The sequence below is a fragment of the Enterococcus gallinarum NBRC 100675 genome (genome assembly GCF_001544275.1).
Lineage (GTDB): Bacteria > Bacillota > Bacilli > Lactobacillales > Enterococcaceae > Enterococcus_D > Enterococcus_D gallinarum.
Genome location: NZ_BCQE01000009.1, coordinates 1 through 57053 on the forward strand (window position 1 = coordinate 1; position 57053 = coordinate 57053).

The following is a 57053-nucleotide window of genomic DNA, read 5'->3' on the forward strand; positions in this document are numbered from 1 at the left end:
TTAAAAAAAGAAAACAAAGAAATAGCCGTAACAAAAGATAAAAAAACGATACGTATCAATTCCTCGTCATTTTCTGAAGCAAGCAATTCAATCAATCCAACAACTGCCATAAATACGAATGATAACCAAACAACAAAACTAATAATCAAAAATAATCAGTCTCCTTGTTTCTAAGAACCTTCGTTTGTTTAAGTCCCTTCGTTTATTTATCAGCTCTTTTACTTATGAAAACTAAGCGCTTCTCTCATTTCCCTTACTTCTGCCATAAGATATGGGAAATCTAAAAAACAACAAATCAATGCTGCGCCAATCATTCCAAAGAAAAAGACTGGCGCTCTTCTATAATAGAACGATCGAAGTCCTTCATGTAAACAAGTAGCGATTACCAGTAAAACAAACAGACGCATCGTCCAATGAATACTTTCCGCAGACATTTTCTCTCTCCTTCCTTTTTCTACTCTTTCAATAAATGGTACTTTTCCCGGAGATACATCAGTTTCGATCGTGAAAGTTGATAGGTTTCACAGAGATGCTTGACTTTCTTTCCTGCAAGTAAACCTGAAACTATCCGTTCTTCTAATCCTGGACGCAAATCAAAGTAATACTGATGGGATCGTTTTTGAAACGTTTCTTTCGTTTCTCCGTCTTGACGAACCAGATCGATGGGTATACCTAAAATCACGAGTAACCGATCCCGTCGTTTGATTGCTTGCGGATCATCCGCCCAATTCGGGTGGCGTTCTTCATCGGTTAATTCAAATAATGCTTTTCTCGCCAGCTTTTTTACTATCACATTCCCCTCACTCATTCTGCTGCTCACACTCCTCTAACACCAAATACTGATCAATCTGATCTAATGTTTGGTGAATACATACCAGTGAAATCCCAGAAGTCTTGGCCAGAGAAACAATACAAACAATCGATAGCGTTAAGGCATCGGCCGCACTTAAATTCCCTACACTTACTGACAAATCATTCCCTTGTTTTTCAAACACCACACAACCATTCACTTCTCTATTCATCTTCTTTTCTACCTTCTTTCTTTTTTTGATTGGTTGACCGGTACGAGTATTCCGTGTTGAAAATCATTTTTTGTTGGGATTTTTTGGTTTTAATCGGTCAAATACAAGGAGTTTCAAATACTCGCACCAGTCAGCCAACCACTCGTTTCCCCTTTTTTCTCTTTCTTTTCTGTTGTATACTTGATTTGAGCTAGTTTTCATATCATCAGTTTCATGGATACCCATCAACCCTAAACAATCTAGCTCAGCGGCTGTCGTTTGTCCTTTCACGACAGCCTTTTTTATTTGAAGCGCTTCGGTCGCTGTTCCAGTAATGCACAAATCTGAGCAACCATCCAATGCATGCAACAACCCAACAAACGATACATTCCCCAGAAAAACAAACAGATACAAAATAGCATGATGCCATACACGACTTGGCTCATTTTTCCTCCCCCTAACGAATATCCACATCTGGTAATATTGCACTTGGCTTAATGGTGATTTTGAACTGATATTGATTTGTTTCTTGCCATTCCAATTGTTCCACGATATAAACCGTCGTTGGTGATAAGCCTAGAAAATGCTTTTGAAATTGATCCTCGCCAGTTTTTGCAGTAATCTCCAACTGATTATCGCCTATATCTGCTGCAATAGAAAAGTTTCCTTCAACGGTATACAGTACTTCATCCGTTACAGTGTTGATAAACGTCACTTTTCGTAATACTTTAAAATTATCGGCATCTTCACTCAAATTATAGGAGGCAATATCTGCATCCGTACAACCACTGAATAGGAAGAGCCCCATTGATACCAAAACCACAGATATGATTTTTCTCATTTATTCTCTTCCTTCCTGCATACAAATCTGACGCTCCACATCTAAATCATAAAGCAATAACACTTCTCTCAGCATCTTCATTTGCCGAAAAATAACGGAATTTGGTACGCCTAATTCATGAGAAGCACGAGCGACATATTTCATACACAAAGCTAACGCTTCTTCCTTGTTTAGATTGTATAATGTAAATACATCTTTTCCTTCCATAGGTACAATACAGAAAAAACAATCATTTGCAATCTCCATCTCTTCACTTTCTCCTTTCTGTTTTTCTTTCAATCAAGTGTGTTAATCAATAATGAAATTACCTCCAATATTCCTTTACCAATTGATCAAATCGGTAAAGCAGATAGATCTCCACATCATTCTCAAGCAACCACTCTACGCCTATTTCCCAATAAGCGCCATTTTCTACTGCACGAAACACCCGTTCTTCAAAATTTTCAGGTACAAGTATCAAACCATCCTCTTTGGAATTGACCACGATTGCTTTGAAGGCACCTTCGTCAATCCCACAGTTTTGTTCATGAGATACCACACGAACAATATCCCCATGTTTTACCTCTTCCACTTTTTCCAATGGTTTCAACCCCATCGAATTTCCTCCTTTGATTTATTTTCTCTATTAGCAACAAACCGACCACCCCAATTCGTTTAATCGTCGTTGATTGTTCAGCTTTTGAATTTCTAGCGGCGGTAACTCCGTTACGCTGTACCCTTTTAATACTGTTACCACATCCACAAAGTTATATTTGATTTCTGTGATTTCCCTTGTGATATAAAAAGCATTTTCTCCCAATTCACATACATCTCCAACTTTTACCGTTCGTCGTTTTTCCCAGGAAGGCAATGCATTCATCGAAGCTGTTTTGCAGGTGCTTATGATTTCTGTTTCGCTGGAAACTCGATTGTTTGGATCGAACGTACCGATTTTTTGCGCGACTACTGTTGCTTCAATCAGGTCATGTTGCCAACCTGAATTGCCTCCCATATTGACATATCTTGCTTTCACTCGATTTTGGGCAATCGCTCGAACAATCCAACATTCGCTCTCATGATCAAAGAAATCATTGCGCTTGATCGAGTTGTTAAACCCGATCTTTTGTAATTTGATTTGTTTAAGCATCCTTTCACCTGTTTCTATTATTCGCTGACGAAATGTTTCCCAAGTTTCCAATGAACAAACGCTTCAATCGTCACTCCGTACATATCACAATAACGCGCTAACTCATCTTTTTTCCAACTAATTTCTGATTTGCCTGTATCTAAGTTAATGGTCCGAATCGAAAATAAGTTTTTATGTTCCCAAACAATTTCCAGTCGTTCTTCTTTTGTAAGAGGCTCTTGGATTTCGACCAATTCCATCACTTGTTTGATAATTTGCAGCTTTTGATTAAAGGGTATGTCTTCTCTCAACAGTTCATCGTTGATCAATTCTGCTAAAAGCATTTCTTTTTCATTGATTGTATCCGTATTTTCTCTGATGATTTTGGCCATCGTATCCGCTCGTTTTTCTACATGATCCATGTTCTTTCCCCCATTCTATCTTTCTATTCATCTCATCTGCTGACTCCTACGAATGTCGGGAGGTGTCTAAACCGATGACCCAGTGAAAAAAGAAAGTGAAAAAAACACTGGGGGAGGAGCCCGACACTCGCACGGGTCAACAGATCTGAAAACATGTTTATCAGTAAAAGAATTGCTCTCTTTCTGTCCAAAACTGCAACTTCCGTTGAAAATGCTTCTTATGCAGGCTATCGCTGATAATCCGCTCTCGATCACCGATTTGTTCCCATCCGCCAACGATCGCATATTGATACACCCAAGCTTGACCAGAGATTTCCGCATAATCTTGAATCCGCGCAAAATCACTGATGACGGCACAGCCTTTTACTTTCGCATGATCGAATACTTCCGCACGTTGCGTCAATCGGGCGTGTTCTGAAACGATCGCAAAATCACTCACTACCACATAGCCATACACTTCCGCTTGGTCTCGGACCTTTGCCCATTTTTGAATTTGGGCATGGCCATGAACCCAGGCATCATCACACACTATCGCTTCATCAGAAACCCAACAAGTATCCTCATGTGAAAGATTTTCCTGTTTCTCTATCCAACCACCCACCTCGCCGGCTTTCACGGTTCCAAACGATCGACACGCTTGAATCCGATACAGTGTTCGCTGTTGATACGATTTGGTCTCGCCTGTAAAGCAATATTTTGGCTCTCGTTCTCTTTCAGATCGTGTCATATTTCTCTCCTCCCTATTTCGCTAGTAAAGATACTTCACGGCATGTTTAAAAACGACGATTGGGCGTTCTTTTCCTTCCGCTTCCAGCACCAATTCATATTTCGTCAGTTGAATCAATGTTCCTACCATCACTTTCCCGTCTAAAAAAGCAATTTTGATTTTTTGACCTTTCTTTTGTCCGAGAGGTCCCATTGCTAGGGGCTCTTTTATGAGGTGTTTCTTTGATGGAATCCCCTTTTGCTCGTCGTTTCTTCTTCTCGCTGGTATTTTTTCTTGCTTCAAAAAACTCGCTCCTTTTCAATCAATTCCTTCTTTGCCTTTCTCTGTTCTCTTCTTCGATCTACCCTAACGGGCATTCGACTGGATTATGGCGTCCGGATCCAGAAACCCTAGTAGACAACGGTAAATGCTCGCCCATCTTCTTGATAGGGTCTTCGCAAGTGCCTACATGTACTCCCGCATACGCTCAGAAAAAGTCTTTTCAAAAACTTCCCCTAAGTGATCTCCACATTACTGGAAATCTGATTTTCTATTTCAAAAATGTACGTAACCTTATCCCCTTAGTAGCGGTTCTGATTAGATAAGGCGCTATGGCTGATCGTTCCGATAATCTTCTTACTTGTGCCATCTATGGTTTACCGAAAACCGTCATCGTTTCCGTTCATTCCTGTTCCCAGTTCCTACCGCATGGACTCACACTACCAATTCGTTGTTGTACATGTGTAAAAGAGAACCGACGTTGATGTCAAAAAAGGTCTAGCACGTATGCCCTAACTTTAGCCGCAGACTCCCTAAGTCTACGGTATTCGCTAAGTCCTCCATAGATTTTCCAAGCGTCCAATTACTTTCGATCAGATGTTAAGGTACATCGAAAAAGAGAACATCAAGTGTTTGTGTATTCAATTTTTAGCCTTTACTCTGTCGCCCTGTTGGAAGCAGCCAACGTAACGGCTGTTCAGGTTTCAAGCGGCGTGCGATCGTTTTTCCTGACGCATCCGTTACGCGTTTGATCTCTGGATAGATCGCTTTTAAGGGCAAAGTCTGTTTTTCATAGATTTTACGCTCCTTTCCTTCATGGTATTCCTCAAATTCCACAACATCTCTGTCTTCGACACGAAACTTTCTGATATGGCGAATGATCCGTTTCTTTCCGTCCGATAAATAAACCGTTTCAAATGCGGGAAAACACTGGCACTCTGCCCCGAGACGTTGGATATCCGTCATCCGAAAAATCCCTTGATCCTTCACCCGTGGGCCGGATTTTTCAGGAAATGCTTGGTTTCTGTCCATTCCTTTTTCGCCTCCTCCGTTGATACTCTGTCACGTATTCTTGCGTGTCTGTTTGGTAAAATGTCCTACGACATACCCAATAAAAAGGCTGGTACGGATGTCTCCGCTGGGCAATCAAAAGCCCGTTCAAATCATAGATCGTCGCAAGTTGTGGGTAAATCTCCGCAAAATCGTAGGTCTCTAAGTAAAACCGTTGCGTCTTGTATCGCTTTTTTCGAGTGGGTGGTTCAGGAATCACCAGGTATTCACGAAATTTTCCTTGGTGTTTATGCCATTCAAAGAATCGAACAACAGGAATCTTCTCAATGGAGCCGTCAGAAAAATGGAATCGTCTGGTTTCGTCAAAACTGCCGCAAGTCACACAAAAAGCATCAAAGTGTTTTTTCGTGAAATACTCCTGTTCATAGACTTTTTCTTTTACCATTCCCTCAACCATTCTGGATCGCTTCATTTCTAAGCCAATCCGTTAAGTGAAGGATCGGTGTTTCTTCGATCTCTGTATAAAGCCACGTTTGAGCTTCTTTTCGATCTCGTTTTTTTCGTTTTCGAATCTCATTTTCCAGCCCTGGAATCAGCGGAAGTTGTTCGGTGTCTGGTACAGGTTCTTTCTGACGATCCGCCGTATACATACAAGCTTCCCAAAAGGTTTCTATCGTAGCATGCCATACTTTTTCCCGGTTGACATAAGGCTTATCCTTGGCACGATTGATTTTTTCCTGAGACAAGAATCGTAAGACGCAGGTAGATAATTCTTGTTGGAAATTTTCTGCACAGATCCGATAGTTTGTGCCTTGAGACGCGAGCTTTTGTTTTCGATATTCCACTTGTTTTTTTGTTTGATAGGCAATATCAATCATGTCTTCTGCCGCAATGACACTGGGACTAAATAAAGCCATATGTTGCAAGGCCTGATCTTCAAAAAATGTGCCTTGATGTGTCTGGACAAAATGTGTGCGTAGGATCGCTTCTTGTTCGTATTGTTTTTTCTCCTCGAACGATTCCTCCACTGGCGCAAAACGATCGTTGAGAGAATTCCTTGTCTTTGTATCGATGTTTTTAGTATCAATATTTTTAGTATCAGGTAGTTCTTTTAGATCTTTACATACCTCAAATTTTGAGGTTACAGCATTAGACCGGGATTTATCGGCCCTCTGATTTTTTTCGAGATTTTTCGATTCCTGATTTCTCAAGCTTTTTGTCGGTTCTCCTGTACCCTCATTTTTTGAGGTTACAGCGTCAGACCGGGATTTTCCTGTATCCTCAAATTTTGAGGGTACAGGAGTTTCACTTGTTTTCTCAGGAAGTTTCACCTCATTGGCCTTCGGCACCGCTGGGACATTTCCTTGCATCATTTGTCCAAGATATTCTGATTGAATATCTCCATTGGCATAAAACGGATCGTTCATAAGCGTCCCATCTTTTTTCCAGGTCTTTTCCAAAAAAACATCTGTTGGCAGGATCTGAATTTTCCCAACATAAATTCGATTTGGTAATTTCTTAACCACCTTCCCATTTAAGAATTGATTCCCTTGATGTTCAATTCGAACCAATCCTTCTTTCTCCATTTGTTCCATGATCTTTCGAATGGTTTGTTCGGAACGTACTTTCGTATAAAACTGCATCTCTTTGACCGTCATCAAAATATAAGGTTTTCCCTCTTTGTCTAACAAAGTACGTTCACTCTGTTCATTGAACATCAAACGATCCACCATTAATCCATATAAAATCCCAGCTTCAATAGGCAAATAATAATAGCGTTCGATCTCATTGAATATCTTGTAATACTTCACAAATGTCCCTGTTTTTAGATCCGCTAACGTATATGGGACAAACACATTTGATTCTGCCATCGACATTTCCTCCTTTGTCATTCACCAAACACAAAAAAACTTCTGTGAACGAATTGTTCTGTCAGAAGTTTTTTGCTTGTTATTTTAATTTCTTTCTTGCCTGTGTCTGTTGAAAAAGGAGATTTTTCTCTCATCAATTTCTCATCTGTCTGGTAAATATTATACACTTACTAAGGATTTATTTTCGTCATGCCGCTTTACTATTTTTTTTAAGTAAGTTGTTTTACTATAGAAGAAAGAAACAAATGAGGTGTTAAAATGAACTACCCAAAAAAACTAGCTGAGCCAATCATTGAACAATCAAAAGCCTATCAGCTTGAAGGTTTTGTTCCTGGTCAAGGACCACTTCATCCTAAATTAATGATCGTTGGTGAAGCACCTGGACGTACCGAAATCGAGAATTTTATTCCTTTCAGTGGCCAAGCAGGCAAAGAACTGATGGCCTCTTTGGCGTTAGCCGGACTGACACGTGAAGAGGTATATATCACGAGTGCAGTACGGAGCCGTCCCTATTCGATCAAAGAACGAATCAACAAACGAAGTGGCGCACATGAAGTAGTGCACCCCAATCGAACGCCAACAAAAAAAGAAGTCTTGTTGCATGCGCCTTTATTGGATTACGAAATCCAAAAGGTAGATCCGCCTTTGATTGCTACGGTTGGAAACATCGGGTTACAAAGATTATTAGGCAATCGCTATTCCATTACAAATGTTCATAGGCAGCCAATCAGAAGTGCGATCCAACAGTTGAATGCTGAAAAAAATGGTTATACGTGGTCTGACAAACAATACCTGATTGTTCCAATGTATCATCCTGCTGCTATTTTTTATAATCGAACATTGGCTGAGCGGATCCATCAAGATTGGTCTGGCTTGAATCGCATCAGAGAGTATGGCTTGCACTAACATCTCGCATTTCTGTCTTTTAGTTGCGGCGATAATGAGGGATTGTTTTTTCATAAGCAGTAATTTTTTTTTCTTCTTGCAACGTGATGCCAATTTCATCTAATCCATTGACCAGTTTGTGCTTCCATGTTGCATCGATCTCAAAAGGATAGACCGTTTGTTTGACAGTTACTTGCTGTTTGGGAAGATCAATAGCGATCCTCTCATCAGGAGCCAATGCTGCCAATTCTTGACGAACAGAAAGCGATAAAACGATAGGCAACAAGCCGTTTTTCGTTGCATTCATATAAAAAATATCGCTAAAACTGCCGGCAATCACTGCACGAAAGCCGTAGTCCATCAGCGCCCAAGCCGCATGTTCACGCGAAGAACCAGAACCAAAATTATCTCCAGAAATGAGAATAGACGCTTCTTTGTATTCTGGAAAGTTCAAAATAAATTCAGGATTTGGACGGCGCTTTGGTAAATAGCGCCAATCATCAAAAAGGTATTGACCAAATCCTGTCTTTTCAACCCGTTTTAAATAGTTTTTCGGTAAAATTTGATCAGTATCAATATTATCATTCATTAATGGGATCGTTTTCCCTTGATAGTAAGTGAAGGCTTCCATTAATTTTTCCTCCCGACGATTTCTCGAACATCTACAAAACGTCCATAAACAGCGGCAGCCGCAGCCATTGCTGGACTGCATAAATGGGTACGGGCATTCTTACCTTGACGTCCAACGAAGTTCCGATTTGATGTAGAAGCACAATGGACGCCCGCTGGTACTTTATCTGGATTCATGCCTAGGCACATGGAACAACCAGGCTCTCGCCATTCGAAACCTGCATCTTTAAAGATCTGATCTAACCCCAGTTCTTCTGCCGCTTTTCTAACTGGACGTGATCCTGGAACCACGATGCCAGTGACCCCATCTTTGATTTTTTTTCCTTGCAAAATAGTTGCGGCTTCTTGCAAGTCAGAGAGTCGACCATTTGTGCAGGAACCGATAAAAATATATTCAATTGGAATATCTTCGGCTCGCTGTCCAGGGTGCAATGCCATATATTGATAAGCCTGTTCATCATTATGGTCACGAATTTCAGGAAATACTCCACTGATAGGCACTCCCATCTCAGGATTGGTTCCCCACGTAATATAAGGTTCCAGCTGAGAAGCATCAAGTGTCAGTTGGGTATCAAAAACCGCATCTTCGTCGGTTCTTAGCGTCTGCCAGTCTGCAATTGCGTCAGCGAGCTCTTTCGGTGCATATTCCCGACCCGCGACATAAGCAAAGGTTGTTTCATCAGGGGCAATCAGCCCTATCTTCGCCCCACCTTCAATCGACATATTACAAATCGTCATGCGCTCCTCCATTGACAGATTCCGGATTGTTTCTCCATAAAATTCAATGGCATGACCTACTCCAAAATCCGTACCGTGAGTGGCGATCAGAGCAAGAATAATATCTTTAGCGTAGACTCCTGGTTGCAAGGTTCCCTTGATCTCAATCCCCATACGTTTTGGTTTCGTTTGCCAAATCGTTTGAGTTGCAAAAACATGCTCCACCTCACTTGTTCCAATACCAAAAGCGATAGCACCAAACGCGCCGTGTGTGGCTGTATGTGAATCTCCACAAACGATCGTCTTCCCCGGTTGTGTCAGACCGGTTTCCGGGCCAACCATGTGTACGATTCCTTGTCGGGCTGAGCCATTGTCACATAACTGTATCCCAAACGCTTGACAGTTGTTGCGCAGTGTATCTATCTGTTTCTTTGCAACCAAATCCGTGATCGTAAAAATATCTTTAGTCGGGACATTGTGGTCCATCGTTGCAAAGGTCTTTTCAGGGCAACGAACACGCCGGCCAGCTTGCCTCAGTCCTTCAAAAGCTTGAGGAGAAGTCACTTCATGGATCAGATGCAGATCGATATATAACAGCTGTGCCTCACCTTCTTCCAGCACTACATGACGTTCCCAGAGTTTGTCAAATAATGTTTTACCCATTCAGTAGCCCCCTAATTTTTTGATTACCGCATCCGTAAACTCTGTTGTAGTAGCATTACCTCCAAGATCACAAGTCACGACCCCATCTTCCATCACTTGATAGCAGGCCTGCTCCATTTGATCAGCAATTGATTTCATCCCAAAAGAAGTTAGCATCATCCCCACAGACAGAATCATTGAAATGGGATTAGCAATATCTTTGCCGGCAATATCCGGTGCTGAACCGTGAATCGGTTCATACAGTGAAACCCCAGAAAGACTATGACTTGCACTAGCCAAAACACCTAATGATCCTGGAAGGACTGACGCCTCATCGCTAAGGATATCGCCAAAAAGATTTTCAGTCACAATTACATCGAATGCAGTTGGTTGTTGCAGGATCTTCATAGCGGCAGAATCAACATATTGATGTGTTAACTGACAATCGGGAAATTCTTGCGCTACTTCATTCGCCACCTTTCGCCATAATTTGCTTGTTGCCAAGACATTGGCCTTGTCCACGGATACGACTCGCCGTTGTCTAGTTCGTGCGATCTGAAACGCCTTTCGTAAGATACGGCGAATCTCTTCCCTATGGTAATAATTCAGATCCGAAGCCTCTGTTGCCGATAGCTTTTTTTCTCCAAAATAAATGCCGCTCGTCAATTCTCTTACCAGTACCAGATCGGTTCCTTTAACGATCTGCTCTTTCAAAGGAGAAAAGGGTAAAAAAGCATCCGTTACTTTGATGGGGCGAATGTTGGCATAAAGATCAAGCGCACGCCGCAAGTCCAATAAACCTTTTTCCGGTGTATAAGCTGCATTTTCCCACTTGGGATCTCCAATGGCTCCGAGCAAAATGGCATCCGCTTGCTGACAAGCTTGCAATGTTTTTTTTGGTAGTGGTGTGCCACACTGCTCAATGGCTTGTCCGCCAAAGGCGTAAGACTCAAAAGAGAAATGCGCGTTGCTTGGCAAACACGCCTTTACAATTTGCAATGCGCTGGTCATGATCTCCGGTCCGATGCCATCACCAGCAAGAACGACGATTTTCTTCATTTATTCTCGCCTCGATTCTTCAAAGCAGCGCTAGCTTGTACATAGGCTTTTGCAGAGGCTTGCAATACATCAAAATCAACACCGATCCCACTGATTTGTCGGTTTGTCTCTGTGCATTCGATAGCTACATGCACTTCTGCTTGCGCGTCTTCTCCACTCGTAAGAGCCGTGATTTCATAATTTAGCAGTCGCGGTTGCTGTTCAAAAATCTGGTCGATCGAATTATAGATTGCTTGAATGCTCCCAGCGCCAATTGCTGAGGCAACATAAGATTGATGATCTTTTGTGATCGATACCACGGCACCTTGATGACCATTGGAGACATACTGCAGCTGAACAGCCTCTAATTCAACGCCCTCTGTTTGTGTGCGACCCTGATCCGCTGCTAACGCCAGCAAATCCTGCTCCGTTACTTGTTTCTTTTTGTCTGCCAGTTCTTTGAATCGTTTGAACAATGCATTTGTTTCCTCAGAGTCAAACTGATAGCCTAATTGATTCATCTTTTCTATAAACGCATGTCGACCAGATAATTTTCCCAACGGTAGCGAATTTGTTTGAACACCGACTAATTGCGGCGTAATGATCTCGTATGTCTCAGGATTCTTCAAGACGCCGTCTTGATGGATACCCGATTCATGTGCATAGGCGTTTCCTCCAACGATCGCTTTATTCTTAGGAACAGCGATCCCTGATAGTCGAGCAACTAGGTCACTGGTTCGTTTGGTTTCGCCTAACTGGATATTCGTGGTGCAGTCATAGAAATCTTGACGCACATGCAATGCCAATGCCACCTCTTCCAACGCCGTGTTTCCTGCCCGTTCACCAATGCCATTGATCGTTCCTTCCACACGAGTGGCTCCGTTTTCAATAGCTGCCAGAGCATTCGCCGTTGCCATTCCCAGATCATCGTGACAGTGGGAAGAAAACATAATCGGCTCCTTGCTTTTGGTATTGGCAATCAAATAGGCAAATAATTCGCCATAGGCAGTGGGATTACTATATCCAACGGTATCCGGGATATTGATGATGGTCGCCCCGGCATCGATCGCTGTTTGGACCGCTTCTAACAGGAAATCTTTTTCTGTGCGGGTCGCATCTTCTGGAGAAAATTGAACCTTGTCAAATAAGGTTCTAGCATAGGTAACGTGTTCTTTGATTGCTCGGATTACTTCTTCTTTAGTCATGGCTAGTTTATAACGGCGATGGACTTCACTGGTTGCCAAAAACACATGGATCTGGGGACTTACTGCTTGCTTTAATGCCTCATAAGCGCGATCAATATCTTTAATTTGACAGCGTGCCAGACCTGCCACTGTCATCGTGGATACAGCAGTTGCGATTGCTTGAACCGCAGCAAAGTCTCCTTCCGAAGCAATTGGAAAACCTGCCTCAATTGTATCAATTCCCCATTTTTCCAGCTGTAAAGCAAGCTGTACCTTTTCTTTCGTATTGAAATTCACTCCTGGGGTCTGTTCTCCATCTCGAAGGGTGGTGTCAAAAAACTGGATCTGTCTCAAACTGATTCCTCCTCTGGCTCATTTGTTCTTTTAGGGTATAAAAAAAGCACTCCATAAAGGTCTTCCCTTTATGCAATGCGAATAGGACTCTTCTGTTTCACGTCATCAGATCATGAAATACAAAAAAGAGTCCTCACGGTAATAATAAGTTGCTAGTGTTCATCGGTCTATTTCTATTCATTTTATTCACCTGTCACTTTCTGCTTCTCGTTACCTTATATAAGAAGATACCGAAAGACACTGCATCTGTCAATGCTTTTAATTGAATTTTCTGAATATTTAGATAGATAATAATAGAGAAAAAGAAATAAAAGTGTCCTTTTCTCTCTCCATATCTCTTAGAAGTAAGAAATTATTTTGAAATACGTTCCTTTAAAACAGATTTTTTTCAGCGAATACTGGTTATATCTTCACAGACTCTTAACACAATTTAAACATTGCTCTGTTAGTATCATTGTATACCAAAAATTATTTTTCAACCTTTCTCCCCTACCAGTCATTCGACTGGTTTTTTTGTCTTACTGCGCAAAAGATCTGTTCTTTTCCCAAGTAGAAAGGATTGAACTCATAGAGAGTTATCCGTATAATAAGTAACAGTAATTATTTAGGAGGAGCAGGATGCGTAACGAAATGATGCATCGTCCAGTAGTAAAAAAAGAACTAGTGGCGTTTATGCGGGAAAAACAAAAACAGTTAACTGGGAAACTAGGCCAAATCGAACAAACAGCTCATGAAAAAGAAGTACCTATTATTCCGCATGAGACAGTGGTGTTCCTACAATTTTTATTAGGACAAATGAAACCCAAACAAATATTAGAAATCGGTACAGCAATCGGCTTTTCTTCAAGTTTGATGGCACAGTATGTAGGTGATGGTCACGTAACTACCATCGATCGCTATGATGTCATGATCAAAAAAGCCAGAGAAACTTACAAACAATTGGGTCTTGAGGATAAAGTCACTCTTTTAGAGGGGCAGGCAGCAGATGTTTTGCCGACACTTGATGGCCCTTACGATTTTATTTTCATGGATAGTGCAAAGTCTAAATACATCGAATTTTTACCGGAATGCTTACGACTTTTACGTAAAGGCGGCGTATTAATGGTCGATGACGTCTTTCAGGCAGGAACGATTTTAGATCCTATAGAAGACATTCCACGAGGACAACGGGCCATCCATCGTAAACTAAACCTTTTCCTCAATACAGTGATGGATCATCCCCAACTGACTTCTAGCTTAATTCCCTTAGGAGATGGCGTTATTCTTATTACGAAAGAAGCAGATCATGTGGACGTGGCTACGACCAGCGAGTAACGAGTCATTTTAAAGAAAGTTGGCAAAAATAGCGAAAAGCGATTGACATTAGGCGCTCCTTTTTCTATAATGTTATTTGTTGCTGACTTGTCATAGTAGCTCAGCTGGATAGAGCATCCGCCTTCTAAGCGGACGGTCGGGGGTTCGAATCCCTCCTGTGACGTTATATTATCATATGTTCTATATACAAACCGTTAGGAATATGAATTCCTAGCGGTTTTTGTTTACCGTTTATGGACATCACGGGACATTTTTACGTCATACTATAGTTTTATAAGCACACAGATTACACGAATCTATCGAAATTAAGCTTGTCAAAGCTTGTAGGTTAAAAAAATTGAAACTAACCATCATTAAAGAAAAAATCTCCTCCTCGATTCTAAGTAAAAAGGTTCTTAGTGCAAAAACCTTTTTCGCTTGTTCAATAATCACGTGACAAAAGCGTAAGTTGTTTTTTTACATTATTAATGTTAATTTCCACTTAGATATAATATATATACAATTCAAAACACTACAGAAAGGCGTGAATTAAATGAAAAGATTATATATCGTCCTCTCCATTCTCTCTATGCTATTCATTGGTCTAAGCTTCATTGGAAACGCTTATTCAGAAGAACACTCAAAGCGTTCAACTACTACCACCGATACAAGCAACACCTTCATAACCGTTTCATCAACTGATATTTCTGATCCAATACTAACAAACTCACTTGAAGAAGAAACAGCACCTACTGCAGCCACTTCATCAGAGCAAGAATCTCGAACATCTCTTTGGGATATTGAAGACGAAAACAAAGTAAAATATGATTCTGATCAAACAAATTCTCCAGAACTAACAGATCAAGAAGCAACGAAAATCAAAGAATTATATGAAAAAGGAATCGCTGAAGGAAAAGTTAATCGAGAATTATACTCCTATGAAGCTTTTCAAGAGAATTATCAAGTAAATAAAACAACTTATGAAGAAATGAAAGAAGTTGTTGGCGCTGGATTAACCTATGATAACTGGTTTGGAGAAATATTAAATTACAGTGCCTTCCCGGATGGAGAAGGACATTCTCCTCGCAATAATCAACGGCAAAAACGTGCAACCCAAAAGCAAAACGCAGACCGTTTCAAACGTGATCTTCGTAAAGGAGATATTATTGTTGTCAGTGGTGGTATGGGGCATGCAGCAATCGCCACTAGTGATAACTATATCTTAGAGATGTCTGGAGGAGGAGTAATTAACAAATGGCCTACTGGTGTCATGAAAGATAATAACCATCAATTTAGTAAAGAAAAGTGGATAAATGGTGGTAGTGAACAAGGAGCTAAGAGTATCAGACATATAGATAATTGGGTCCAAATCTGGCGGCTCCCAAATAAAACTATGGCAAATAAATGCGCTTCTTATGCGGACAAAATTTTTTGGAATTCATCTGGTGGCTATAAAAAGAACCGTCACTATGATTATTTCATTGGTCCTAATACGCTATCTACAAATCCAACCTACTGTTCAAAATTGGTTTTCCATGCTTTTTGGTATGGTAGTGGTTCTGCTCCGGTCATGCAAAGCTATGCTTCAGGACTTACGTTCATTGCTCCAGGTGCCTTGCCTAATATATTCACTACTTCTTACAAACCATATAAAGTTGGAACTTATTAATAGGAGAGATTCTTATGAAAAAAATTTTGTACATTTTATTAAGCTGTTTTTTATTTGTAATAGTGGTGATCCTATTATATTTCGGTTATTTTAAATATCAAGAATACACATCTTACCAAAAGATCGATAACTTTATAGGCCAAACAAAAGAAATCCCTCAAGAAGAAATCCTATTAGTGAAAGATATTTACCCTCTTTCTAATAAATATGAAACCTATTTTTCAAAAGATATCACAACAAAAAAAGATTTTGAAAATTGGAAAAAAGAAATTACCAAAACGGGAAAATTTTATAATGGAAATCTTGTTCCCAAAGATTACATTCCTACCTTAGAAGACTGTGAATTAATTTATAGTTTTATTTACGCAGTAGAAAATTATGGATTTAAAAAACGTTTATCATTTAATTATATTATATCTGGAACCTCAGAAAACAGTAAAAAAGTAATCAAAGAAAATTTTGCCTATCCTGATATCCCTTTCGATTATCCAGAAGAATAAAACTCATGAACTTCCTTGATCGAAATTACTTAGGTGAACCCATATTCAAAAAACGTTGTTTTACCGCTAAGGACCCTTGACCTTAGCGGTTTTTGTTTTGCTTTGTGCCCAATCTGTACCAAATACAAATCAAAGATGCACTCTTTGTTCAACCAAAAAGTGCATCTTACCAAACTAGCAAATTCTTTTATTTTTCATCTCACGAATGTCCGAGTTATCGCGAAAAAACTGTAACACACGGATTCATAAATCAATTATCTAAAGGCGTCGGTCATTGCTGCTAGTCATCAATCACCTTCTGTCGTATTTCTTAGCAGTAAAAACCAACTTCTCTTTCGATCACTTCATCCAAGCGATACGTACGCTACCGTTGTTCTCTGAAAGTTATTTACCGATTAATTAGCAACGTGTATTTGCTGTTGTTCAACTAACGGATAACTAATCAGTTTTTCACTGTCTAGGTCTTCTTTATGCATATCTACAGCGACGATTTGACTATTTTCATAGGTCCGATAGTAATAAACTCCTTTGTCGACATTGCAGCAAGAAGAATAAATGGTATATTCATATTTCCCACCCCCCACATCACATAATCCTTTTTGCTGTTCGACAGACCCTAAAATATGGAAAAATTGGCTGATACTTTCTGATTCTGAATCACCAGATACAGAATTCAGTTTCGTGAATGCTGCCTTCACAAATCGAGACATCGAGGACAAATCCCCAGGCAACCCAATTCCGCCCATTCCTCGACTATACTCATTCAATTCGATTGCATCTGAGAAGGTATTGGTTGGCGTTTTACTAGATAAAGAACGATAGTTATTTAAATTGAACAACTGATAGTCAAAAGAAGGATTGTTCGTTAGGACACCAACGGGATTATCATAGATATGAAGTCCGTCTTTCATACTTTCTACAACGATTGAAGAGTCTTTATCCGCTAATAACCAGTGTAAAGGCGATAGCGGAAGATTTTCGCTAAAATTGATATTAACCAAATTGATTTTATTCAACAATTGTTTTGCTTCAGCTACTGTACTGCATTGCCCTAATATCCAGGGAATGAATTCAAATGGTGTGACATTGTCTTTATTCTCAACCGGTTCTTTGTAATCTGCAAAACCAGCAAAATTTAGCCCAGCCATGCTTAAACCTTTTTCATTGGTAGCATCATAATACAGCGGATAATCTGCTATACCAGCAGCAATCCCAATCATCGCATAATGCTGTGATAACTCACCAACTTTTCGAAAAGACAGCTTATAGTTCCTAGGAGTAATCGTGACTACTTCTTCATAAGACAGCTCATAATCAAAGTTTCTACCAAAATAGTGATCTCGAGTTGAATAAGTAATTGATGTACACATGTTTTTTCCTCCTAATGTTCATTTTTTCACTTATATTTTACTCCTCTTCACTTTTTTTTCAAAAGAAATGATTGTGTCTCGAACTCAGTTCTTTTATTGGTTATAATCATCACTAGAAAAATGAACGTTAATTCGTACTTTTCAATAGAACTTATCGTTGTTACACTAGATTTCTCACCTATCGTAAAAAAGCATTAATTATCAAAAAACCTTCCAATAAAAGATGTATTCTACATAAAGAGAGGAAGTGAGGTGATTTATGGATTATACAAAAGACATTCAACTGGCATTACTCTATATTGAAAATAATTTGACTGGCGATCTCTCCTCAAAAGAAATTGCAAAAAAAGCCGGCATGTCAGAATTTCATTTTCAGCGTGTATTTAAAAAACAACTGGGCATGGGAGTATATAAATATCTTCAAAAACGACGTATGGCCCATGCTTCCCTACTACTTTTGAAGAGCGAATTGAAGATTATCGAAATTGCTCTGATCAGCGGTTTTTCCTCACAAGAGGCATTTTCCAGAGTTTTTAAGTCCTATTATCAACTCCCTCCTCGACAATATAGAATCCAATTTAAAAATTTTTTTAGGAGGAATCAAAAAATGAGTGAGACAAAAATAAATGGTTGGTTGCTTTCGGGAAATAATTTTGACAAATATGAAGTGACAATTGATCAAATGAATTTTCATAGTGGAAATCAGTCAGTAAAAATGAGCCAAACAGAGAGCTTATATACGGAGAATTTTGCAACTGTTATGCAACAAGTGAGTGCAAAAAATTACATTAATCAACGTGTGCGATTAAGCGCATACCTAAAATCAGAATCAATTGAGGGTTGGGGAGGAATTTGGTTGAGAATTGATGGCAAGAATTTTGAACAACTAGCGTTCGATAATATGCAGAATCGTCCAGTAACAGGCACAAATGATTGGAATTATTATTCTTCGGTCTTAGATGTCCCCCAGGAAGCTGAAGTTTTAAATTTTGGGTTTTTGTTGCAGGGAAAAGGCACTTTGTGGGCTGATGATTTTTGTTTAGAACTCGTTCCCAATGATGTTCAAACAACCGAATTTAATAGTGAACAGTATTACCCAACGGAACCCCAAAACTTGTCGTTTTCGGACTAAGAATAGTTAATAAATGAGCTACAGTAGAATTCAAGATGACACAAGAACTTATAGAATACTACTGTGCTTGAATGATCCAAGCAAAAATCCTGCTCCCCCTTTTCTTATGCGAAAAAGAAATAGCATTCTGAATCAATGCGAGGTAAAATAAAAGAAAACTTTTTACCAATCAGCTCATTCTGAATCGGAGAGGAAGCTTTCTATGGATACAATGATGAAAAGTATCATTACAGAAAAAGATTTATTACGGCAGATCCTGCTTCTCGAAGAGTTATCCAATCACAAAACGATTACGGCAAAGGCATTGGCTGCTTCGATTCAAACTACAGAGCGGACTGTCTTTACAGATATTCAGTATATTCGAGAGCAATTGCCTAGTGGCTGGGAAATTGAAGCGACCAGCAATGGGTTGTCTTTACTAAAAAGAAATTCCCAACTAACTAACCAATTATGGGAAAGCTTCCTGCCCCTTTCGATTGGCGCTATGTTAATCAAACAGTTATTCTTTGCAAAAGAAATCTCAACACAATCTTTCTTGCACGACAGTGGTATCTCTTTTGAAACATTGAAACGTCATGTTACAAAAATCAACCGTGGCATTAAACCATACAATATTCGAATTCAGTTGAACGCCAAGCAAGCCAAACTGTCAGGTAGTGAGATCAGCATTCGGGTTTTCTTCCATCGTCTGCTGCTGCCTTTTACCCACAATAATTATTTCTTTGAAGATTATGCTATTCATGAATCACATTATCTTATCTTTTTGCAGTCACTGAAACGCCAAGAACTAGACGTTCTGTCTGAACAAATTTTTGGTACTTGCTGGTTCTTCATCAATACAATCCGGATCAAAGCTAATTGTCGTGTCAGTGCATTTGCTTTTGATCCTTCTGATCCGCTTTTTTTACAATACCAGCAGCCGTTGCAGAAGGTTTATCAAAAAGAAGGCGTCTATTTGGATCAGGATGAGTGTTTCTTTAGTTTCTATTGTTTTCTGGAAAGTTGGAATTACAACAATCAGTGGACAAGCAAAATTGCTGTCACACTGGATGCCTATCAGAAAATCAAACAATCCGTCCAGCGATTTGTTCAAGAACTTGGGCAAGAATTGGCGATTCCTCTACTTTCTGAAACTCAGTTAGCGGACAATTTGCTGCTTTTGGTCTTAAAATTCAATGAATCCGCAAAACTGTCTGAACAATTTCAACTGGAATATCAAGAAATGATGCACATTCGTCAACACAACTATCAAGCAATTTTTGAACGATTACGGAAATTTATCTTAGATCCAAAATTTGCCATTGTAACCGATGAGCCTAAGTATATCTTGAATATGGCTTCACTCCTCGTGCAACAAGCTGTGCTTCAGGCACGACCCGTAACGACCCGAGCTTTCTTCTTCTTTCAAGGAGAACCAGCATGGAAAGTTTTCTTGCAACAGGAAATAAGTGATTATTTAGGTTCTAGGATCGAATTAGTCCCAGTCGAACCAGCTGAATTCGTAGGGATGACTACTCGGGATGACGACTTCATTATTTCGAACGTCCCTTTGGATGATCCCAAATTACCAGTCTTCTATCTTTCAATGCTGCCAACTAAAAATGAGCTCAATCAATTGACTGAGCTCATCCAAACATATTATCTGATCAACCAATGACTTAGCTTAGTTCATTGGTTGTTTTTGTATTTTGCCGATTGACGCGCCGCTTCATTAGATGCTTTTCAACTTCAACCACCGCAAAGAGTAAGAGGCCATTTGCTGCGATACTAAGATGCTGTACAAGCGTCAATGTAGTTGTCCCAATCAGTTGCTGCGCAACTGGCAACACCAGAACCATTCCTTGCAAGATCACCAAGATTCCAAGAGAAATGAACAGCGCCCTATTTTGGAACATACTCTTGTTCAATGCTGGCTCTAAAAGCTCCCGACAATTCAACATGTATACTGCTTGTCCTAACACGATGTTCTGTAGGAGAATCGTTTGCTGGACTGCTTGCCCTTCAAATTGCATGGACAAAAAGTACGCAGGAATCATGATCAGTAGAGAAACATAGACGATTCGGAACATGCTGTACATGGAAAGAATTCCTTCATTGACTGGACGAGGCGGCCGGTCCATCACATCTTTACTCGCTTTTTCGAATCCTAGTGCATAGGACAATGTAATTGTTGTTACCATATTGACCCACAGGATCTGAACTGGAGTCAAAGGTAATGGGCGATTTAACAAGAGAGCAAAAATGACAATCAATCCTTGCGCTAATGCTGTTGGCAAAAAGAAATTGATGGTTTTTTTCAAATTGTCAAAGATCCGTCGCCCCTCTTTGACTGCATTCGCGATTGTATGGAAGTTATCATCTGCCAAAACCATATCGGCTGCTTGCTTGCTTACTTCACTTCCTTTGATCCCCATAGCGATCCCGATATCTGCTTTTTTCAATGCGGGAGCATCATTGACACCGTCTCCGGTCATGCCTACGATCTCACCATTATTTTGTAGAGCGGTCACAATTCTTAGCTTGTGCTCTGGTGTCGTCCGAGCAAAAACATCCACGTGATTGACTTGCTGTGCCAACTCCTCATCGGTCATTTGGTCGATATCTAATCCTTCAAGAACTTTCTTCGTATGTTTCAACCCGACTTGCTCGCCGATGGCTTGCGCCGTTTCTTTGTGGTCTCCTGTGATCATTTTGACTCTGATCCCCGCTTGTAAGGACTCTCTCACTGCTTTGATTGCACTGTCTTTGGGCGGATCAATGATTCCTGCAAGACCTACAAAGACTAAATCAGTAACTTCTTCATGAGCAACTTGACTAGATGCTGGAACTGTCTTGTATGCGAACCCTAAGACCCGCTGTCCTTTCTGAGCTAGCTCAGAAGCCGCTTGCTGCCAATTGGATACTTGATCTTCTGATAGCTGACTTTTACTTAACAAAACTTCTGGAGCACCTTTTACATATAAGATTGATTGATCCTCTTGCAAAGGATGCAAAGTTGCCATGTACTTGTAAGTAGAGCTGAAAGGAATTTTTGCTGCAACTTGTTGCAAGGGTAATTCCTGAGTCTCCACATACTGCAGCAGCGCCCGATCAGTAGGATTACCTTGCAAATCTGCTGCCCGCTGAGAACTGTCTTGTTTCAGATCTTGACAATTTGCCATGATATCGTACATTAGCGCTTGCTCTTTTTCGGTTACAGTGACAGTATCTACAACGGTCATTTCATTTTTTGTCAACGTTCCTGTTTTGTCCGAACAAATGACTGTCATTGCACCAAGCGTTTCCACCGAGGGCATCGTCTTGATGATTGCTTGCTGATCTGCCATTTCTTTGACACCCATTGACAAAATCATGGTTAAAACAGCTGGTAATCCTTCCGGAACCATTGCTACGATTAACGCGATCACTGAGGAAAACAACACGTTTAGTTCTAGACCATACCGGAATGCGGTAAAGAAAATTAAGAAGAGAATCAGCGCGACAATACCGCGAAAAATCTGCTTGTTCAGCTGATGCATTTTCTTTACCAACGGTGTCTCTTGTGATTTCACTGACTGCAAAGCTTGATTGATCTTACCGATTTCTGTCTCGTCGCCAGTTGCTACTACCACACCGATAGCTGACCCACTTTGAACAAGTGTTCCAGAGAAGACCATGTTCTTTTGATCTCCAATAATACTGTTTTCTGTGATGACGTGTTCTGTTTTCTTGACTGGCTCAGATTCTCCAGTTAAGATCGACTCTTCTACGACCAATCCATGATTTTCGATCAATCGCATATCCGCTGGTACGACATCGCCCGCCTTCAATGAGACTAAATCTCCTTGAACGATCGACTCTGCGGCAACAGTTTGCTGCAGCCCTTCCACAATGACTACGGCTTCTTGGCCCATCATTTGTTTTAAGCCGTCCAAAGATTCTTCCGCTTTTCGTTCCTGCCAGTAACCAACAATGCCGTTAATGATAACAACTAGAAGAATAATGCCACTTTCTACATAATCACCTGTAACAGCCTTTAAAGCTGCAGCAACCATCAACACGATCATCAACAGATCCGTAAAATGTTTTGCGATTTTTTGCCAAGTTTTGATTTGAACTTTTTCTGCAATGCGATTTGCACCATCTGCTTCTAACCGTGCCTGACGTTCTTTATTTGAAAGTCCCTGACGATCGGACTGTAGCTGCTTCATCAATTGTTCTTTTGAAATTTGATACCACTTCATTGTCATTCCCCCTAATGTCTTTTTAGCTTTCGCTTGTCTATAAGTATAGGGGGGATTCTTAAAAATAAACGGTCGATTATTTCAGACTTATATGAAAAAAATGCCCATTAAAAAAACGCTCTATTAGAAAGATCCCTTTCCTCCACCATCACCATGATTCGCTCTTGTGATTTTTTCATAAAACATCGCGATAGCCTGTGCGGTTTCTGCCATATTTGCGAGCGTTATACTTTTTTTCATTGCTTCATCAAGGAGAAGTGGGCCTGGTTGAATACTGAAAATACCAGCAAAATACTGACCGATCTCTCCTAGATCAGGCTCCCTTTGCCCACACAATGCAACAACTGGAATAGCATGGCACTGTGCGATTTTGGCCACACCTAATGGCACTTTTCCGGCTGCAGTTTGACGGTCAAAACGGCCTTCACCGGTGATAATCAACGTAGCATCACTGATTCTAGTCTCTAATTTCAACAGTTTCGCAATGGTCATAAATCCAGGACAGATCTGTCCCCCTAGTAAGACCATCGCACCCCCGATACCTCCAGCAGCACCCGTTCCGGCGATCCCATTTAAATCAATTTGGTATTCCTGCTGTACGAAATACGCTACTTTTTTTGCTTGCTGCTCCAATACCTGCACCGTCTGAGGTAAAGCACCTTTCTGGGGTCCGAAAGTAGTTGCAAATCCTTCAGCTCCAGTATAAGGATTAGTTACATCTGCTAAAACCAACAGTTCGATATCAGAAAGCTGTTTCTGCACTGCTGTTATCGAAAAATGATTTATGGTCAACAAAGGATTGCGCGCATCTACCGCAGGTTGATACATTAGTTCCGCACCTAATGCTTCCAATAAACCCAGTCCGCCATCTGTTGTTGCACTGCCACCTAACGTTACATAGATCTGTGCTACTTTTTCATTGACTGCATCTGCGATCAAAAGACCTAACCCGTATGAACTAGCCTGTCTGGTTGTTTGATCTGAAGGATCAAGTAATTGGATACCGATGATTGCTGCACATTCAATAATCGCTATTCGCTTTTGATTGATTGTTGTCAGTAAATACGAAACTACTCGTTCTTCTCCTAGGGGACCGACACTTGTTACGGATTTATACTGTCCTCCATAGGCAGCAAATAACGCAGCCATCGTTCCTTCTCCACCATCTGCGATGGGGATTGATTCTTTTTCCCATTGTACTGGAAACCCTTTAAGTGCTGCCTGATTTAGTTCTTCCGAGGTAGCACTCCCTTTAAATGAGTCAATCATTGCTATCACTTTCATATCGAACCCTCACCTCGTTTTCTTTCATTAAACACTGAAATACATCTTACAACAAGAAAAAAGAGCATTGCTACTCTTTATCAACCCATGGTTGACTTTATCAATCAAAAGTTAACTTGTTCTCCATTGTGCTCCTCTCTTCCCTGTTCTACAATAAAGCTAGCCAATTCAATGGAGGTGCGTCATGGAATTACCAATTGGACAGGAAATAGCCAAGAGAAGAAAGGACAAACAAATCACTCAAACAGAGCTAGCTGATTTTATGAGTGTTTCTAAGGCCTCGGTTTCTAAATGGGAGACGGGCCAATCTTATCCAGATATTACCTTGTTGCCACTCTTGGCTGCTTTCTTTGATTGCAGTGTCGATGATCTTTTAGTGATCAATTCTCAGCTAACAACTCAAGAAATCAAGCGGATTTACCAGTTGTTGAAAGACTCTTTTGAAACTAAATCCGCTGATGACGTGTTACTTATGCTGAGAGGATTCATTCGCCGTTATTATTCCTGCTATCCATTTCTGCTGCAGATGGGACTTTTTTATCTGAATCATTGGGATCTGTTACCTATTCCTACTCGAATGACTAGAACAGAACTAGTACCAAACGATGAGGCAAAGGCAGAGGATAAAAGAAAGTTTTATTTAGAAGAAGTGGTTAAACTGTTTGAATTAGTTAAAAATAACGGCTCTGCCGATCTCGTTCAACAAGCGAGATTCTATGAAGCTTATTCGATGATCATGCTTGGTCAGGCAGAGGAAGTTTTGGCGATATTAGGACATAAGACACCCACTTTCTTACCTGTGGAATCTTTAATTGCAGCTGCACACCAGCAAATGGAAGATGGTTCAGCTGCAGAAACAGTTCTTCAAAGTGCCATTTATCAATATGTTACAGTTTTACTCAGTCTGTTGACTAACTATACGCTTTTGCTGACACAAAACCCCCAAGCAATGGAAGCAACTTACCATCGGGGGCTTGCCTTTTGTGACACATTTGATTTAGCAAAATTACATCCAGTCATTATGCTCAATTTTTTGGCTGCCTGTTTGACCACCTTTGCTGCACAGGGCAATAGTGAGCTCTTGCTTCGCGCTTTGACTCGTTATGTCTCATTGTTGGAAGAAACAAATGATCCTTATCTCCTTCATGGTGATGAGTACTTTGATCAGATCGAAAATTGGATCGATGATCTGGATCTTGGAAATCAAATGCCGCGTAGTTCCAATCTGGTAAAAAAACAATTAACAGAGCTGATTCTTGAATCACCACTATTGCAGCCCTTCAAAAATCAACAGACATTTACAGAATTATTCCAGCGCTTGCAAGCAATAGCCGCGCATACTGCAGATGATGCTCACGGAAAGGAGGATACACGATGATGAACACGAGTCTACCAGAAAATATTGGTGTCTATCTACCAATTTTGATCCCACTAGCACTCCTGCAATTCACATTAATACTTGTTGCCGTTTTAGATATCGTTAAACAACAACACTTTAAATTTGGCAATCGCACGTTGTGGATACTTGTTTCTTGTTTGATTAGTATTATTGGACCGATTCTGTATTTTACTTTTGGTAAAGGAGAAAAAGAATGAATGCCATTGAGATCAATGAACTGTCGAAGTCTTTTGGTGAAAGAAAAATTCTAGACGCCATCTCTTTTGTTGTTCCTAAAGGAAGTGTTGTTGGCTTCGTCGGCGAAAATGGCGCCGGGAAAACAACAACGATGAAGTTAATCTTAGGTTTACTAAAGTCGGATAGCGGCCGGATCACGGTTTGCGGGGAAGCGGTTGTCTATGGAAATGCTCAAACAAACCGTAAGATAGGCTACTTACCGGATGTTCCCCAATTCTATTCTTTCATGACCGCAACAGAATACCTGCATTTTTGCGGAAAAATAAGCGGTCTTGGCAAACAGCTGGCTAGCCGAATTGATGAGATTCTTCAGCTGGTCAATCTTGAAAAAAATACCAAAAAAATCAGCAGCTACTCACGGGGGATGAAGCAACGGTTGGGTCTAGCACAAGCTTTATTGTCAAAACCAGAAATATTGATTTGTGATGAACCGACTTCTGCGCTGGACCCGCTGGGACGCAAAGCCTTTCTGGATCTTTTACTTGCCATCAAACAAGAAACGACGGTTCTTTTTTCTTCACATATTTTATCGGATGTCGAACAAATTTCAGATTATGTGGCGATCTTACATCAAGGGAAGATCAAGCTCTTTGGTGAAATGGAGGAATTGAAGACAAGATTTCGTCAAGAAGATTATCTTCTTCAATTTGCCACGTCACAAGAAACAGAACATTTTTGTCAGCTTGCAAAAAATGCAGCGATTGATTGGACAAGGGAGAAGCAGCAACTGATCATTCTAGAAAATCAATCCTATCAACAAGGTCAAAAATTGCTGCAACTTATGGCAGAAAATGAGCTGGTTCCCCTGCTCTTCCAAAAAAATGACTCCTCATTAGAAAAAATCTATTTGGAGGTAGTTAAATGACACAACTAACAGTTTTTTTAAGAAAAGAATTTTTGGGCGGCTGGCGCAACAAAAAGATCGTCATCTGTGGTGTGATTTTTCTGATCGTGGGTATGCTCTCTCCATTTCTAGCAAAGATCATGCCTGATATCTTTTCTTCCATGGTAACAGAAGGAATCCAGATCACTGTTGCTACTCCGACAGCTGTTGATTCTTGGCTGCAGTTTTATGGCAATATTGGCTCCTTGGGACTCTTGGTTTTTGTGATTCTTTTTGCAGATACGATATGTGCGGAAATTGAGCAAGGAACACTAATCAATCTGATTACAAAAGGGTTGCCTAGACAAACGATTCTTATGGCAAAAGCACTTTATCTTTACTGCCTTTGGACATTTTTCTATGGTGCTGCTTTTCTCATTTGTCTGCTCTATACGAGAATTTATTTCAATGATTCTTTAACCCATCATCTAGTCAGTGCTTGTTTTAGTTATTGGCTCTTTGGCCTATTGACAATCAGTCTACTGATGCTAAGTTCTGCATTTGCCAAAAACGTTTACCAAGTCTTACTCTTTTTAGCCGCTTTTTATGGAATTGGCGTATTGCTTAATCTCTTTGAATCTTTTCAAAAGATCAATCCCTATTCATTGTCCAGCCAAACAGTTGCTTATATTCAAGGAAATTCAGAGCTGATGGACTTCTTACCAGCTGTTCTGATAGCTGTAGTCGGATCGTTCCTGTCATTAGTCCTTAGTCGTTCGATTTTACAAAAAAGAAAGCTTTAGACTAATTTGATTATTTCTGGGAAGTAGTAAATAACAGCCTCTCTGATAATTGATGTCAGAGAGGCTGTTATTTTGAATAAGTGATATTTTTTAGTCCCGACAGTACTCTCACTCTCTCGTCGCAAACGCGATTATCAACAAGGGGAATGAAAGAGAGGTTCCCTCATCCAGCCGTTCTTTTTTCTTTGACAGGAGCGGATGCAAGTGAGGACTCCTTTGCTTCCTTTCTTTTGACAAATTGACGCTGCCCTTTGAGCAAGATACTCATAAAGAAAGCAATGAGATAGATCGAGCAAGCAGAAATGATCGCTTCTCTCAGTCCAAAGACCAGAAAGTTCAAAACAATGATCGTTGTATTGGTCAAGAAGATCCCGACTGCTTTTTTTATGCCGAAATATTTTTCAAAAATCAACGGTGGGATTGTGACTCCCCCATTGGATGCACCGATACAGTAAAGGGAAAATATCCCTAAGCTAAAGAAGAAACTTCCTAGAATCAAAGAGGCTGGATAAAATTCCCAAACCATCCATTCAGGAATCCATGCTAACATGACAGGAAACAACAGGCTTCCTAAGACGGTATTGATAAAGACTTTCCGCTCCAAAAAAAGAAACGCTAGTCCTAACATAATCAAGTTGATTCCCCAGACAATCAGATGGCGGTCAATGGCTAATCCTGTTTCTATAAGATACCCGATTGAGCCCACCCCGGCCGAGGCAATGCTGTGGGGCAAAAGAAAGAAGTTCAATGCAATACAGATCCATAACACCCCTAATGAAATCAATCCTATTCGTTTGATAGTCATTCACCGTTTCCTTTCTGTATTTCCGTCTATCGATCTTCCTGATATTGCTGCCATTTTAACAAAAAAAGCAGCAGAAAGAAGAGTCAAATTTTTCATGTCGCTATGAAAAATTTGACCCTTCTGGTAATCGCTAAAACGACAACCTTTATTTAATTCAACGGATTTTTTTATGACAAATGATTCGAAATAAACAAAGTTCTCTTAGCCAAGAAGGTTGGCTGCTCACTGATTTGCGCAAGCAGATCTGCTACTTGTAATTCTGCTTCTCTTATCTGATTGTCCTTGCTCGTTTGCAGATCAGATTCAGGTGAACACTCATACAAAAAAGCAGGAAGATGTAAAATCGTATAGTCACACATCGCTTCTTCAATCATCCGAATAGATAATGCCATTTGACTGCTTCGATGTTTCTTGTGCGTCGCTCTTGTTTCCGGAATTTGATCTGTCAGGAAGCTTTCTTCTGGTTTCACCAGGCAAACGATTCGGGTTAAGTCAAGTAGTTTCATCGCTTCTATGATTCGCCAGGTAACTCGGGGCTCAGGCATCTCACAAAGGCAAACGATTTCGCAACCAATCATTCCTCGCAAGATCCTGCCTAGATCTAGTAAATCACCTTGAAACATGCTTTCTCGTTGAGGATCAAGCAATGTCGTCTGATTCTTTTTTGGCACGTACAAAACAAGCGTCTCGTCTCTCGCTAATAATTGTTTTCTGATAACAGAAGAAAGGGGATCTTGGGTGCCGAAAATCATTACTTTTGTCATACGATTCCTTTCCTATTTTGGCTGTATCCTAAAAGGCATTGCGTGTAATGGCAAAATTATTTAGTAAACGTTTCTTTGCGTAACCGAGCTTCAGCAGGAATGATGTGGTCATCATAATGTTCTAATTTGTATTCCAATCGTTCTACCGCTTCTGTCATGGTTGCAATTCGCTCATGCAACGCTGCGATTTGCTCTGCTAGCAATTGTTTTCTTTGAGGAACTGTCTGACTCCCTTCACGAAATAACGCCAAATAGGTTGACAAAGCATCGATCGAAAGTCCTGCTTTTCTCATCTTACTGGTAAACTCGATCCACTTGAGATCTTCCTCATCAAAGACTCGAACACCATAAGAATTGCGTTTGACTGGTGGTATGAGGGAAATCTTTTCATAATAGCGGATCGTATCTGCAGAAAGACCGCTAAGTTCACTTATTTTTTTGATATTCACATCGATTCCTCCTGCTATTCCTACGATATTTTTCTAGTAAAATCAATTGGCGCCTACAACCGCATGCGGAAGATAAGGTTCTTCTAAGTAAGCAACTTCTTCTGTGGATAGCTTCAACTCAATGGCTGGCAAAGCATCCAGTAAATGACTTTCTTTTGTCGCCCCAATGATTGGTGCCACGACTGATTCTTTTTGCAATAGCCATGCCAAGGCCACTTGTGCTCGTTTGACTTGACGTGCCTCAGCAATTTCTGCCACACGGCGAACGATCAATTGATCTTGTTCTTTGGTCTGATCATATTTTGATTGTGCTGTTTTATCTGTCGCAAAACGTTTCGTTTGTGCATCCCAATCACGAGTCAAACGACCGGCAGCTAATGGACTGTAGGGTGTGACCGCAATGTTTTGATCATCACAAAGGGGGAGCATTTCCCGCTCTTCTTCTCGATACAATAAATTCAAATGATTTTGCATGGACACAAATTTGGTCCAGCCATGTTTATCCGCAACCGCCTGTGCTTTAGCAAATTGCCAAGCATACATCGCAGAAGCTCCGATATAACGGACTTTCCCTGTTTTCACTAAATCGTGAAGTGCTTCCATCGTTTCTTCGATCGGTGTTGTATAATCCCAGCGATGAATAATGTAGAGGTCCACATAGTCCATTTGTAATCGTTTTAAACTTTGTTCGATTTCAAAAAAGATCGCTTTGCGTGAAAGTCCACCGCTATTGGGGGCTTTTTTCATTTTAGAATAGAGCTTGGTTGCGACGACGATTTCATCTCGTGGGGCAAAATCATTCAACGCTTTTCCTAATATTTCTTCGCTGGCACCATAGGAATAGATATTCGCTGTGTCAAAAAAATTGATCCCTAGATCAAGGGCTTTTTTGATGACTTCTCGACTTTCAGTTTCTTCCAATACCCATTCATGAAAGCCGCTTTTCGGATCCCCAAAACCCATTGCCCCTAAACAAAGAGGGGAGACTTCTAATCCTGTATGTCCAAATTTTACATAATCCATTGTCATTCCTCCTTAAGATTGATACTTCTAGCATACGCCTTCGAGTGAACTCTAAGTCAACCCCTTTTTAATAATTAAAAAAATTCAGATTGATCGTCAGCTCACGATAATTCGTATCTTGATAATTTTCCCGCCAATTCTTGGCCCGCTTCTCAAAATAGTGTTCGGTTTCCTTCTGATAAAAAATTCTCGCTAAAGAAATTGCTTGGTCAAAGCATTCATTGCCTTTTTCTGGTTGTTTTTCCAGATAAAAAAGGATTCCCTGGTTAAAAATATAGGTGATTCTGGGGCGCAATAAAATTGTCCGTTCGTCCAGACTCTGCCGATACAGTTTCTGAATCTTTCTGGCCGCTGGAAGATTGCGGTGAAACACATATTTAGAAAAAAAGTTCTCTAACAAATCATAGTAAAGGGCATTGGTTTGCGGAACACTTTGGTACAGCTTGGCTTTTTTCAAAATGCTTTTCAGCAAGAGATCCATCTGTTCCGTGTCCAATGCAAAGGTAAAAATACTGATCAAACGCAACTCCATCTCACCCCAATTATTGACTTGCTGGAGATAGCTGAGTACTTTTTGAGAATGAATGAATGGACGATTATTTCCTGCATTGAGTACATCTTCAATGAAACAGCCTAAAAATTGCGGCCAATCATACGGACTCTGACTTTCAGCAAAAAAACGTTGTGCCAATGAACGAGCCGCCTCTTCTTGATTCGTATTAAGATACTCCTGCATCTGCTCGATAGACTTTTCAAAACGGTCTTTAAAAGTCTGTTTCCCAACAAATTGAAACTCTTCGATCGTCACATTGATATTTTGCAAGCATGTAAAAAACTGATCGACCGTCAACATTGATTTTCCATTTTCAAAACGTGAAAGTTGTGCACTTGATATCCCTTGCTGACATGCTTCCTTCAAAGTAATCCCTTTTTCTAAACGCAGTTTCTTAAATGTCGCTCCGTAGTCCATTCACAGCACCTCTTTACATATATGTAATTATTCCTTCGCTTTTACTTTACCCTTTTACAATAAAGGTATCAAGAAAGGTAATAAGAAAGGAGCAAAAAATAATGAAAAAAGTTTTATTGGTACATTGGAAAAATCAGGGGATCGTCCTGCTTTTAATGGCAGGAGTCGCACTTTCACAAACGATAGCCAGCTTGCAAAATGTGCAGGTTCTAAACAGTCTCATCCAATTCGATCAAAAAGGATTTATCCAAGGTGTTGTAGGGATGGTCTTAGCCTATAGTTGTTTCCTGATGTTTATTTATCTGCAAATTCGTTATACAGCCTATACATCTCAGAAGATGTCCCTTTATTTGCGAGAACAACTATTGACTCGGCTACGATACAGTGATTATCAGACATTCCACAAAGTTACCGTAGGCAACTATGCATCAAAATTGAGCAACGATATAACCATGATTGAAACAGATGGCTTCGCCAATATCTATCAGGTCATGCAAGGCGTATTGTCTTCACTATTTGCCGTTATCGCATTAGCCCAATTTCATTGGTCATTGATCGTGCTTACCTTAGGTCAGTCCTGTTTGTTGCTTTTGTTGCCGAAAATCTTCCAAAAAAAGATGAAACGATCTGCTGTCGCTACCGCTCAGGCAAATGAAGCTTTTTTGAGTAAAACCAACGAACTGTTAGCTGGATTTGATACTTTCCTAAATTTCCAGCGTCTCGATTTTCTTAAAAATAAACTGTTGGGTTCCGCACAAAGGATCCAGTCTGCAAAGCTAAAACAAGCACAAGTGATGGCTGCTGTCTCTGTAACTGGCGGAGTTGGTAATGTGACTGGTCAATTGAGTGTCTTAGGTTTTACTGGCTACTTGGCTTTTCTGCAAATCGTTCCCATCGGAGCGATTACAGCAACAGGAAATCTTGCTTCGACAATCTTTAACACATTAGGAAATATCAGTTCCTATTTGTCAAAAATACAAGGCACATTCCCTTTATTCGATGCATTTGCTTATGAAAAGCCAGCGCATGAGATTTCGTTACCCAGCAAAAAAACAAACGATGCAAAAGATCTTGTATTAGCACAAGCTTCTTATTGTTATCAAACGACCGATGGAAAACCGCAACGAATGTTGTTCAATCTTTCAACCACTTTTAAAGCTGGACAAAAGTATGCCATCGTGGGGGAAAGCGGCTCAGGCAAGTCAACATTATTCAGTTTGTTGACTGGACGGCGCAAAGACTATAGCGGATCGATCCGCTTGGGAGAAACGGAAATAAAAGAATTCCCTTTAGAAGAATTGCAAGACAATGTGACAGTTATTGATCAACGGCCCTTTGTCTATCAAGCATCGATTCGCGAGAATCTGACATTAGGACAATTTTTTTCTGATGAAGAAATCGAGCAAGCGCTAAAAAAAGCGGAACTCTTTGCAGTTATTGAACAACTACCTGAGCAGTTAGACACAGTCCTTACCGAAACAGGCGGTAATCTTTCAGGGGGACAATTACAGCGTCTTGCACTAGCTAGAGGATTCCTATGGAAAAAGCCTATTTTGTTAGTTGATGAAGGAACCTCTAATCTTGATCAAGAAAATGCTAAAAAAATCGAGAAATTACTGTTGCAACAACCGCAAACCGTTCTGTTTATTACCCATCACCTTCGAGACGAAATCGCCCAAAAGTTAGATGGTGTTCTCTCACTTACCCCCTCCTAGCAAATTGATCGCGATGACTCTTTTATCAATAGGTCCTATTTGCTAAACTAAAAGAAGCTGATTCAACAAAAATCAATGCTTTGATTCTTAATAAAGCATTGACTTTTGTTGTGATGACTTTTTGTCTGCTAAATAAGAAATGAGCCAATGGAGGTTTTTGATGGTCAACCCACAGCTAATGCATTATTTAGAAACAACAATCATTCCACAATACAAGCAATTAGATACAAGTCACTCCCCTGAACACGTCTATCAAGTGCTCAAAAACAGTATAGAAATCGCTGCCCCATTATCGGTTGACTTAGACATTGTCTCTGCTGTTGCTGTCTTTCATGATCTTGGTCTATTAAAAGGACGAAAAAATCATGAACGCGCTTCAAGATCTATGGTAGAATCAGATGCTTTTTTGGCGGATTACTTTACCAAAGAACAGCGTAAAATAATCGGAGAAGCCGTCGAAGATCATCGTGCTTCCCTCTCCTATGAGCCACGATCCATCTATGGCAAAATCATTTCAGAAGCTGATCGTGATCTTGATTTTTATCGGATTCTCGAACGCACGATTTACTTTGCCATCGAAAAAAAGAGCCTTTCTGATCCTGACAATCTTTGCCAAGAAGCATTTGAATACATTCAGCAAAAATATGGCCCCCACCATCACTTGACCTTTTGGCTCGGCTATTCAAAAAATATCGCAGGTTTAGCAGAGATCCATGAAATGCTCGCAGATCCGATCAAATTTTACAGCGCTTTTTCTGATTGCTATGAACAACGAATGAAAAAAGCCGACTTCTTGAGCTAAGACGTCAAGATCCGGCTTTGTTTCATTTTTCTAGTCGTTCGATCATTTCTTTCATCTTTTCAATTTCTTCCTTTTGAGTTTGGATAATATCATCCGCTAATTCTTTGACCTCAGGATCTTTGATTGCAGCATTGGTACTGGTTAAAATGGCAATCGAATGATGAGGAATCATTGCTTTCATCCATTTCACATCATCAACAGCCGTTTGGGAGCGCACCATGAAAAGTGAACCGCAGAATACGAGTACACTGACGGCTAAAATCGCTAGATTCCATTTCTTATTTTCGTACATTCTCCACATAAATAAGAGCATGATCATCGCCATCACGGCCCCCATCATCAACGCCATAAATAATCGAGTCTGACTATAAAAGATATGCTCCCATTGAAAAACATTCAGGTACATCATCCCAAACATCACGACCGTTGATACTAAAATCATCACACCAAAACGCACATACTGTTTCATTCCTATCTCCTCTTTCCATAAAAATATCCACTATTAGTCTATCAGGAGTGATTGCACCTACTCAAACGAAACGCTTAATTGTCATTAGGAGACGAAGCATTGTTCACTCTTGCAAGTTTTGTTCAGGTTCCTCTATGGATTGCCAGGTATCAGGATTTTTGTTCTATCGCTTTTGCTAGGCTTTTCTTTCAGCTTTTCTGTCTGGCCTTTGAAGAAAGGAAGAATCCATGCCAAAGCAATAAATTTTGCAGCTGAATAAGAATGTGGTAACTTGATTTTATCACCTGATAAAATTTCTAGGAGGAAGTTGTATGTTTTTAGCAATAAATGAAATCCGCCATTCTAAATTGCGGTATGCACTGGTTACCGGTGTCATGTTTTTGATCGCTTACTTAGTTTTTTTCTTGACCGGGCTAGCCTATGGTCTTGCCCAAGAAAACCGAACTGCTGTCGATAAATGGTCGGCATCAGAGATTTTATTAGCCGAGGAAGCGAATAACAATTTGAATATGTCCATGATCCCTCGTAATCTCTATGATGAAGTCAAAGCAGATGAGAAAGCTGTATTGGCTCAAACTGCGGGTGTGATCACCAAGGAATCCGGTGGTGAAAAAGTTGATGTCAGCTTTTTTGGGATCGAACCAGATCAATTCCTAGCTCCTAAACTCACGGAAGGCGAACTTTTCGCGAACGACGATGAGGCAGTTGCTGACAGCAGTTTGAAAGAGGAATACGACATTAAGATCGGCGATACCGTCAAATTAGCCGGCAATGAAAAGAAACTGAAGATCGTCGGCTTTACAGAAAATGCTCGCTTCAATGTCGCACCTGTTCTCTACACGACGATTGGTGCCTATCAAGAAATTCGCTTTGAAGCAAAAGATACCAGCGATAAAGCCCGCATCAATGCCATCGTAACGCGAGGAACAGTTGAAGAAGTACCGGATGAACTAACAGCAACCAAAATTACTGATTTCATCAATGAATTGCCTGGTTATAGTGCTCAAGTGCTAACCTTTGGGTTTATGATCGGCTTCTTGATCGTCATTGCTGCCATCGTTATTGGGATCTTTATTTATGTCTTGACTATGCAGAAATCTGATATTTTTGGTGTCATGAAGGCACAAGGAATTTCTAGTCGTTACATCGCATTTTCTGTCATCGCACAAACTTTTCTTTTAGCAACGGTGGGCGTATTGGTAGGATTAGCGGCGACGATCGGAACGTCGTTGGTCTTGCCGCAAGCTGTGCCCTTCCAAGTAAACAGCCTCTTTTTTGCAGGTATTAGCGTGTTGATGATTTTGATTGCGATTGTCGGTGCTTTCTTCTCAGTAAGAACGATTGTTAAGATTGACCCATTGAAAGCTATTGGATAGGAGGATAAAAATGAGTGCCATTGAATTTAAAGATGTGAAGAAAACCTTCAAAGATGGAGATACGATGATTGAGGCTTTGAAAGAGACAAACTTTTCCGTTGAAAAAGGAGAATTTGTCGCTATCATTGGACCCTCAGGTTCAGGTAAAAGTACTTTTTTAACTATTGCGGGAGGATTACAAGCACCTACAGCTGGTGAAGTTTTGATCAACGATCAGCCTTTTAGTGACCAGAAAGAAAAAAATCGGGCCAAATTACGATTCAAAGAGATCGGTTTTATTCTTCAAGCTTCCAATCTGGTCCCATTCTTGACCGTTAAAAAGCAACTGAAATTAGTCGACAAAGTCAGCAAAGAGAATAAAACCCAGTCTGCCCAAGATTTATTTACCCAATTAGGAATTGATAAATTGCAAAACAAATACCCCGAAGATCTCTCCGGTGGTGAACGTCAACGGGTGGCGATCGCTAGAGCTTTGTATCATGACCCAACAATTATTTTGGCGGATGAACCAACAGCCAGTCTGGATTCCGAAAAAGCCTATGAAGTAGTCAAAATTCTTGCCCAAGAAACAAAGGAAAAAAATAAAGCGACGATTATGGTGACCCATGATACCCGACTAACTGATTATTGTGATCGCGTGCTTGTAATGGAAGACGGTGTCTTAAAGGAAAAAGAACACACAAAAACACAACACGATTAATCTGAAGCCAAGAAATATTTGATAAGGAGTTCTCATGAAAAAAATTATCGTTGTCGGCGGCGGTGTCGCAGGACTATCCGCCGCTGTCAGATTGCAACAAGCAGGTTATGCGGTCACACTATACGAAAAAGAAAGCCAGCCCGGTGGCAAAATGAACCAAATCAAGCAAGCTGGTTTTACATTTGATGTCGGCCCGACCATTGTTATGATGCCGGAGATTTATCGCGAGATTTTTGAACTATGCGGTGTCGATCCAGATGACTATATCCCGATGGAAAAGGTAGATCCTATGCTGCAGCTCTACTTTGCTGATGAAGCACCTCTCACCTTTTCCAATGATCTGATTGAACTCACTAAAACATTAGAAGGGATTTCTGAAGAAGATGCCCAAGGTTATTTCGCCTTTCTGGCAGATATTTATAAACGCTACGTGATCGCAAAAGAAGCTTTCATCACTAAGTCGTTCCGAGGATTCTGGGATTTTTATAATCCTCAATCCCTTTGGGCAGGAATGAAATTGAAAACATTCAACGATGCCTACACTTCGATCTCAAAGTTTGTTAAAGATGACCGCTTGCGTAAGTCGCTAGCCTTTCAAACATTGTATATCGGGGTTTCTCCCTATCAAGGGCCCTCTCTTTATACGATCATCCCTATGATCGAGTTGTTCTATGGCGTCTATTTCATCAAAGGCGGTATGTATACATTAGCGACTTCGCTGGCTCGCTTATTTGAAGAATTAGGCGGCGTGATTCATTATGACTCACCGATCGAAGAACTGATTATTGAAAACAAGCGAGCAACAGGGATTCGTCTAAATGGGCACATCCATTCAGCAGATGCGATTGTCTGTGCGGCTGATTTTCCTTATGCGATGCAAGAATTGATTCCTAATGAAAAAAATCGGGGCAAATACACCAATAAAAAAATCAGCCGAATGGCCTATTCTTGTTCATGTTTTCTCTTGTACCTAGGGCTGGATAAAAAATATGAAGCCAATGGCTTGCACAGCATCTACTTTGCCGAAGACTTCAAAAAAAATGTCGATGACCTTTTTGAGACTGGTGTTTTGCCAGAAGACCCTTCCTTCTATCTCTATCGTCCCACATTGAAAGATGCCTCACTAGCACCCGAGGGTCACGAAGGCTTGTATGTGTTGGTGCCAGTTCCCGAGCTGTCTAAGTTTGATGATTGGCAACCTAATACAATCACGAATTACCGCAACAAAATTATCCACACGCTAAAAGAAAAAACGATTTTCAATGATATCGATGAGCATATCGTTTTTGAAACCTACTATACACCACAAGACTTCAAAGATCACTACAACGCTTATAACGGGGCGACTTTCGGATTGAAACCGACATTATCTCAAAGCAATTACTATCGTCCTCATAATAAGTTTGCTTATGCAGAAGGTTTGTATTTTTGTGGCAGCAGCACTCACCCAGGAGCCGATGTCCCAATCGTAATGCAAAGCGCAAAGCTTGCCGTAGAGGAGTTACTAAAAGATGATCAATAAGGAAAGCACGCTTTTTGAACGATATAAGGAAGACTTTGCTTATTGCGAGCAAATCATCAAAAAACATTCGAAAAGTTTCTACAGTGCTTTTTCGCAATTACCCCCAGAAAAAGCACGTTCCGTATTTGCCGTCTATGCCTTTTGTCGGCAAGCAGATGATGCCATCGATCGTTACCAAGACATCGCTAAATTAAATGAACTAGAACACGGATTACGACAAATGGCTTGCGGAAAGGTTCTGGATACCCCTTTATGGCGGGCTCTTTCTGTTGTCTTTGCGAAATATGATTTACAGTTCCAGCCATTTTATGATATGCTCGCAGGACAGAGGATGGATCTGGATTTTCAGCAACCTGAAACGGAGGCTGATTTGAGTAGCTACAGCTATTTTGTTGCTGGAAGTGTCGGGTTGATGTTGCTGCCGATTTTATCTAGTCAGGCAGGCAAGATCCAAGAACCAGCCAAGAAGCTAGGGGAAGCTATGCAGCGAACGAATATTCTCCGGGATATTGGGGAAGATCTTGCGATGAATCGAATTTATTTACCAAAAGAAACGATCCAGCGGTTTGAGATTACCATTCAGCACCTCAGACAAAAAAAGGTCACTGAATCCTTTATCCAGCTTTGGGAGTTTGAAGCTCTGCTAGCAGAAAAACTATACGATGAAGCCTTGTCCATGATGCCTCAGATCGATGAAGATTGCAAGGAAGCGCTTATGGCTGCTTTATTGATCTATCGCGAACTATTAACGGTCATTCGTGAGAAAAATTACCAGGTTTTTCTCAAAAAAAATGCTGTCTCTATCCAAAGAAAAGCTTTTTTATTGCGTTCTGTAAAACAGCAGATAAAAAACAACCGGAGTGAAAATAATGCAAGATGAGATTCTAGACGTGGCTGAACAGTTGTTCATGCAACAAGGGTATAAAGGAACTTCAACAAGACAAATCGCGGAGCTGTTAGGCATTACTCAGCCTAATTTGTATTATCATTTCAAAAGAAAAGAAGATATTTATTACGGTGTTCTTGCGCGGTTAGCGGTAGATGTATCTGAAAACTTATATCAGATCGTTAATGATCCCAATGACTCCTTAGCAGAGAAACTGCAACGGATGGCACGATTTCTGCAAAAACGTCATCCTTTCAATTTCTACTTAATGATGGATGATATCAAACATACCGTCTCTGAAGAAACCGCCAGAAAACTCTACTTGATTTGGAAAGAAAACTATCAGCAACCATTTATTCGCCTTTTTCAAACAAGTGAACTACGATTACGAAATGAACTTTCCTACCAGTTTATTGTCAGCCAAATGTTTATTCTCATTGCTTCATACTTAGATTCAGCAGAGAAAGAAACTGAACTCTATCAAGCCATTGATTTATTTTTATATGGTGTTTTAGATAAAGAGTCTAACTAGACAAACGTATCCACTCATTTTTGATTATTAAATAAGGAGGAAGAATATGCCAGAATATACTGACTTGACTGCGTCTGCTGCTATCGTAAACGCCTTTATCACAAAATACAATCAGCTCAAATCAACTTATCCAGAAGCGGTGATTGAACTTTGTGACGACCAAGGGCATCAAATCACTGAGGTCAAAAAAATCAACAGCGAATTGATCGAATTGATTATCGACGATAGCCAAGGACCAAGATTTCGTTACATCCACCCTTCTCAATTTGATTTGACATTCACAGTCAAACAATAATCCATTAGGACGATGAAATAAGATACTGCTAATGCTTCTCGCAATGAGAAGTTTCAGACACAAAGGCATACTCACCGTTGCCTTTTGAGTTAGCTTTGTTCTTATATCACTGTCCTTTTTTTATTGCAATTCTCTTTGATAGACGAATCGTATCTATTGACGTAAACTAACACTGATTTACTATTCTGAAAGGAGCATGTTATGTCAAAGAACCGAATCGAGGCCTTTACAGATGCAGTGATTGCTATCGTGATGACTTTGCTGGTCTTAGAACTACACCAACCAAAAAACGATACCTTTCAAGCGTTTCTAGGCATCGAACATCAGTTTATCATTTATTTGATCAGTTTTGTGATGCTGGCCATTTATTGGAACAATCATCATCATCTCTTCCAAGTTGCAGAACATATTGATGGCTGGACATTATGGGCCAATCATTTGCTGATACTCTCGTTGTCGCTTTTTCCTTTTGTTACTTCGTGGGTCAGTCAATACCCGCTGTCCCTCGCTCCTCAAATGCTCTATGGTACTGTGATTTTCTTGACTGATTTTAGCTATTATTTGTTAGGACGAGCATTAAGCCGAGAAAGCCAAAACAATCCAACCATTAGGAAACTATTTCAACGCTATCAGAAATTAACCTTTACTCTTTTTGTCAACATTGTGGCATTGCTCCTTGGCTGGTTGATTCATCCGCTTTTTGTGATCAGTCTCGATAGTCTCGTTCTACTTCTTTGGGTGATCCCCGAAAAGAAAGCCGAACGCTACCTGAATCAATAATCAAGGAAAACGACTGCCTGATATCCCCTCGACAATCCATTCACTTGTTGTTCGTCTTCTTACTTGTCGAATAAAACAAAAATCATCCAACAATGAGCCCTTTTGACGGCAGTCACTGATTCGCCATAAAACGCTCTTTGTTGGATGATTTATTATTGTTTACGCGTGCTTTGTACAGCCTATCGAATAATACTCAACGAAATAAATCTACCCCAGGATTTTTTAGCACTTGCTCTACTTGTTCCCGTGTAATCAAGGGGACATCTCCTAACATCGTATGGGCCAATACAGCATTGGTGATAGCAAAATCCGCGGTTTTTGTTAGTGGCCATTTCTCTGCATATCCTAAAAGAATACCAGCTGCATATGCATCCCCTGCACCGATTCGATCAAGCACTTGTAACAACTGAGGTGCAGTTTCAACAGTCTCTTCTTTGGTGTAGATCATCCCGCTGATAAACTGTTTGTCTTCACTGGCTATCCGTCTGGTACCTGTAAACCATTCAATCCCGTACTGCGCCATAAAGGCCTGAATGATTTGCTGTTCCTCTAGTCCATCAATAGGCAGCTGCTCACCAAATCCCAAAAGACCGTGCAAATCTCGTACAGACCCAAATACCAAATCACAATAAGGCAGAATCGCTTCGTAACGTTTTTTTAAAATTTCTCGCTGTCCTTCTTCCAAATTCAGACTGGGACGAAAATTAAAATCGAAGCAAACTTTGATGTTCTTCAAAGCAGCTTGTTTTGCCAATGTAATCGCGGTTTGCCACGTTTCTTCGGTCAAGCTCAACGAAATACCACAAATATGCAAAAGATCGATCGTTTCTAAATATTCAGCGATGGGATAAGTTGCAGGTCCGGAAACCCCAAATGAACTACCGCGGCGGTTCTGATACGTCACATAGGTGGGGCGAGCGCCAAAACCAACTTCAGCAAAATAACTGCCGATATGATTGTGTGCCTGTCCAATAAATTCTGTCTTGATACCATAAGTTTGCAAATTTGCTTTGGCCGCATCACCCAAACGGTTTTTTGGTACTTTCGTCAATAAGGATGCTGAAAGATTGAAGTGCGCCAGATTTCCTAAAATATTTACGCCCGTTCCCGTAAAATCCATTCGCAGCGAATGGGTTTGTTCTAATGTCCGATATTCAGGCGGTGTCAAGCGCAGCATGACTTCACCGTATGCACCGATTCGCATCACAATTCCTCCTTCACTCTTACTTCAATGAATCTTTCATCATCTTCAGTAATCGTCTCACATCTTCCGGACGGGTATCGCCCGTCTCTGAATCAATGATCGAGCTATACACGTGAGGAATGATTTTCTTGACGCCTGCATCAACAGCAATCTGCAAGATTTCTGCAAAGTTATCCAAATCAATCCCACCGGTCGGTTCAAGATAAAAGTCATGAGCGGCACAAGCTTTTGCCACCGCTTGATATTCTTCTTTGTGTGCCAATCCTTTCATAGGGAAATATTTGATTGAACTAGCGCCCATATCCTTGAGTAATGCAATCGCCGTTTCAAGAGGAACCTCAGTGGGTTCCGCCTGTGAACTTAACGGGCCAGTGGCAATATTGACAAAGCCGACTTTGCCTGTCGGGGAAACTAATGCATTAACGATAGTTTCTTCTTGTCCTAACAACGCCCGAGAAGTTGCAGCTCCTGTGAATACTTGATTGACATGTTGCGGCTGCAACACAGCAGAAATTCGAGAGACCATCTCGCTCTGATTCGGATCACCGGCACCGAGACCAACAGATAATGCATTTTCTATTTCTGCTTGGTATTTCTTCATGTCTTCAATCGCTGCTTCATCTGTGGAATAATTTTTGGAAAGAACGCCTAATAAGATTTTTCCTTCGGCTGCTTCAAAACATTCTTTGGCGTTTTCCACTGAGTTAGCTAAAACGTTTAAACAAATTCGATCTTCTAAATAAGTCGGGGATTTTTTCATTCTTTTGGTTCCTCCGGATTCATGATTTCTTTTAATCGATTGACAATCACATGCATTTCAGTTTCTGTGACTGCCCGAATATCAAATTCAATGATGCCATGATTTGCTTGATATTCTCGCGTGTAGATGGCTGGTTCTTCTGCTTTTAATTTCTGGATCACTTCCATCGCCGATGGCCCATTTTGGACCCGAACCCGGGCGCGATAAATGTCTCGCCCTGCTCCATCTTGGACGATATCTGCAGACAAGCCAGTAATTTGATTGAGCGCTGCGATGAAAGGTTCCAAACGATGCTTCATGGAAGCGCCAGACTCGCTTCCTTGAGCCAGATACTCTTCTACTGCTTGTGTAAGCCCCATCATATTTTCTTTACCAATCTTCATGGAACGCCCGATGCCTTTGGATTGTAGTCTCACCCATTCTATTAGTTCTTTACGACCGATCACTAAACCAGCACTTGGCCCAGACAAAGCCTTGGCTCCGGAGTAGATCACTAAATCGGCCCCCTCCTGGATGTACCTGAAAAGATCCTCTTCCGCTGCGGCATCCACGATCAAAGGGATGCCCGACTGTTTTGCGACTTGAGCAGCTTCCTTTACTGAAAGCATACTTTTTTGTACTGTATGATGACTTTTGATATAGAGAATCGCAGCTGTCTGGGGACTGATCATCTGAGCAATATGGTCAACAGAGCACATATTGGCATAGCCTGCCTCAACGACTTGGCCTCCACCTTGTTGAACCATCACTTCAACAGGTGTGCCATAATCCACATTGTGTCCCTTCGGCAAGATGATCTCTCGACGCTGAATCTTTTCTGAATAAGGATGGTAAAGATGGAATGATGAGCCTTGTCCAATGACTGCTGCCACAGATTGGGCAATTCCAGCAGAAGCAGAAGAGACGATTTGAGCATCTTCAACTTGAAGAAGTTTGGCCAAATAGGCCCCTGTTTTGACTGCTAACTCGCTCATCTCAAAAAAGTGTTCACCACCAAAGCGTTGGGCTGTTAAGACACCTTCGCTCACTTTAGAAACACCTAGAATCGTCATTTTACCTGAAGCATTGATGACTTGCTTCAAGCCAAGTTTAGTCAGATTCAATGTCATATACTTGTCCTCCAATTATAGTCTTTAGCGGAATGATCTGTCGATCAATACTTCGCTTGTTCCCATTTGAATCAATCAGTACTTTGGCTGCTTCTTTGAATTCAAAGATCGTGAAATCAGCATCCATTTCTTCTTCGATGGCACCTTTTCCTTTTAGTTGAAACTGACGAGCTGGTGCCAATGTGACTTTCTCGATGATTTCCTGCCAACTATAACCGACAACGGCTAATTTCTCCATAGTAGTGGCCAAATCATATACCGGACCCTTCATACGGTTACGTATATAAATATCGGTGCTGATAGAAGCAGCTTTTAAATTGGCGTCATAGGCTTTTTCTGCCACCAAAAAATTGAAACTATCTGTACCATGACCAATATCAAAAGCAACTCCTTTGCCATAAGCATCAAAAACAAACGATTTGATGGTATTTGACTGACGATCTAAAATACCATTTTGCTTGCCATTGAAACAGTGGGTCAGAACGTCACCTTTCTCTAAACAAGACAAAATGTCAGCCAAATCTGGTGGTGCTGAACCAATATGAACCATCAATGGTAGGCCTGGGTGTTCTTTTTGGATATTTTTGGCTAATTTCAATGGAGTGATGCCATTTTCGCCAATCACCGTCCTACTCATTCTCGCTTTTAACCCCACGATGAAATCAGGAAATTCATTTAGGACCTTTGTGATCAGATCCCCCTTAATCTTAGAAAGATCGGCTAATTCATCTTGTTCGACGATGCCCCATTTTGAAATATTGACAAGCGCAAAGACATTCGTTTTGGCTGCTTGTGCAAATTCGTAGAAACGATGAATATTTTCGGCACCAGTAGTCCCCGCATCGATCACTGTCGTTACACCTTTTGCCACACCGATCTGATCGGGATAATCATAGTACAAGCTCATTTCTTCGAAACAATGGACATGATCATCAATCCAGCCTGCCGAAAGATACTGATTCGGAAGAAGTGTCCACTCCTTTTGTGCGGATTCTTCGATCGTTTTTGCGATCTGGCAAATTTTCCCTTGCTTGATCCCGATATCGAAAACCTCTTCATTGAGTGTACGTGCCTGGCGGATAATCATATCCAACATGTTAATCATTCCTCTCGGTAAATTTAAATTTGGTCCACGGATGAATATACGACAACAACAGCCGTTCTTCTGCGACAATTGATCCAACTTTATTTTTTCGCGGATCGCGATGAGGGGTCAACACCACCTGTAATTCGTTTTTGTACTTGCCAAAATCATCGTTGCCGACCACAATATCTCCAGGTTGGAATTCCTCCAGATTATCGTGGGCTGGGTTATCAAATTGCTTGTATTTTTTTCGGACTTCTGTTGATCGAATCATCCGATCAGTAATATCCCCTCGACGGTAATGCTGCTCTTTCAGAACGATCTTTCGTTCGCATGGAGTGCTCTCCGGCGTAAAAGTCACCGAAAATTCTGTTTGGTAACGATTGATTGCGCCTAGTGCTGCAAGTTCTGCTTCTGAGGCATAGGCATTACCAATGATTACATCATCGATCAATCCTGTTGCAAAGAGATGTTTTGCTGCGATCTCTACAGGTAAATGCCGATGCATCTCTAATGTCGGTAATCCGTCATTGATATCCCATGGGCCGATCGTTCCAGACTGTGAAGTGATAAAAGCGGCAGTTCGAATTCCTTTGGCTTTAAAACGCTGGCTGCATTTTTCGAAGAACTCATAAGGTAATGCTGTGCCTTCCTGAGGATAAAAATTGTGACAGCCATATAAGAAAGGCAAGTTTGCTTGATACGTCAAAATATTGTCTAAATAAGCGACGTCGTTGCTCATATTTAGCTCGATCGCCAATCCAAACGGATTATAAGTCAGCATTGCTTCTTTGCTGCCGTCAAAACCTAAATCCAAGCGGATGCCATCCGCACCCAATTCGTGGAAAAACGTCAAATCATCATAAGAAATTTCCAGCTCTTCAAAAATTGCCGGTGCAACATCCAAAATCGTTTCGTAGCCAAGAGATTTGGCAAATCTTAATAATTCTGAGAATTTCTTGCGAACAATTTCTTTCCCTTCTGTCACTTCTAACATGCTCATAAAAATTCGACTAAATCCATAGCTGTGTGCCAATTCTAAATAAGCTTTGTCTTCGTCATTATTGCTGTGGTCTGGATAAATAGAGATTCCTAGTTGTCTTTTCATTTTGTCTACTCCTTCTGCGCACCAATTTGAGAAAATTTTGTGATCAGCAACGTACTGCAACCAACAGTCAGTGTTGTTAAGATCACCGGGGCAATCGTTGTCCTGCCAAATAGCATAACGGCAATGACTAATACTAATACGGATCCGCCTATCAGTGTGCGGAAGCGAATCTGCTGGATAAATGCTCCATGTCTGGTTAGCCAAATTTGTAATCCGATAAATAATAAACATGCATACATCAGCATCATTTTATGCACTTAGTCTCCTTTCGATCATCAAACGCGGATCCTCGCGCATGAACCACTGTTTAGGCAACAAATGAACCCTAATTGCTTCACTCAAAAGAACCATCTAGAAAGCACTCTGGGAGTGAGGTGTTTACTGGGATGATCCCGTAGAATTGTTTCTGTTCATCTAGAAAAACTCGGTATTTCCCAGAGAGCCCATTTGGTTGTCATTTATGGATCGTTCTTTGCTCCTATCCCATCGTCTCGTTTGACTTCTTGATCAAGAGACCTCTCATTCTTGAGTCGCTTGTTCTTCTTCACGTTCTAATTGTTGTTTTTCAAAGACTTTAAAGAATGGGTAATAGATCGCCAATGTGATCAAAAAGTTCACCACAACTAAGATTCCAGCGGCAACACTCCAATTTGTACTCATCCAAGCAGCAATTGGTGCTGGAATGGCAAATCCTAGACGAGCAGCCATCATTGGAACGATCCCTGTCGTCGTAGCAAAGTACGAAATTGTCGTTGTAATCAAAGGTGCTACAAGAAACGGAATCCCAAGAATCGGATTCATCACAATCGGAGCCCCAAAGATGACCGGTTCATTGATATTGAAAATACCTGGCAAAATCGAAAGACGTCCTAATTGTTTCAAATAGTTTGATTTTGAGAATAAAAACAAGACAACCAGCGCAAGCGTCGTTCCTGCTCCACCAATCCAAACAAACCATTGCAGAAATTGTTCTGTAAAGATGTTTGGTAATTCATGCGCATTGCCGGATGTTTGAAAAACTTCCATATTTTCTGCAATCGAGATATCCCAGAAAGGACGGATCACCGGACCCATGATTGCTGGTCCATGAATTCCAAGAACCCAGAAGAAACAAATCAAGAAAACTGTCAATAAGCCGCCAAACAAACTGTTTCCTGCTAAAACATCTTTCAGTGGCATCAAAAGGTTACTTAAGAAGCCATTGATATCAAAACCGATGATATGACGAATGACCCAAAACAAAACAAGAATCGCTCCCCCGGGAATCAATGCCATGAAGGAATTGGTCACTTCGGGCGGTACACCATCAGGCATTTTGATCGTGATATTTTTGACAATAAAGAAGCGATAGATTTCCACTGACAAAATAGCTGTGACAATTGCACCAAATAGTGATCCTGAACCAAGGTTAGCAACATTGATGAAACGTCCAGCATCGATCACTCCTTCTACCGATTCAAGGACCCGAATTGGTGGTGCTGCCGTGATCAAAAAGGACATTGTTGCCAAAATACCTGCTGTCAATGAGTCTAGTTTGTAACTTTTTGCCAATGAAGATGCGATACCAAAGGTCGCATAAAGTGCAAGCAGACCAACTGTATAGCGAAACGGAATGTCTAGAACTTCACGATATGGTTCAATAAATGCTGCAACTGACTCAATAGGAAAATTCAATAATATCGTGAAAAAGGAACCGACGATCGTCAATGGTAATGTGGCAATGATTCCTTTACGTATGGCCACCATATGTCGCTGCATACCTACCTTATTTGCCACTGGCATTAACTTTTGTTCAATAAACCCTACAAATCCATTCATTTTAGCCCTCCTAATTATAACATTATAATCTTTACAAGGACAATATAACACAGTTAAAAAGGTGTGTAAACGTTTTTTTAACAGGAAATAAGCTTCTTCCCACAAACTGAGCGATGGAAAAAAGCTTATGTCTTTCATTGATTGAATGTTTTTTCGTAGATATAGTCATCCATTACAAAACCTTGACCGATATCAACCTTTCGTTCCCCAACCCGGACAAAACCCCGGCGTTCATAGACGGCAATCGCTTGTTGATTGCCTTTATTGACGTTCAAGAAGAGTGTTTTGCCAGCGGCTAAAGATTCAATCCAATCAAATACTTTGCTGGAGACGCCTTTTCCTCGCATAGCAGGTGTTAAATAAAGTTTACTCAAATACAGACGGTCTGCCTCTTCTTCATAAGCTGTGTAGCCAATAATCTCATCTTCTAATCGAAGAATAAAATAAGCGGCGCCTTCTTTGATTTCTTGTTGGATCGTTTCTGGAGATTGATAAGTTTCTAGCATATAGCTGACTTGAGCAGATCCGATGATAGGTGTAAAGACTTCTGACCAAATCTCCTTGACGACAAGCTCTAATTCTTGAATCTCCTCTAAAGATCGAACTGGTTGAAATGTAATTTTCATGGTGGACCCCTTTCAAAGATGTATTCCTTCATATCTTTATTATATCGGAATGTTTTTTAAATAAATAGAAAAGTCTTTCTTTGTCTTAACTATTGATAAATGTTGTCTATCCGCGATTGAAAGAAAGATTTAGCGCCATCAGAAAGTTCTGCTGATCGCATCGAAGTTTGTTAGGAAAAAGTAGATATGATGACGAGAAACAGGACCAGCTCATTTTCTGGAACAGTCTCTCTTCCTTTCAACTTTTATCCTAAAGTGCTACCCCTCATTTTTTCGATAAAATTTTTTTATTCGCCATAAAAAATCCGAGTGTGCTATACTGGTTACAAGAAAATAGATACTGCCACCGGGTAGTTAAAAGAGGACGATCATTCCAGTAGGTCTTAGAAGGAATGGTCTTCCTCTTTTTGTTTTCTAAAGAATCAAAAGGAGGGAAATAGAATGGCTTGGATCGAACTATTATTAGCTGGTGTACTGGAAGTATTCTGGTCCACAACGATGAAATGGAGTGAAGGATTTACAAGAATCAATTTTACGATTTACACCATTATTGGTATGATCGCCAGTTTTTTCTTTTTGTCGCAAGCAATCAAACAACTGCCGATGAGTTTATCCTACCCTATCTGGACTGGGATCGGCGCTGTGGGATCAGTCATCATTGGTGTGGTATTGTTCCATGACAAGGTAAACCCAGCCACTTGGCTTTTTGTTGGATTATTATTGATCAGTATTGTAGGCATTAAAATGACTAGCGGTCATTAACCTAAAAAAATTTTTTTGAAGTCTTTTAAAAAACTTTTATAAAAAGCGAATCACTTCTTTCTACCGAAATCTTGTTGATCTCTATGCTTTCCTCTAGGATATCATCAGTCTACTGATCTTCTCTTACGAAAGAAAAGTTGGATTACCTTCATTCTTTCTTTTCTCAAAGGCTAAAAAAGCAGCAGCTTGATCATTGATGGATCAAACTGCTGCTTTTCTGTTTGTACTTGACTAAAACGAGTTGAATCTCAAACGAGTTCAGCTTTTTTTTCTGTAATTTGTTTTTGAAGAAGGGCTAATATCTGTCTATCTTCTACTGATAAAATATAATTTTTACAAATTTCTAAAAGGACAGATTGTCCCACTTCATTAGTTTTCTTTGCTTGAAGGTCAGTGATATTTATCGTCTCCATACGATCCCTACTTTCTTTTTCTGATAAGAATAGTTTGCCATTCTTTAAGTAAAAAAAGAAGCAACGGGATGTTTACATGCTAGAAACGTGGTGTTTACACTGTTTTTTTTAACTTACACAACACAAAATAACCCTTAAAAATAAATCGGCGCTTAATCTGGTTCAATATGAATATCTGTATCATAGACATTGAAACGATCAGACAGCAATGCTTCAATGGCATCAGCTACTGCATGACTTTTTTCAACTGTCAAATATTTGTCCATCGTAATAACAATATCAAGAAACACATTTGCGCCATACATTCTGCCGCGAATACTCTTGACAGATTTTACTTCCGGAAAATCGGCTACGACTTGTTCGTACTCGTTGACCAATGTTTGATCAAAACCATCTGACAATGAGAAGGCACTTTCTTTAAAAATATCGATGGCCGTTTTTAGGATCAGAACAGCGACAACGATCGCTGTTAGACTATCAAGCCACCCCCAGCCAAAAGAAGCGGCAAAAATGGCAATGGCGGTTCCAATACTGGTCCAAGCATCGCTGCGATTGTCTTTGGCAGCAGCAAGCAGTGCGGAGCTTTTTACTTGTGCAGCCAATCTTCGATTAAAGGTATACATACCATACATGAGAATAGCCGAGACTACACCTATAATTGCCGCAAGCATATCAGGACTTTCTGTCTCCCCTTGGATCAAGGACCAGACAGAGGAATAAAGTACTTGCAGCCCCACAGCAAGCATGATTAATGACGTAATCAAACTTGCTACATTCTCTGCTTTCCAATGTCCATACTTATGTTCTTCATCAGCCGGTTTTTGAGCTAAGCGTAGACCTATCAAAACAGCCACTGAAGCGATTATATCGGTGGCATTATTTAAACCATCTGCCCATAAAGCTTCCGACCCAGCTATTTTACCGATCAATAATTTAACGAATGAAATCAATAGATAGGCGATGATACTAAGCAGAGCGCCCTTTTCTGCTCGCTTCAATTCTTCATATCTAGTCTCTCTCATTTATTTCCCTCCAGCATCAAGATAACAACTTGAAAATAATAACTGAATTCCTGAAACTTTGCAGTAATTATTGGAGAGATATAATCTTTTAGGATTAACAAACATTTGCTTTCTGCACCACGAATGCATCTTGCAGGTCAAACTGAATGAAATAAAAAAATCAGAAGGCACCTTATTGATTTCCTTTAGACAGGTTAAACAACCATTGAATCTTTCATCGTTCCCCCGTTTAATGAAAGCCATTGTCACTGAATGGGAGACACTATGGGGTATCCTTGCTGCTTTGCGTAGTTCTCTTCTATGGTTTTCTTCTATAATTTCCTTCTAAAGAAACAAGAGGGGAAAATATGGGGGAAAAATGTGAAAATTTTCTATTTTGGCAAAATTTTCTGTTCCATTTCGAAGTGATTTCCTTGGATACGGCTAGAAATGAATCTAAATAGCAGCATCTGTCTGATTTCTTAATATAATAAGATAGCAGTTTTCTAAGACAAAAATGAATAAACGATGATTATTTCTAGTGAAAAATCACCATTTGATTTTATCAATCGCGAGCTTCAAGGTATACTCAAAGAAAGTAGGTGAAAAAATGGAATCTGAAAAGTGTTATGCCAAAATGCAAGATGGCTCGGTCCTTTACTATGAGAAAATTGGAAAAGGCAAGCCATTATTCTTATTGCATGGCAATGGCGGGAGCAGTGCTTACTTTGCTAATCAGGTAGCTGAATTAAGTCAGAAGCATCAGCTGTACTTGATAGACAGCCGTGGGCATGGCAAATCAACGAATACCCGCAAAAAAATTGATTTTTTCTTGATGGCTGATGACTTGTATGCCATTATTCAAAAAGAACACCTGTCAAAGGTAGCTCTTCTAGGATTTAGTGATGGCGCAAATTTAGCTATGGTGTTTTGCTTTAAATATCCGGAATTAGTGAGTTGTCTGATTTTAAATTCCGGCAATACGGATCCTAAAGGGGTTCGGCTGTTTGCACGGATCGGCAGTCTGATCCAATATGCAGTCGTTTGGCTTTGCGCGCCTTTCGACAAAGGCATGCGTGGTTTTTTACCGATTCTTGCACTACTCTTTCGTAACATCGGTTTATCAGCCACCGATTTAAAAAAAATTTCTGTCCCAACACTGATTTTGGTAGGAAAAAGAGATTCAATCAAATTGTCTCATTCATTTTATTTAGCCAATCATATTCCGAATGCCAATTTCATGGTAGTAAAGGGACAAGGACATAGTTTTGCTCGCAAAAATCCAAATATATTCAATCAGAAAGTTCTTTCTTTCTTAGATAAGGTGGGACAATAAAATGAAACTTTTTACATGGATTCGTAACCATCTCTCCTTGTTCAAAGGACTCTTTTTGATCGCTGTAGCAGTGATCGTTTTAGGTGAATTGCTTTCCTTAAGCAAGACGATCTCCGTCGATCAATTGACGACACTGTTTTCCGAATTAGCGGTTTGGCGCGTTGCATTGATGCTTTTGATTAGTTTGCTTTGTATTGCGCCAATGATTGGTTATGACATTATCTTAAATCGACTCTTAGGACAAAAGCTTTCTGCCCGTTATTTAAGTGAAACAAGCTGGATCATCAATACAATGAATAATCTTGTAGGATTCGGCGGTTTTATCAGCATTGGTCTTCGCTCCGAATTCTATGGCAAAGAAAAAAATGGCAAAGATGTTGCTCAAGCAATTTCGAAAATTTTTATTTATCTGATGTCTGGGTTATCGCTTTTATCATTACTGGCATTAGGGTTCGTCGTCTTTGGACCAACAACTGATTATCTGCAACAATATTGGATTTGGCTATTGGGAGGAAGTTTGTACTTTCCAGTGGTCTATGTCTTAAGTTTGTCGAAGAAGAATGGCTATTTAGGCGGTCTGACCCCTTCTGACCGCGGTCAACTGATTTTGGTTTCATTATTGGAATGGGTAGGGGTATTTACAGCCTTTATCACCACCGGTATGCTGATGGGGATCACTGTGGATATTTTTCAAATACTGCCATTATTTATTGCTGCATCTGTGATAGGGATCGTATCAATGATTCCTGGAGAATTAGGAACCTTTGATGTCATGATGATCATGGGAATGGGTTCATTGAATATTCCCCGAGAAAGCGTCGTAGCGTGGCTTCTGCTATTCCGGCTATTCTATTACATCATTCCGTTTTTGATTGGGGTGCTTTTGTTCTCTAAAAATGTCAGTGTAACGCTCAACACACGCTTTTCTGGTATTCCTAAAGGATTGCTTTTAGAAGTATTCCATAAGATTGAAGTACTGTTGCTCTATTTGACTGGTACGATGCTGGTTTTGTCAGCAACTATTCCGGAAGCATTCGACCATATTCAGTGGTTGGCCCATCTTAATCCGATACGGTTGAATTTTGTCATGCAATACCCAAGTATTTTCTTAGGCTATCTTTTCATCATTGCTGGTCGTGGGGTTTCAGCTCGTGTTTCGCGCGCTTATTTTCCAACATTGCTGTTGATCACAGCAACGATCGGCTATGCGGTCTTAGCCGGTTTCCGCTTTTCAACCATGTGTTTCTTGCTCTTCTTATTGGCGATTATGGTCCTTTCCAAAAGTGAACTATTTCGTAAGCAACTGGTTTATTCTTGGGAATGGCTGACGATCGATGGCCTTTTGATGGGATCTTTGACTGTCCTTTATGTAATTATTGGGGTCTATAACATGCCCCATTTAAATCGTCATCCCGCCCATCGTTCCATTGATTTTCTTTTGTTTCCTTCTGAAAAGTTATGGTTGCAAGGCTTTCTGGCTATCATGATCGTCGCTATCGCGGTCTTGCTTTTCTCACGCTATTTAATGGGACCCAAACATCAAATTGGACAGAGACCTGAGAATGAAAAAATCTTGACTCTTTTAGAGACCTACGGTGGTACTAGTGATAGCCATCTTGTATTTTTGAAAGATAAAGAAGTCTATTTCTATCCGAACGAGACCGATCCTACCGTCTTTTTCCAGTTTACGACCTATAACAATAAATGTTTGGTCATGGGGGACCCAGCTGGTAAACAAGAGGATTTTGCTGCTGCACTAGAAGCCTTTATCACAGAAATGGATCAGTGGAATTATTTGCCTGTCTTCTATGAAAGTAGTGAAGAAATGGTCATGCTTCTTCATGAATTCGGCTATGATTTCATCAAATTTGGTGAGAAAGCCTTCGTGGACCTGCAGAATTTCACCTTGTCTGGCAAAAAAATGAAGGGTCAACGGGCATTAAACAACAAAATCAATAAAGAAGGCTTTACTTTCGATGTCCTACAACCACCGTACAATGCAGAAACATTTGCCAAGTTACGAGATATTTCTGATCGCTGGCTAGATGGACGCAAAGAGAAAGGTTTCTCATTAGGATTTTTCTCCGAAGATTACTTGAGCACCGCCCCAATCGCTGTCGTCAAGAATCAACAACAAGAAATCGTAGCATTTGCTTCTTTTATGCCTACTTATCAGACAGGTTGCGGGTCGATCGACTTAATGCGACATGATCCTGAAAAAGCACCTAATGGCACAATGGACTTTTTGTTCATCAATCTCTTCGATTATTTTAAAAACCAAGGATTCGAACAGTTCGACTTAGGGATGGCTCCGCTGGCGAATGTGGGGACGTTCAGAAGCAGCTTCATTCAAGAACGGATCGCCTATTTGATCTATAACTTTGGTTCTCACTTTTATTCTTTTGAGGGATTGCGGGAGTATAAGAGCAAGTATGCAGCTAATTGGTCTCCTCGTTATATTCTCTATTCCAGAGATAGTTGGATCGGTTATGTGATGATCGCATTGTTGATAGTAGACAATCGAACTATTACTACTTCTTCTCTTTAGGATAAAAAAAGACTGCGCCACAAGTACCAATAAGACAACAACTATCCGATAATCAAACTATTGTTCAACAAATCAAAAATGAGCTCCACCCATGTTTATCAAATAATGGGTGGAGCTCATTTATGTTGGTTGATTCAGTTAGTTTGTTATTCGCTGGTTTTGTCTGTTTGTTCCCAGAGTTGTTTCACAACTGGAATATTGCCTAATTCTGTCATGTTTGATGGTAGAATGACTGTATTCGTCTTACTGTTGACAATATCTTTAAAAGCTTCAATGCCCAAGTAAGAGAGTGAACGTTCGTCTAATTGACTTTCTTTGATTGCTTCATTGATGGCTAAGATCCGTTTACGTTCTGCTTCAGTAATTTTAGCAATTCGTTCTGCTTCGGCGTCTGCATCGATCCGTACACGTTTAGCACGAGCTTCCGCATCAATCTGAGTTTGTTCCGCTCTGGCTTGGGCATCGATCGTCATTTGAGAAGCTTTGGCTTCCGCACTTAAGACAGCAGAAGATTTCTCCCCTTGTGCCCGCGTGATCATGGATTCTTTATCCCGTGAAGCAGTGATCAGTTTGTTCATTGATTCAATGATTTCTTGCGAAACTTTGATTTCACCAATATTGATTCGGTCGATCGCCAACCCGTACCCCGCTGTGATATCTTTAATGGAAGTAAACAACGCTACGTTGATTTCTTCTGTTCCGTTGAGAACTTCATTTAGATCCATTTTCCCAATGATTCCTCGCAAATTGGATTGCGCATCTTGGATCATAGAAACCACCGAGTTTTCATTATCATAAACAAACGCACGGACATCTGTGACATGGTATTTGATGGCTTCATCAATTTGAACGATAACATTATCCTTCGTGATAGCACTTTGTGGTTCAATTTCTAAAGGAATCTGTTTAAGTGATACTCGTTCTCTGACTGTATATAAAATAGGGACTAAAAAGTGCAGACCTGGTTCAAGTGTCTTAACATACTTCCCAAAACTCTCAACTACTTTTACTTCCCCTTGTCGAACGATAACAGCAGTGCTTGCCAACAGCCAAATCACGATCGCTATGACAAGAACGATTAAGATAATTTGTACGATGATCATTGAATATACCCTCTTCCATTTTCAAATAATGTATTGTTCACTTGTGTCAGCAAGATCCCATTTTCAACGCCGATGATCTCCAGCATCACATTCTCTGCTGGAATACCGGCAACAACCCGATATTCAGTATACGTACCAAAGATTCGAATGAATCCGGCATAATGATCTGTCGCGGAACGAAAATATTTCCCGACTGCGCGGTTTTCCATATATTCTACGATTTTAGTCACCCTCTTCACTAACCAACTATCCCTAGATTCTGTGCTATCATCATATCATGTTTTGCCTTGTTACACAGTAATTATTTAAACTTTTACTTTCAATTTAATGTAAAAACAAGTAAAAATAAAAAAAACTGTTTTTGCAAGCAACTTATTTGCTTTTCACAATTGAATTGCACACAATCTAATTGTACAAAATCAAAAAAACAGGAGTGAAGATAGATGAAAAAAATGTATTCTACAAAGATGATTAATACAGGTGGCCGTTCAGGAGAAGTTCATAGTCCTGATCATTCCTTCGAATTATCCATCGCAGCACCTGGTAAACGGGTCGAAAATGCCACTAACCCAGAACAACTTTTTGCCGCTGGTTTTAGTGCTTGTTTCAACAGTGCTCTTGAACTTGTAAAGCAAAGTAAAGGAATTGATGGCGCATCAACCGTAAGTGCACAAGTTTCACTTTATGCCGAAAATGAAAGTAGTTTTGTTTTAGGAGTAGAGATTGAAGGATTCGTAGAAGGTCTTTCATTAGATGAAACACAAGAATTACTAGAAATTGCTCATACCGTATGTCCTTATTCAAAAGCAACAGCCGGCAATATTGAAGTAACCGTCAAAGCTGTTAGTGAGTAGACTTTCCGATACAAAAAAGCTATGATAAGAAGCGTCAGTATAAAAAGGAGTGAGGACATGAATGACTTAGCACTTGAAAACCAACTATGTTTTCCTCTATACGCCGCTTCGAAAGAAATTATCAAGCATTATAAAGGATTACTGGACCCTCTGGACTTGACCTATACGCAATATCTCGTGATGCTCGTCTTATGGGAGCAAGGAACATTGACAGTAAAAGAATTGGGCGATTCTCTGTGTCTGGATTCTGGAACATTGACTCCGGTTTTAAAGAAACTCGAAATGAAAGGCTATCTTTCAAGAACTCGCAATCAAGAGGACGAACGTTCTTTAAATGTATCATTGACAGAAAAAGGGCAGCTGCTCCATGATTCTGCAACGAATATTCCCAGTAAAGTCAAAGACTTCCTGCCATTGTCTCCTACAGAACTAGCTGATCTGCATCGCTTGACGACAAAAATGCTGCATCAGTTTCAGAAAACTATCTAAAAAAAAGATCCGACTTACAGGATTGCACGAAACGTTAGCTGAAAAACTAACTTCTTAAGCGCAGTCCATAAGTCAGATCTTTTTTTGTTGGCTCTCTTTGAACAAGCAAGATCACTGATGGTCTTTTGGCATTGAAAGCTCTTGTTTTCTGGCAGTAATTTTGTCCATTAACATCGCTAACTGCTTTTCTTCTAGATGACCAATCGCCACCTGAAGCATAGCAAAAATCTGATCTTGATTAAGAATCGACTGCAGTACTTCTAATTCAGTCACTTTAGGTTGAAAACGACGTGCTAAAACCGAACCGCTCATTTTGATGCTCGCAACTTCC

65 protein-coding genes and 1 tRNA gene (1 of these 66 running past the window's edge) are annotated in these 57053 nt (G+C 40.3%); 25 read left to right on the plus strand and 41 right to left on the minus strand.

The genetic code is table 11. From position 1 onward, the window contains the following. Positions 1–218: 218 nt before the first annotated feature. The 15 genes from EG2_RS06425 to EG2_RS06490 form a co-directional block, all read right to left on the minus strand. Positions 219–434, minus strand: coding sequence for a hypothetical protein (locus EG2_RS06425; RefSeq protein WP_060814026.1), 216 nt, complete (start codon positions 432–434; stop codon positions 219–221). Positions 435–454: 20 nt separating this feature from the next. After that, complete coding sequence (locus EG2_RS06430) at positions 455–808, minus strand: hypothetical protein (RefSeq protein ID WP_060814027.1); 354 nt, start codon at positions 806–808, stop codon at positions 455–457. Next, positions 801–1022 (minus strand): hypothetical protein, encoded by a 222-nt coding sequence (locus tag EG2_RS06435; protein WP_060814028.1) that lies wholly within the window; start codon positions 1020–1022, stop codon positions 801–803. Before EG2_RS06435 ends, EG2_RS06430 begins: the two co-directional genes overlap by 8 nt. A gap of 63 nt (positions 1023–1085) precedes the next feature. Beyond that, positions 1086–1292 (minus strand): hypothetical protein, encoded by a 207-nt coding sequence (locus EG2_RS18775; RefSeq protein ID WP_139243289.1) that lies wholly within the window; start codon positions 1290–1292, stop codon positions 1086–1088. 11 nt (positions 1293–1303) lie between these two features. Then, a complete protein-coding gene (locus EG2_RS18780) occupies positions 1304–1447 on the minus strand; it encodes a hypothetical protein (RefSeq protein WP_156424228.1) in 144 nt (47 codons plus the stop codon). An 11-nt stretch (positions 1448–1458) separates the two neighbouring features. Next, the gene (locus EG2_RS06445; RefSeq protein WP_060814030.1) at positions 1459–1842 is read right to left on the minus strand and encodes a beta-sandwich lipoprotein; all 384 of its coding nucleotides are present in this window, start codon (positions 1840–1842) and stop codon (positions 1459–1461) included. Next, a complete protein-coding gene (locus tag EG2_RS06450) occupies positions 1843–2088 on the minus strand; it encodes a hypothetical protein (RefSeq protein ID WP_139243287.1) in 246 nt (81 codons plus the stop codon). 58 nt (positions 2089–2146) lie between these two features. After that, positions 2147–2437: a hypothetical protein gene (locus tag EG2_RS06455; protein WP_060814032.1), complete on the minus strand. Its 291-nt coding sequence runs from the start codon at positions 2435–2437 to the stop codon at positions 2147–2149. Positions 2438–2467: 30 nt separating this feature from the next. After that, positions 2468–2968 (minus strand): hypothetical protein, encoded by a 501-nt coding sequence (locus tag EG2_RS06460; RefSeq protein WP_060814033.1) that lies wholly within the window; start codon positions 2966–2968, stop codon positions 2468–2470. A 17-nt stretch (positions 2969–2985) separates the two neighbouring features. Next, positions 2986–3369, minus strand: coding sequence for a hypothetical protein (locus EG2_RS06465; protein ID WP_060814034.1), 384 nt, complete (start codon positions 3367–3369; stop codon positions 2986–2988). Positions 3370–3529: 160 nt separating this feature from the next. After that, entirely contained in the window at positions 3530–4096 is a 567-nt protein-coding gene (locus EG2_RS06470) for a hypothetical protein (RefSeq protein WP_060814035.1), read from the minus strand. A gap of 21 nt (positions 4097–4117) precedes the next feature. Next, on the minus strand, positions 4118–4378 hold the full coding sequence (locus EG2_RS06475) for a hypothetical protein (RefSeq protein WP_060814036.1): 261 nt from the start codon (positions 4376–4378) through the stop codon (positions 4118–4120). A 624-nt stretch (positions 4379–5002) separates the two neighbouring features. Beyond that, positions 5003–5386 carry a type IV conjugative transfer system protein TraE gene (gene traE / locus EG2_RS06480; protein ID WP_060814037.1) on the minus strand — a complete coding sequence of 128 codons (384 nt, stop codon included), beginning with the start codon at positions 5384–5386 and terminating at the stop codon, positions 5003–5005. Then, a complete protein-coding gene (locus EG2_RS06485; RefSeq protein ID WP_139243284.1) occupies positions 5361–5837 on the minus strand; it encodes a hypothetical protein in 477 nt (158 codons plus the stop codon). Before EG2_RS06485 ends, traE begins: the two co-directional genes overlap by 26 nt. Continuing rightward, positions 5815–7236 carry a helix-turn-helix domain-containing protein gene (locus EG2_RS06490; protein ID WP_060814039.1) on the minus strand — a complete coding sequence of 474 codons (1422 nt, stop codon included), beginning with the start codon at positions 7234–7236 and terminating at the stop codon, positions 5815–5817. The genes EG2_RS06485 and EG2_RS06490 overlap by 23 nt, the downstream gene beginning before the upstream one ends. A gap of 258 nt (positions 7237–7494) precedes the next feature. Here EG2_RS06490 and EG2_RS06495 point away from each other — a divergent pair, with 258 nt between their 5' ends. Next, entirely contained in the window at positions 7495–8142 is a 648-nt protein-coding gene (locus tag EG2_RS06495; protein WP_060814040.1) for a uracil-DNA glycosylase, read from the plus strand. A gap of 19 nt (positions 8143–8161) precedes the next feature. Here EG2_RS06495 and leuD read toward each other — a convergent pair whose 3' ends face one another. Genes leuD through EG2_RS06515 form a run of 4 tightly spaced genes read right to left on the minus strand, consistent with a single transcriptional unit; the run spans position 8162 to position 12686 of the window. After that, positions 8162–8752 carry a 3-isopropylmalate dehydratase small subunit gene (gene leuD, locus EG2_RS06500; RefSeq protein WP_060814041.1) on the minus strand — a complete coding sequence of 197 codons (591 nt, stop codon included), beginning with the start codon at positions 8750–8752 and terminating at the stop codon, positions 8162–8164. Beyond that, on the minus strand, positions 8752–10131 hold the full coding sequence (gene leuC / locus EG2_RS06505; RefSeq protein ID WP_060814042.1) for a 3-isopropylmalate dehydratase large subunit: 1380 nt from the start codon (positions 10129–10131) through the stop codon (positions 8752–8754). The genes leuD and leuC overlap by 1 nt, the downstream gene beginning before the upstream one ends. Then, the gene (gene leuB / locus EG2_RS06510) at positions 10132–11169 is read right to left on the minus strand and encodes a 3-isopropylmalate dehydrogenase (protein ID WP_060814043.1); all 1038 of its coding nucleotides are present in this window, start codon (positions 11167–11169) and stop codon (positions 10132–10134) included. It abuts the gene before it with no gap. Beyond that, on the minus strand, positions 11166–12686 hold the full coding sequence (locus EG2_RS06515) for a 2-isopropylmalate synthase (RefSeq protein WP_060814044.1): 1521 nt from the start codon (positions 12684–12686) through the stop codon (positions 11166–11168). The genes leuB and EG2_RS06515 overlap by 4 nt, the downstream gene beginning before the upstream one ends. 618 nt (positions 12687–13304) lie before the next feature. On the opposite strand from EG2_RS06515, the gene EG2_RS06520 reads away from it, so the two are divergent. From EG2_RS06520 to EG2_RS06535, 4 genes are all read left to right on the plus strand, one after another. Next, complete coding sequence (locus EG2_RS06520) at positions 13305–14000, plus strand: O-methyltransferase (RefSeq protein WP_060814045.1); 696 nt, start codon at positions 13305–13307, stop codon at positions 13998–14000. 89 nt (positions 14001–14089) lie between these two features. Next, positions 14090–14163: transfer RNA gene (locus tag EG2_RS06525), tRNA-Arg, on the plus strand. Positions 14164–14532: 369 nt separating this feature from the next. Then, on the plus strand, positions 14533–15648 hold the full coding sequence (locus tag EG2_RS19375; protein WP_211279853.1) for a hypothetical protein: 1116 nt from the start codon (positions 14533–14535) through the stop codon (positions 15646–15648). 14 nt (positions 15649–15662) lie between these two features. Further along, positions 15663–16148, plus strand: a complete 486-nt coding sequence (locus EG2_RS06535) for a DUF3139 domain-containing protein (protein ID WP_060814046.1) — start codon at positions 15663–15665, stop codon at positions 16146–16148. A 395-nt stretch (positions 16149–16543) separates the two neighbouring features. Here EG2_RS06535 and bsh read toward each other — a convergent pair whose 3' ends face one another. After that, positions 16544–17518, minus strand: a complete 975-nt coding sequence (bsh, locus tag EG2_RS06540; RefSeq protein WP_060814047.1) for a choloylglycine hydrolase — start codon at positions 17516–17518, stop codon at positions 16544–16546. A gap of 259 nt (positions 17519–17777) precedes the next feature. Between bsh and EG2_RS06545 the strand changes: the two genes are divergently transcribed. Both EG2_RS06545 and EG2_RS06550 read left to right on the plus strand, forming a co-directional pair. Further along, positions 17778–18650 (plus strand): helix-turn-helix domain-containing protein, encoded by an 873-nt coding sequence (locus tag EG2_RS06545; RefSeq protein WP_060814048.1) that lies wholly within the window; start codon positions 17778–17780, stop codon positions 18648–18650. A 202-nt stretch (positions 18651–18852) separates the two neighbouring features. Continuing rightward, the gene (locus EG2_RS06550; protein ID WP_060814049.1) at positions 18853–20307 is read left to right on the plus strand and encodes a helix-turn-helix domain-containing protein; all 1455 of its coding nucleotides are present in this window, start codon (positions 18853–18855) and stop codon (positions 20305–20307) included. A gap of 1 nt (position 20308) precedes the next feature. Here the strand turns inward: EG2_RS06550 and EG2_RS06555 are convergent, their stop codons facing one another. Together EG2_RS06555 and EG2_RS06560 are read right to left on the minus strand one after the other, a co-directional pair. Next, positions 20309–22873, minus strand: coding sequence for an HAD-IC family P-type ATPase (locus tag EG2_RS06555; RefSeq protein ID WP_060814050.1), 2565 nt, complete (start codon positions 22871–22873; stop codon positions 20309–20311). Between the two features lie 123 nt (positions 22874–22996). Further along, on the minus strand, positions 22997–24157 hold the full coding sequence (locus EG2_RS06560) for a glycerate kinase family protein (RefSeq protein WP_060814051.1): 1161 nt from the start codon (positions 24155–24157) through the stop codon (positions 22997–22999). Positions 24158–24341: 184 nt separating this feature from the next. On the opposite strand from EG2_RS06560, the gene EG2_RS06565 reads away from it, so the two are divergent. The 4 genes from EG2_RS06565 to EG2_RS06580 are packed head-to-tail and all read left to right on the plus strand — an operon-like array spanning position 24342 to position 27419. Further along, positions 24342–25535, plus strand: a complete 1194-nt coding sequence (locus EG2_RS06565; RefSeq protein ID WP_060814052.1) for a helix-turn-helix domain-containing protein — start codon at positions 24342–24344, stop codon at positions 25533–25535. Further along, positions 25532–25753 (plus strand): PLD nuclease N-terminal domain-containing protein, encoded by a 222-nt coding sequence (locus tag EG2_RS06570; RefSeq protein ID WP_082709528.1) that lies wholly within the window; start codon positions 25532–25534, stop codon positions 25751–25753. Before EG2_RS06565 ends, EG2_RS06570 begins: the two co-directional genes overlap by 4 nt. Further along, complete coding sequence (locus tag EG2_RS06575; protein WP_060814053.1) at positions 25750–26658, plus strand: ABC transporter ATP-binding protein; 909 nt, start codon at positions 25750–25752, stop codon at positions 26656–26658. The genes EG2_RS06570 and EG2_RS06575 overlap by 4 nt, the downstream gene beginning before the upstream one ends. Continuing rightward, positions 26655–27419: an ABC transporter permease gene (locus tag EG2_RS06580; RefSeq protein WP_060814054.1), complete on the plus strand. Its 765-nt coding sequence runs from the start codon at positions 26655–26657 to the stop codon at positions 27417–27419. The genes EG2_RS06575 and EG2_RS06580 overlap by 4 nt, the downstream gene beginning before the upstream one ends. Before the next feature lie 163 nt (positions 27420–27582). On the opposite strand, the gene EG2_RS06585 is transcribed toward EG2_RS06580, so the two are convergent. The 5 genes from EG2_RS06585 to EG2_RS06605 all read right to left on the minus strand — a co-directional run bounded on the left by EG2_RS06585 (position 27583) and on the right by EG2_RS06605 (position 31430). Next, the gene (locus EG2_RS06585; protein WP_060814055.1) at positions 27583–28224 is read right to left on the minus strand and encodes a YitT family protein; all 642 of its coding nucleotides are present in this window, start codon (positions 28222–28224) and stop codon (positions 27583–27585) included. A 167-nt stretch (positions 28225–28391) separates the two neighbouring features. Beyond that, positions 28392–28988, minus strand: a complete 597-nt coding sequence (locus EG2_RS06590; RefSeq protein WP_060814056.1) for an NAD(P)H-binding protein — start codon at positions 28986–28988, stop codon at positions 28392–28394. Between the two features lie 56 nt (positions 28989–29044). Then, positions 29045–29437, minus strand: coding sequence for a MerR family transcriptional regulator (locus tag EG2_RS06595; RefSeq protein ID WP_060814057.1), 393 nt, complete (start codon positions 29435–29437; stop codon positions 29045–29047). A 42-nt stretch (positions 29438–29479) separates the two neighbouring features. Next, positions 29480–30460 carry an aldo/keto reductase gene (locus tag EG2_RS06600; protein WP_060814058.1) on the minus strand — a complete coding sequence of 327 codons (981 nt, stop codon included), beginning with the start codon at positions 30458–30460 and terminating at the stop codon, positions 29480–29482. Between the two features lie 67 nt (positions 30461–30527). Further along, positions 30528–31430, minus strand: coding sequence for an Rgg/GadR/MutR family transcriptional regulator (locus tag EG2_RS06605; protein ID WP_060814059.1), 903 nt, complete (start codon positions 31428–31430; stop codon positions 30528–30530). A gap of 101 nt (positions 31431–31531) precedes the next feature. Here EG2_RS06605 and EG2_RS06610 point away from each other — a divergent pair, with 101 nt between their 5' ends. After that, positions 31532–33145 carry an ABC transporter ATP-binding protein gene (locus EG2_RS06610; protein WP_060814060.1) on the plus strand — a complete coding sequence of 538 codons (1614 nt, stop codon included), beginning with the start codon at positions 31532–31534 and terminating at the stop codon, positions 33143–33145. A gap of 160 nt (positions 33146–33305) precedes the next feature. Next, positions 33306–33947, plus strand: coding sequence for an HD domain-containing protein (locus tag EG2_RS06615; RefSeq protein WP_060814061.1), 642 nt, complete (start codon positions 33306–33308; stop codon positions 33945–33947). Between the two features lie 22 nt (positions 33948–33969). Here the strand turns inward: EG2_RS06615 and EG2_RS06620 are convergent, their stop codons facing one another. After that, positions 33970–34416, minus strand: a complete 447-nt coding sequence (locus EG2_RS06620) for a DUF305 domain-containing protein (protein WP_060814062.1) — start codon at positions 34414–34416, stop codon at positions 33970–33972. 311 nt (positions 34417–34727) lie between these two features. Between EG2_RS06620 and EG2_RS06630 the strand changes: the two genes are divergently transcribed. The 7 genes from EG2_RS06630 to EG2_RS06660 all read left to right on the plus strand — a co-directional run bounded on the left by EG2_RS06630 (position 34728) and on the right by EG2_RS06660 (position 40507). Then, positions 34728–35792, plus strand: a complete 1065-nt coding sequence (locus tag EG2_RS06630) for an ABC transporter permease (protein ID WP_060814064.1) — start codon at positions 34728–34730, stop codon at positions 35790–35792. Between the two features lie 10 nt (positions 35793–35802). Beyond that, positions 35803–36492, plus strand: coding sequence for an ABC transporter ATP-binding protein (locus EG2_RS06635; RefSeq protein WP_003126143.1), 690 nt, complete (start codon positions 35803–35805; stop codon positions 36490–36492). Positions 36493–36526: 34 nt separating this feature from the next. Further along, positions 36527–38014 (plus strand): phytoene desaturase family protein, encoded by a 1488-nt coding sequence (locus EG2_RS06640; protein WP_060814065.1) that lies wholly within the window; start codon positions 36527–36529, stop codon positions 38012–38014. Then, a complete protein-coding gene (locus EG2_RS06645) occupies positions 38004–38894 on the plus strand; it encodes a phytoene/squalene synthase family protein (protein ID WP_060814066.1) in 891 nt (296 codons plus the stop codon). The genes EG2_RS06640 and EG2_RS06645 overlap by 11 nt, the downstream gene beginning before the upstream one ends. Next, a complete protein-coding gene (locus EG2_RS06650) occupies positions 38884–39432 on the plus strand; it encodes a TetR/AcrR family transcriptional regulator (RefSeq protein WP_060814067.1) in 549 nt (182 codons plus the stop codon). The genes EG2_RS06645 and EG2_RS06650 overlap by 11 nt, the downstream gene beginning before the upstream one ends. Before the next feature lie 46 nt (positions 39433–39478). Then, positions 39479–39727 (plus strand): hypothetical protein, encoded by a 249-nt coding sequence (locus tag EG2_RS06655; protein WP_060814068.1) that lies wholly within the window; start codon positions 39479–39481, stop codon positions 39725–39727. A gap of 201 nt (positions 39728–39928) precedes the next feature. After that, a complete protein-coding gene (locus EG2_RS06660) occupies positions 39929–40507 on the plus strand; it encodes a TMEM175 family protein (protein ID WP_060814069.1) in 579 nt (192 codons plus the stop codon). Positions 40508–40700: 193 nt separating this feature from the next. Here EG2_RS06660 and EG2_RS06665 read toward each other — a convergent pair whose 3' ends face one another. The 8 genes from EG2_RS06665 to EG2_RS06700 form a co-directional block, all read right to left on the minus strand. Then, positions 40701–41714: a sugar kinase gene (locus EG2_RS06665; protein WP_060814070.1), complete on the minus strand. Its 1014-nt coding sequence runs from the start codon at positions 41712–41714 to the stop codon at positions 40701–40703. Positions 41715–41730: 16 nt separating this feature from the next. Then, the gene (gene dagF, locus EG2_RS06670) at positions 41731–42471 is read right to left on the minus strand and encodes a 2-dehydro-3-deoxy-phosphogluconate aldolase (RefSeq protein ID WP_060814071.1); all 741 of its coding nucleotides are present in this window, start codon (positions 42469–42471) and stop codon (positions 41731–41733) included. Further along, on the minus strand, positions 42468–43580 hold the full coding sequence (locus EG2_RS06675) for a DgaE family pyridoxal phosphate-dependent ammonia lyase (protein ID WP_060814072.1): 1113 nt from the start codon (positions 43578–43580) through the stop codon (positions 42468–42470). The genes dagF and EG2_RS06675 overlap by 4 nt, the downstream gene beginning before the upstream one ends. Beyond that, complete coding sequence (locus EG2_RS06680; protein ID WP_060814073.1) at positions 43561–44676, minus strand: amidohydrolase/deacetylase family metallohydrolase; 1116 nt, start codon at positions 44674–44676, stop codon at positions 43561–43563. Before EG2_RS06680 ends, EG2_RS06675 begins: the two co-directional genes overlap by 20 nt. Before the next feature lies 1 nt (position 44677). Further along, entirely contained in the window at positions 44678–45772 is a 1095-nt protein-coding gene (locus EG2_RS06685; RefSeq protein WP_060814074.1) for a DUF871 domain-containing protein, read from the minus strand. Positions 45773–45777: 5 nt separating this feature from the next. Further along, complete coding sequence (locus EG2_RS06690) at positions 45778–46020, minus strand: hypothetical protein (RefSeq protein ID WP_228159328.1); 243 nt, start codon at positions 46018–46020, stop codon at positions 45778–45780. Between the two features lie 271 nt (positions 46021–46291). Beyond that, a complete protein-coding gene (locus EG2_RS06695; RefSeq protein ID WP_060814076.1) occupies positions 46292–47590 on the minus strand; it encodes a PTS sugar transporter subunit IIC in 1299 nt (432 codons plus the stop codon). A 134-nt stretch (positions 47591–47724) separates the two neighbouring features. After that, on the minus strand, positions 47725–48216 hold the full coding sequence (locus EG2_RS06700) for a GNAT family N-acetyltransferase (RefSeq protein WP_060814077.1): 492 nt from the start codon (positions 48214–48216) through the stop codon (positions 47725–47727). Positions 48217–48657: 441 nt separating this feature from the next. Between EG2_RS06700 and EG2_RS06705 the strand changes: the two genes are divergently transcribed. Continuing rightward, positions 48658–48978 carry a DMT family transporter gene (locus tag EG2_RS06705; RefSeq protein WP_060814078.1) on the plus strand — a complete coding sequence of 107 codons (321 nt, stop codon included), beginning with the start codon at positions 48658–48660 and terminating at the stop codon, positions 48976–48978. A 248-nt stretch (positions 48979–49226) separates the two neighbouring features. Here the strand turns inward: EG2_RS06705 and EG2_RS19115 are convergent, their stop codons facing one another. Both EG2_RS19115 and EG2_RS06710 read right to left on the minus strand, forming a co-directional pair. Continuing rightward, positions 49227–49391, minus strand: coding sequence for a hypothetical protein (locus EG2_RS19115; RefSeq protein ID WP_169793127.1), 165 nt, complete (start codon positions 49389–49391; stop codon positions 49227–49229). A 152-nt stretch (positions 49392–49543) separates the two neighbouring features. After that, complete coding sequence (locus tag EG2_RS06710) at positions 49544–50413, minus strand: cation diffusion facilitator family transporter (RefSeq protein ID WP_060814079.1); 870 nt, start codon at positions 50411–50413, stop codon at positions 49544–49546. Between the two features lie 589 nt (positions 50414–51002). Between EG2_RS06710 and EG2_RS06715 the strand changes: the two genes are divergently transcribed. Continuing rightward, positions 51003–51728: an alpha/beta fold hydrolase gene (locus EG2_RS06715; RefSeq protein WP_060814080.1), complete on the plus strand. Its 726-nt coding sequence runs from the start codon at positions 51003–51005 to the stop codon at positions 51726–51728. 1 nt (position 51729) lies between these two features. Then, positions 51730–54276, plus strand: coding sequence for a bifunctional lysylphosphatidylglycerol flippase/synthetase MprF (gene mprF / locus EG2_RS06720; RefSeq protein ID WP_060814081.1), 2547 nt, complete (start codon positions 51730–51732; stop codon positions 54274–54276). 146 nt (positions 54277–54422) lie between these two features. Here mprF and EG2_RS06725 read toward each other — a convergent pair whose 3' ends face one another. Together EG2_RS06725 and EG2_RS06730 are read right to left on the minus strand one after the other, a co-directional pair. Next, the gene (locus EG2_RS06725; RefSeq protein WP_060814082.1) at positions 54423–55379 is read right to left on the minus strand and encodes an SPFH domain-containing protein; all 957 of its coding nucleotides are present in this window, start codon (positions 55377–55379) and stop codon (positions 54423–54425) included. Beyond that, positions 55376–55588, minus strand: coding sequence for a hypothetical protein (locus EG2_RS06730; protein WP_060814083.1), 213 nt, complete (start codon positions 55586–55588; stop codon positions 55376–55378). Before EG2_RS06730 ends, EG2_RS06725 begins: the two co-directional genes overlap by 4 nt. 234 nt (positions 55589–55822) lie before the next feature. Here EG2_RS06730 and EG2_RS06735 point away from each other — a divergent pair, with 234 nt between their 5' ends. Both EG2_RS06735 and EG2_RS06740 read left to right on the plus strand, forming a co-directional pair. Continuing rightward, positions 55823–56233, plus strand: a complete 411-nt coding sequence (locus EG2_RS06735) for an Ohr family peroxiredoxin (protein ID WP_060814084.1) — start codon at positions 55823–55825, stop codon at positions 56231–56233. Positions 56234–56290: 57 nt separating this feature from the next. Further along, a complete protein-coding gene (locus EG2_RS06740; RefSeq protein ID WP_060814085.1) occupies positions 56291–56722 on the plus strand; it encodes a MarR family winged helix-turn-helix transcriptional regulator in 432 nt (143 codons plus the stop codon). 111 nt (positions 56723–56833) lie between these two features. Here EG2_RS06740 and EG2_RS06745 read toward each other — a convergent pair whose 3' ends face one another. After that, positions 56834–57053: the 3' portion of a hypothetical protein gene (locus tag EG2_RS06745; RefSeq protein WP_249024266.1), read on the minus strand. 182 nt of this gene lie beyond the right edge of the window; only the last 220 of its 402 coding nucleotides appear in the window; the start codon falls outside the window, past its right edge; it ends in the stop codon at positions 56834–56836.

Coding starts and splice junctions, on each gene's coding strand:
- EG2_RS06675 (WP_060814072.1), bottom strand. CDS start 43,580: ATGACATTGAATCTGACTAAACTTGGCTTGAAGCAAGTCATCAATGCT.
- EG2_RS06565 (WP_060814052.1), top strand. CDS start 24,342: ATGGAATTACCAATTGGACAGGAAATAGCCAAGAGAAGAAAGGACAAA.
- EG2_RS06615 (WP_060814061.1), top strand. CDS start 33,306: ATGGTCAACCCACAGCTAATGCATTATTTAGAAACAACAATCATTCCA.
- leuD (WP_060814041.1), bottom strand. CDS start 8,752: ATGGAAGCCTTCACTTACTATCAAGGGAAAACGATCCCATTAATGAAT.
- EG2_RS06590 (WP_060814056.1), bottom strand. CDS start 28,988: ATGACAAAAGTAATGATTTTCGGCACCCAAGATCCCCTTTCTTCTGTT.
- EG2_RS06710 (WP_060814079.1), bottom strand. CDS start 50,413: ATGAGAGAGACTAGATATGAAGAATTGAAGCGAGCAGAAAAGGGCGCT.
- EG2_RS06435 (WP_060814028.1), bottom strand. CDS start 1,022: ATGAATAGAGAAGTGAATGGTTGTGTGGTGTTTGAAAAACAAGGGAAT.
- EG2_RS06660 (WP_060814069.1), top strand. CDS start 39,929: ATGTCAAAGAACCGAATCGAGGCCTTTACAGATGCAGTGATTGCTATC.
- EG2_RS06620 (WP_060814062.1), bottom strand. CDS start 34,416: ATGAAACAGTATGTGCGTTTTGGTGTGATGATTTTAGTATCAACGGTC.
- EG2_RS18780 (WP_156424228.1), bottom strand. CDS start 1,447: ATGAGCCAAGTCGTGTATGGCATCATGCTATTTTGTATCTGTTTGTTT.
- leuB (WP_060814043.1), bottom strand. CDS start 11,169: ATGAAGAAAATCGTCGTTCTTGCTGGTGATGGCATCGGACCGGAGATC.
- EG2_RS06655 (WP_060814068.1), top strand. CDS start 39,479: ATGCCAGAATATACTGACTTGACTGCGTCTGCTGCTATCGTAAACGCC.
- dagF (WP_060814071.1), bottom strand. CDS start 42,471: ATGAAAAAATCCCCGACTTATTTAGAAGATCGAATTTGTTTAAACGTT.
- EG2_RS06470 (WP_060814035.1), bottom strand. CDS start 4,096: ATGACACGATCTGAAAGAGAACGAGAGCCAAAATATTGCTTTACAGGC.
- EG2_RS06730 (WP_060814083.1), bottom strand. CDS start 55,588: ATGGAAAACCGCGCAGTCGGGAAATATTTTCGTTCCGCGACAGATCAT.
- EG2_RS06645 (WP_060814066.1), top strand. CDS start 38,004: ATGATCAATAAGGAAAGCACGCTTTTTGAACGATATAAGGAAGACTTT.
- EG2_RS06460 (WP_060814033.1), bottom strand. CDS start 2,968: ATGCTTAAACAAATCAAATTACAAAAGATCGGGTTTAACAACTCGATC.
- EG2_RS06580 (WP_060814054.1), top strand. CDS start 26,655: ATGACACAACTAACAGTTTTTTTAAGAAAAGAATTTTTGGGCGGCTGG.
- EG2_RS06490 (WP_060814039.1), bottom strand. CDS start 7,236: ATGGCAGAATCAAATGTGTTTGTCCCATATACGTTAGCGGATCTAAAA.
- EG2_RS06520 (WP_060814045.1), top strand. CDS start 13,305: ATGCGTAACGAAATGATGCATCGTCCAGTAGTAAAAAAAGAACTAGTG.
- EG2_RS06555 (WP_060814050.1), bottom strand. CDS start 22,873: ATGAAGTGGTATCAAATTTCAAAAGAACAATTGATGAAGCAGCTACAG.
- bsh (WP_060814047.1), bottom strand. CDS start 17,518: ATGTGTACATCAATTACTTATTCAACTCGAGATCACTATTTTGGTAGA.
- EG2_RS19115 (WP_169793127.1), bottom strand. CDS start 49,391: ATGGAGACGATAAATATCACTGACCTTCAAGCAAAGAAAACTAATGAA.
- EG2_RS06600 (WP_060814058.1), bottom strand. CDS start 30,460: ATGGATTATGTAAAATTTGGACATACAGGATTAGAAGTCTCCCCTCTT.
- EG2_RS06725 (WP_060814082.1), bottom strand. CDS start 55,379: ATGATCATCGTACAAATTATCTTAATCGTTCTTGTCATAGCGATCGTG.
- EG2_RS19375 (WP_211279853.1), top strand. CDS start 14,533: ATGAAAAGATTATATATCGTCCTCTCCATTCTCTCTATGCTATTCATT.
- EG2_RS06560 (WP_060814051.1), bottom strand. CDS start 24,157: ATGAAAGTGATAGCAATGATTGACTCATTTAAAGGGAGTGCTACCTCG.
- EG2_RS06610 (WP_060814060.1), top strand. CDS start 31,532: ATGAAAAAAGTTTTATTGGTACATTGGAAAAATCAGGGGATCGTCCTG.
- EG2_RS06450 (WP_139243287.1), bottom strand. CDS start 2,088: ATGGAGATTGCAAATGATTGTTTTTTCTGTATTGTACCTATGGAAGGA.
- EG2_RS06690 (WP_228159328.1), bottom strand. CDS start 46,020: ATGATGCTGATGTATGCATGTTTATTATTTATCGGATTACAAATTTGG.
- EG2_RS06700 (WP_060814077.1), bottom strand. CDS start 48,216: ATGAAAATTACATTTCAACCAGTTCGATCTTTAGAGGAGATTCAAGAA.
- leuC (WP_060814042.1), bottom strand. CDS start 10,131: ATGGGTAAAACATTATTTGACAAACTCTGGGAACGTCATGTAGTGCTG.
- EG2_RS06425 (WP_060814026.1), bottom strand. CDS start 434: ATGTCTGCGGAAAGTATTCATTGGACGATGCGTCTGTTTGTTTTACTG.
- EG2_RS06485 (WP_139243284.1), bottom strand. CDS start 5,837: ATGAAGCGATCCAGAATGGTTGAGGGAATGGTAAAAGAAAAAGTCTAT.
- EG2_RS06685 (WP_060814074.1), bottom strand. CDS start 45,772: ATGAAAAGACAACTAGGAATCTCTATTTATCCAGACCACAGCAATAAT.
- EG2_RS06430 (WP_060814027.1), bottom strand. CDS start 808: ATGAGTGAGGGGAATGTGATAGTAAAAAAGCTGGCGAGAAAAGCATTA.
- EG2_RS06575 (WP_060814053.1), top strand. CDS start 25,750: ATGAATGCCATTGAGATCAATGAACTGTCGAAGTCTTTTGGTGAAAGA.
- EG2_RS06570 (WP_082709528.1), top strand. CDS start 25,532: ATGATGAACACGAGTCTACCAGAAAATATTGGTGTCTATCTACCAATT.
- EG2_RS06735 (WP_060814084.1), top strand. CDS start 55,823: ATGAAAAAAATGTATTCTACAAAGATGATTAATACAGGTGGCCGTTCA.
- EG2_RS06630 (WP_060814064.1), top strand. CDS start 34,728: ATGTTTTTAGCAATAAATGAAATCCGCCATTCTAAATTGCGGTATGCA.
- EG2_RS06640 (WP_060814065.1), top strand. CDS start 36,527: ATGAAAAAAATTATCGTTGTCGGCGGCGGTGTCGCAGGACTATCCGCC.
- EG2_RS06635 (WP_003126143.1), top strand. CDS start 35,803: ATGAGTGCCATTGAATTTAAAGATGTGAAGAAAACCTTCAAAGATGGA.
- EG2_RS06455 (WP_060814032.1), bottom strand. CDS start 2,437: ATGGGGTTGAAACCATTGGAAAAAGTGGAAGAGGTAAAACATGGGGAT.
- EG2_RS06495 (WP_060814040.1), top strand. CDS start 7,495: ATGAACTACCCAAAAAAACTAGCTGAGCCAATCATTGAACAATCAAAA.
- EG2_RS06705 (WP_060814078.1), top strand. CDS start 48,658: ATGGCTTGGATCGAACTATTATTAGCTGGTGTACTGGAAGTATTCTGG.
- EG2_RS06740 (WP_060814085.1), top strand. CDS start 56,291: ATGAATGACTTAGCACTTGAAAACCAACTATGTTTTCCTCTATACGCC.
- EG2_RS06650 (WP_060814067.1), top strand. CDS start 38,884: ATGCAAGATGAGATTCTAGACGTGGCTGAACAGTTGTTCATGCAACAA.
- EG2_RS06715 (WP_060814080.1), top strand. CDS start 51,003: ATGGAATCTGAAAAGTGTTATGCCAAAATGCAAGATGGCTCGGTCCTT.
- EG2_RS06695 (WP_060814076.1), bottom strand. CDS start 47,590: ATGAATGGATTTGTAGGGTTTATTGAACAAAAGTTAATGCCAGTGGCA.
- EG2_RS06605 (WP_060814059.1), bottom strand. CDS start 31,430: ATGGACTACGGAGCGACATTTAAGAAACTGCGTTTAGAAAAAGGGATT.
- traE (WP_060814037.1), bottom strand. CDS start 5,386: ATGGACAGAAACCAAGCATTTCCTGAAAAATCCGGCCCACGGGTGAAG.
- EG2_RS06445 (WP_060814030.1), bottom strand. CDS start 1,842: ATGAGAAAAATCATATCTGTGGTTTTGGTATCAATGGGGCTCTTCCTA.
- EG2_RS06550 (WP_060814049.1), top strand. CDS start 18,853: ATGGATACAATGATGAAAAGTATCATTACAGAAAAAGATTTATTACGG.
- EG2_RS06545 (WP_060814048.1), top strand. CDS start 17,778: ATGGATTATACAAAAGACATTCAACTGGCATTACTCTATATTGAAAAT.
- EG2_RS06680 (WP_060814073.1), bottom strand. CDS start 44,676: ATGTTGGATATGATTATCCGCCAGGCACGTACACTCAATGAAGAGGTT.
- mprF (WP_060814081.1), top strand. CDS start 51,730: ATGAAACTTTTTACATGGATTCGTAACCATCTCTCCTTGTTCAAAGGA.
- EG2_RS06585 (WP_060814055.1), bottom strand. CDS start 28,224: ATGACTATCAAACGAATAGGATTGATTTCATTAGGGGTGTTATGGATC.
- EG2_RS06535 (WP_060814046.1), top strand. CDS start 15,663: ATGAAAAAAATTTTGTACATTTTATTAAGCTGTTTTTTATTTGTAATA.
- EG2_RS06465 (WP_060814034.1), bottom strand. CDS start 3,369: ATGGATCATGTAGAAAAACGAGCGGATACGATGGCCAAAATCATCAGA.